We start from the raw sequence: 57,671 nt of genomic DNA, 5'->3' as shown, positions 1-57,671 counted from the left end.
AATAGTGTAAGGCTAAATCAGCGAAGTGTGAACCAGTGGACGCAAAGGAGGGGGATTGGTAGGGCCAATTTACGCGTGGATTAGGGCGGCGAAGCGCCACCCGTAACGCATTTAGAATTCAGTCTTTGAAAAGCCGGTCATTTCTTCCAAACCCATTTCACGGCCCAGTGCGGTCATTGGATGTACGACCACCAGACCACGCACGCTTTTTTTCAGCTTGCCCATATCGGCCTGCTCTTTTTTACTGATTGCGCGGCGGAACGGCATATTCATCAGCTTTTGCGCTTCTTTGCTCAGTTTCTGGCTGTGCACTTCGCGCAGGCGGGCGATCTCCGTTTCGAGCGTGGTTTTCTCTTTTTCCAGCTCCGCGTACTTATCGGCGGCCTCGACCAGCGACAGTTCAGCCTGCTGGTGGCGAACAGCATCAAGGCGATCGCTCAGGCGTTTAATTTCGTTTTTTTCGACTTCTTTCATGGTATGGCTTCTGATAGAAATAAAGGGAATGCCCTATAGTATGCGCGCTGAGCGGGTTTCTTCACAATCAATCGCTAAAAAATAATCAAAACGGATAAGAATGGCCGCGCAGACATCATTGTTACCTGGCTGATAAAAAAGGCTTTTTGCCAGGAAAAGAGTCAGACTCGCTATTTTCTGCGCAGGATCATGTTTAAGCACGTTTTCCTCAACCCGTTCGCGTTTCTGATCCTAAACTAAAATTGGCGGCTGCGTTTGTTTATAGCGTTGACAGAGGGAGGACTTCTCATGGCGAAAATGGGTGAAAATGTTCCACATCTGATTGATAAAGCCATTGATTTTATGGCCTCAAGTCAGGCGTTCCGGGAATACCTGAATAAAACGCCTGCGCGCGATACGGTCCCGAATGATATCCCGCTGGAGCATGCGAAGATGTATCTCGACCGGCTGGAATATTATCGGCAGCTGTATCAGCCAAAGCTGGAAGATAAGGTGTGAGACAACCGGGCCTATTTCTGGAAGGCTTTTTTTAAGCTGATTTTAGAAATCAGCTCAGTCAGGGAAAGCACCATTGTCGAGCGTACCGCTTGCTGGTAGCGCTGGATTTGCATGGCGTACAGCGCCGGGTCGGGGGCATCAAACTGCGGCGGCGGCGGTAGCGCCGTCACGCAGTGAAGTTCGCCGAACGGTCCGAGAATTTCATCGTCGGTAAACGCGTACTCATTGCCATCATGGTTCATCTCTTCACGCAGCGCCATCAATAGCTCCGCATCCTCATACTCTGGACGACTCAGCACGCCGAGGCCATAGATAAGTTTCAGGCGCACCGACAGATCGCCCAGCGGTCCGTCGCCGTCGAGTAACGGTTCTACTGCGTATTTCACCGCGTAGTCGTCTTTGCGAAACACCTGAAGCACCAGAATGTTCACCGCCTCGGTGAGTAACTCGACGGCGGTGATCAGGAAACTTCGTACGGTTTTGCCAGCATTCAGACGCTCAAGCACACGATTTTCAAAGGCCTGGGTTTCTTCCATTATTGCCTGCATATCTGACAATCTTTCATTCGGGCGCAGGTTCGCCTGCGCCGTATTTTGCATCATTTGATCGCGTTATACGCGTTTACGGCCTCGGCCACGACTTCGCTGCTGGCATCCAGTCCGGAAACCTGCGCCAGAGCGGCCTGCGGGCCTTTGTCGGCAATCAGCGCCGCCAGTTCCTGCGCCTGCGGATCGTCTTCGCTACGGAAATGCATCGCCGCGGCAATGCCTTTCACCAGGTTCAGATGCGGCAGGCCATATTCCAGCGTGCCCAGCAGTGGTTTGATCAACCGATCACCGGCGCTCAGTTTCCGCAGCGGCTGACGGCCAACGCGCTCAACGTCGTCTTTCAGGTACGGGTTTTCGAAACGGCCAAGAATTTTCTGGATATACGCCGCGTGCTTGTCTGCATCAAAACCGTAGCGTTTGATCAGCACCGCGCCGCTCTCCTCCATCGCCCCTTTTACCACCGCGCGGATTTTCTCGTCGAGGATCGCGTCGCGGATAGTCTGATGACCGGTCAATTTTCCGAGGTAGGCGGTTATAGCATGCCCGGTGTTCAGCGTGAAGAGTTTACGTTCGACAAATGCCATCAGGTTATCAGTTAATTCCATTCCCGGGATGTTCGGTAGCGCGCCTTTAAACTGCGTTTTGTCGACAATCCACTCGCTGAACGTTTCAACGGTCACTTCCAGCGGATCGTGCGTAGCGGAGGCGGAAGGGGGAACAATACGATCCACCGCGGAGTCGACGAAGCCGACGTGCGCCTCCACCCATGCCTTGTCATCTTCCGCCAGCGCGTTCATGACATGGCCTTTCAGCTGCGTGGTGCCACGGACCATGTTTTCACAGGCGATGATGTTCAGGGGGGTGTCGATACCCTGCGCTTTGCGCTGCGCCAGTCCTTTTGCGATGGCAGGCGCGATGCGCTCAAGCACGACCGGACCAACGGCAGTGGTCACCAGATCCACTTGGGCGATCAGCTTAACCACGTCGTCGCCGATGCTGCTTACCGCATCAACGCCGGTAACGGTATCCACTTGCTCATTTTCACCCACCACGTGCACCTGATAGCTATGACGGGCGTTCAGGGCGTCGAGCACGACCTGATTTACATCAGCGAATGTCAGTTGTATCCCCGCGTCTGCCAGCAATTTGCCGATAAAGCCACGTCCGATATTACCTGCGCCAAAATGTAATGCTTTCATAGTAGTAACCTTCGTTAATGTTTTTACCCAAGAGGGCTGGGGTGAAAAGCGATTCCTCACCCAAACCCTCTCCCTTACAGGAGACGAAAATAGGGGCCCGGCAAACGCAAGCGCTACCGGGCAAATGCACTTACTTACGACCTGCCAGCAGCTCAAGCACTTCTTCGACGCTGGTGGTGTTAGCCAGACGTTCGATAACGGTTTCATCATCCAGCGCGTTGGTCAGGCTGGTGATCACCTGGATGTGCTCGTTATTGCGTGCGGCGATACCAATAACCAGACGGGCGATATCATCCTCTTCTTCACCGAAGCGAACGCCTTGCGGATACTGGCAGAACACGACACCGGTTTTCAGTACGCGATCTTTGGCTTCCACCGTACCGTGCGGAACCGCAATGGATTCGCCCAGATAGGTCGGGGTCAATTTTTCACGCGCCAACATCGCGTCAACGTATTCCGGCTCAACGTAGCCGCCTTTAACCAGTTGTTCACCGGCAAAGCGAATGGCTTCTTCTTTGGTGGCCGCGGTACGGCCGAGGAAGATGTTCTCCGCGCTCAGTTTGAACAGATGAGCGTTACTTTCGTCAAAGCTGTCCTGCAGGCTGGTACGCACTTTCTCTTCATTGTCTGTGTGACGCTGCGCCGCAACCAGACGTTCGGTCAGGCTGGCGTACAGACCGCTGTCGAGGAAATTGGTCAGCGAAATATGCTGTGCCTGTGGAACCTGACGCATTGCGCGCTCGGTGAGATCGCGGTGGGTGATGACCAGGTCAACATCCGGCGGCAAGTTATTGATGGCGCTGTTGGTCACTGAAATCTGAGACAGACCGGCATCCTGTACTTTCTTACGCAACACGCCTGCGCCCATCGCGCTGGAGCCCATACCGGCGTCGCAGGCTACGATGATTTTACGCACATGGCTCAGGTCGTTGGTGACATCGCCTGCAGACAGCGGCGTGCCGCCTTTGGATTCTGCTTTCATGTCCTGCATACGACGGGTGGCCGCTTCAATGTCGTCTTCTTCTTTCACCTTGCTGGTTTTCAGCAGAATCGCCGAGACCACGAAGGAGACCGCCATGGCCGCACAGATTGCCGCGATGTTAGCGAAGTAGGCGCCTTTTGGCGTCATCGCCAGCACCGCCAGAATAGACCCCGGAGACGCCGGAGACACCAGACCGCCGTTCAGCAGCGTCAGGGTGAACACGCCGGTCATGCCGCCGAGGATAACGGCCAGAATCAGACGTGGGTTCATCAGCACGTAAGGGAAGTAAATTTCGTGGATCCCGCCCAGGAAGTGGATGATAGCCGCACCGCCCGCAGACTGTTTTGCACTGCCACGACCAAAGAACATGTACGCCAGCAGCACGCCCATCCCCGGGCCCGGGTTGGCTTCAATCAGGAAGAAGATGGATTTGCCCATCTCGTGCGACTGCTGAATACCCAGCGGCGAGAAGATACCGTGGTTGATGGCGTTGTTGAGGAACAGGATTTTCGCTGGTTCAACAAAGATGGACGCCAGCGGCAGCATGTCATGGACAACCATGAAGTTGACGCCCGCCGCCAGAATTTTTGACAAACCTTCCACCAGCGGACCAATACCGAGGAACGCCAGAATCGCGAGGATCATCCCGATGATGCCAGCGGAGAAGTTATTCACCAGCATTTCAAAACCGGACTTGATCTTACCGTCTACCCAGTTGTCGAATTTCTTGATGCAGTAGCCGCCCAGCGGACCTGCAATCATGGAGCCGAGGAACATCGGCATGTCTGCGCCGACGATCACGCCCATGGTGGTGATCGCCCCGACCACGCCGCCGCGCTCGCCGCCCACCAGTTTACCGCCGGTATAACCGATCAGCAGTGGCAGGAGATAGGTAATCATCGGGCCGACCAGCTTCGCCAGCGTTTCGTTTGGCAACCACCCTGTCGGAATAAATAATGCGGTGATAATACCCCACGCGATAAACGCGCCGATATTTGGCATCACCATATTGCTGAGGAATCGACCAAAGCTTTGCACTTTGATCTTAATATCGGATGACATAAAAACACCCCTTCTTATGTTTGCTGTCGCGCAGGCCGGAAGCCCGAGGTTTTGTTAATGTGGCGGCAGAGGTAGCCGGACCCTGTAGATACTGCGAAATCTGGCACTGAATCGATCAGCTGTCCAGTCTGCGCCCTTTTGTGTGATGTGAATCACATAAATATAGGGGGTAGGGAGGTATTTAATGTGATTTGCATCACGAAATAGTTGTATGGAAAAACATCAAAGTGGATTTTTGAACCATTAACGGCACAAAAATGTGATTTGTTTCACGTTTTTGTTTTATCGGTTTGTTGAATATTTGTGATTTAAATCACAATAAATTTTCAGTCGAATTTGCCCTGATGTGATGTAGCGCAGGTTCTGCGTTTGCCGCGCCATTGAGTTATTAACTGCATTTGCCCTTTATACCTTATAGAACATGCATTGTTCCTCATGAGGCTGATAGCAATGAAAACGCCTTTTTTATTTTCCTTGTCGTAACAGGCGTATATCGCATAAAACATATCTCTCATTTTCAGCACAACAGTGCGGTGTTTCGTTGGCAGTCTGCTAACTTTCATTCTCTTTGCACGCATCTGAGCCATACTGAATACTGTTGATTATTCTTTGGCGCATTGTCTTCCCCCTACGTTGGCATAAAGGACCCGGTATGAAACTCATAGGTAGCTACACCAGCCCGTTTGTACGCAAAATCTCGATTCTGCTGCTGGAAAAGGGCATCACCTTCGAATTTGTTAATGAACTGCCGTACAACGCGGAAAACGGCGTGGCGCAGTACAATCCATTGGGGAAAGTCCCGGCGCTGGTGACCGATGATGGAGAATACTGGTTTGATTCGCCAATCATTGCCGAATATATCGAACTGCTGGACATCGCCCCGGCGATGCTACCGCGCGAACCGCTGGCGTCGCTGAAGGTGCGCCAGCTTGAAGCCCTGGCTGACGGTATTATGGATGCTGGCCTGGTGTCGGTGCGTGAACAGGCGCGACCGGCGGCGCAGCAGTCGGAAAATGAGCTTCTGCGTCAGCGTGAAAAAATCACCCGCAGTCTGGATGCGCTGGAAGGCTATCTGGTGGACGGAACCATTAAACCCGATACGGTGAATCTGGCGACTATCGCGATTGCTTGCGCCGTGGGCTATCTCAACTTCCGTCGCGTGTCGCCGGGCTGGTGCGTGGACCGTCCTAACCTGGTAAAACTGGTGGAAACCCTGTTTAGCCGCGAAAGTTTTGCCCGCACGGAACCGCCAAAGGCTTGATACGTATTATGTCCGCCTGAGCCATCTCACGTTACAATCCCCCTTATGTCGAAACGCCTCTCCGCACATGGAGAGGATTACCAACCGCCAGGCTATCCCATGACAACCGAAACGCGTTCGCTGTACAGTCAGCTTCCTGCCATTGATCGCTTATTGCGTGAAAATGCATTTCTTACCCTGTGTGACAGCCACGGGCATACCCGTGTCGTTGAACTCCTTCGCCAGATGCTGGACGAGGCCAGAGAGACGATACGTGATACCCAGGCGCTGCCCGTGTGGAGCGACAACTGGGCGCAGGAAGTTAGCGTCCGTCTGCAGAAAGCGGCTCAGAGCGCGCTGCGTCCGGTAATCAATCTGACCGGTACGGTGCTGCACACGAATCTTGGCCGCGCATTGCAGGCGGAAGAGGCGATAGCGGCGGTGGCGCAGGCCATGCGTTCACCGGTGACGCTGGAGTACGATCTCGACGGCGCCGGGCGCGGCCACCGTGACCGCGCGCTGGCGGAGTTACTGTGCCGCATTACCGGCGCGGAAGACGCCTGTATCGTCAATAACAACGCGGCGGCGGTATTGTTAATGCTGGCGGCAACGGCGGCGGGTAAAGAGGTGGTGGTCTCGCGCGGCGAACTGGTAGAGATTGGCGGCGCGTTTCGCATTCCTGACGTGATGCGCCAGGCGGGCTGTACGCTTCATGAAGTAGGCACCACCAACCGCACGCACGCGAAAGATTATCGCCAGGCGGTAAATGAAAACACCGGGCTGTTGATGAAGGTCCACACCAGTAACTACAGCATTGAAGGCTTTACCAAAGCGATAGACGAGAGCGAACTGGCGCAGATCGGCCAGCAACTGGATATTCCGGTGGTGGCCGATCTTGGCAGCGGTTCGCTGATTGACCTCAGCCAGTACGGTCTGCCGAAAGAGCCGATGCCGCAGCAACTGATTGCCGCGGGCGTCAGTCTGGTGAGCTTTTCCGGCGATAAACTGCTCGGCGGTCCGCAAGCGGGTATTATCGTCGGCAAAAAAGAGATGATTGCGCAACTGCAAAGTCACCCACTGAAACGCGCGCTGCGGGCGGATAAAATGACCCTTGCGGCGCTGGAGGCGACGCTACGGCTGTATCTGCATCCGGAAGCGTTGGCGCAAAAACTGCCGACATTGCGGGCGTTAACCCGCCCTCAGGAGGCGATTACCGCCCAGGCGCAGCGGTTACAGGTCTCGCTTGCCAAACATTATGCAAATGACTTTGTGGTCAGCGTGACGCCGTGTCTGTCGCAGATCGGCAGCGGTTCATTACCGGTTGATCGCTTGCCGAGCGCGGCATTAACCTTTACCCCGCATGACGGGCGCGGCAGCCGTCTGGCGGCGCTGGCGAGCCGCTGGCGAGCGCTACCCGTTCCGGTTATTGGGCGGATTAACGATGGTCGCCTGTGGCTGGATTTGCGCTGCCTTGAAGATGAGACCCGGTTTATGGAGATGTTGTTGAAATGATTATTGCGACCGCCGGACACGTTGACCACGGGAAAACGACGCTGCTACAGGCGATCACGGGCGTGAATGCCGATCGTCTGCCGGAAGAAAAAAAGCGCGGGATGACGATCGATCTGGGCTACGCCTACTGGCCGCAGCCGGATGGGCGCGTGCTGGGTTTTATCGACGTGCCCGGACATGAAAAGTTTCTCTCTAATATGCTGGCGGGCGTGGGCGGTATCGATCATGCGCTGCTGGTGGTGGCCTGCGATGATGGCGTGATGGCGCAAACCCGCGAGCACCTGGCGATATTACAATTAACCGGTAGCCCGACGCTGACGGTGGCGTTAACCAAGGCCGACCGGGTTGATGATGCACGCGTGTCAGACGTTGAGCAGCAGGTACAAGAGGTGCTGCGTGAGTATGGCTTTGCAGGGGCGACGTTATTCGTGACCGCCGCCAATGAAGGGCGAGGCATTGAGGCGCTGCGCGAGCACCTGCAGCAGTTACCTGCACGCCAGCATGCCAGTCACCAGACCTTCCGTCTGGCTATCGACCGCGCCTTTAGCGTAAAGGGCGCCGGGCTGGTGGTGACGGGGACGGCGCTGAGCGGAGAAGTGCAGCAAGGCGACACGCTGTGGCTGACGGGCGTCAACAAACCCATGCGCGTGCGCGGATTGCACGCGCAAAATCAGGCGACAGAACGCGCGCATGCCGGGCAACGTATCGCGCTGAATATCGCTGGTGACGCCGAAAAAGAACAGCTGCGCCGGGGTGACTGGCTGCTCTCGGCGAAACCCCCCGAGCCGTTTAGCCGTATTATTGTGGCGCTGGAAAACCACGCGCCGTTAACCCAATGGCAGCCGCTGCATATCCACCATGCCGCCAGTCATGTCACCGGACGGGTCTCGCTGCTGGACAATAACCTCGCGGAACTGGTTTTCGACACCCCGCTGCTGCTGGCGGATAACGATCGGCTGGTACTGCGCGATATTTCTGCGCGGGCCACGCTGGCGGGCGCGCGCGTGGTTGCGCTTAACCCCCCGCGTCGCGGAAAGCGTAAGCGGGACTATTTACAGTGGCTGGCGTCGTTGGCAGAAACCACCGACGATGGCGCCGCGCTTGCTGTGCATCTTCAGCGCGGAGCGGTGAATCTGCCTGCATTTGCCTGGGCGCGCCAGCTTAATGGCGACGGTATGCGACAGTGTGTCCAGCAGCATGGGTTTATCCAGGCAGGCGACAGTCTGCTAAACGCCCCGGTTGCCGCCCGCTGGCAGCGTAAAATTCTCGACACGCTGGCGACCTATCATGAGCAACACCGCGATGAGCCGGGGCCTGGGCGTGAACGCCTGCGGCGGATGGCGCTGCCGATGGAAGATGAAGCGCTGGTGCTGTTGCTGATTGAGCAAATGCGTGAAAGCGGCGAAATTCATAGCCATCATGGCTGGTTGCATTTGCCCGATCACAAAGCGGGATTCAGCGATGAGCAGGCGGCGATCTGGCAAAACGTGGAGCCGCTGTTTGCAGACGACCCCTGGTGGGTACGCGATCTTGCGCGGGAAACGGCCACAGAGGAGCAGACCATGCGCCTTGTGCTACGGCAGGCGGCACAGCAGGGGATGATTACTGCGATCGTAAAAGATCGTTATTACCGTAACGATCGCATTGTTGCCTTCGCCACGCTGATCCGTGAGCTGGATCAAGAGAGAGGGTCAACGTGCGCGGCGGATTTCCGTGACCGTCTGGGCGTTGGGCGTAAACTGGCCATTCAGATTCTGGAATATTTTGACCGCATCGGCTTTACCCGCCGCCGTGGCAACGATCATTTATTACGCGATGCGTTATTATTCCCGGCCAGACAATGACATTACTTATTTATATTTCAAATGAATTGAGATAATATAAATAGTGATTCCTATGAAAGCACATTAGTTTATTATCCTAATGTGCTTTTTTAATGTTTCTTTGGGAAAAAACAGCAACGATCATATTTTATTATTTCTCACCCTCGTATGCTTTTGCTTTTTTTCAACATTAAGGATTGAGCAAATGGCTGCTTCTACATTTTATATTCCATCCGTGAATATTATTGGTGCTGATGTATTAAATGACGCAATGAATACGATGGTGGAATATGGCTTTCGCCGCACGTTAATTGTGACAGACACGATGCTCACCCGGTTGGGTATGGCGGATAATATTCGAAACGCGTTGCAGGAACGCGCTATTTTCAGCGTGATCTATGACGGTACCCAGCCAAACCCGACCACCGAAAACGTGGCTGAAGGGCTGAAACTGCTGCAGGAGAATAACTGCGACAGCGTGATTTCGCTGGGCGGCGGCTCACCCCATGACTGTGCGAAAGGCATTGCGCTGGTGGCGGCAAACGGCGGCGATATTCGCGATTATGAAGGGGTTGATCGTTCTGCTAAACCGCAGTTGCCGATGATTGCCATTAATACCACCGCAGGCACGGCGTCGGAAATGACCCGTTTTTGCATTATTACCGATGCTGAACGCCACATTAAAATGGCGATTGTCGATAAACACGTTACGCCGCTGCTTTCCGTCAACGACTCAACATTGATGATGGGAATGCCGAAGTCGCTGACCGCCGCAACGGGTATGGACGCGTTAACCCACGCCATTGAAGCGTACGTTTCCATCGCGGCGACGCCAATCACCGATGCCTGCGCGCTGAAAGCCGTGGCCATGATTAGCGAAAACCTGACCGTCGCGGTGGAAGACGGCAGCAATGCGCAGGCGCGGGAAGCGATGGCCTACGCGCAGTTCCTGGCGGGAATGGCCTTTAATAACGCCTCGCTGGGTTATGTTCACGCGATGGCGCACCAGCTCGGCGGTTTCTACAATCTGCCGCACGGCGTGTGCAATGCGGTGCTGTTGCCGCACGTTCAGGTGTTTAACAGCCAGGTCGCGGCGGCGCGTCTGCGTGACTGCGCAGCGGCGATGGGCGTCAATGTGGAAGGGTTGAACGACGCCGAAGGCGCCGCGGCCTGTATCGACGCCATACGCACGCTGGCGCAGCAGGTGAATATTCCGGCAGGGCTGCGCGATCTCGGCGTGAAGGAGGAGGATATTCCGCTGCTGGCGACCAATGCGCTGAAAGATGCCTGCGGGCTGACTAACCCGATCCAGGCGACACACGAGCAGATCGTGGCGATCTTCCACGCTGCGATGTAAAACGCCGACCGGATGGCGCTACGCTTTACAGATCTGTACGGTTCAGCCTGATCCGATAAAGCGCAGCCGCCATCCGGCAAGTTAACCGCGGTTCAATTTCTGCTTTGCCAGCCATACCGCGCCGAGTCGTCCCGCCTGATTACCCAACTCGCAGGGTAAAATCGGTACTTTCAGCGCTTCCCACTCCTCGAAGCGCTGCAAATATTTATCCAGTAATTTATAGATCTTTTCCTGCTCGCTGATGCCGCCGCCAATCAGTATCGCCTGCGGATCGAACATTGAAATCACGCTATACACTCCGCGTGCAAGGAAATGCGCCCATTGTTCAATCGCTTCGCGCAGGTGAACGTCGCTCTCCATGCGCTCGAACAGCGCTTCGCCGTCGGGCATTTCATCTTCGGGGACCGCCAGCGCCCGGCGGCACGCCTTCATCAGACCGCTCGCGGAGGCGACTTCATGCATGCATTCACCGTTATCGCCTACGGGGATCACGCCAAATTCGCCCGCCCGGTAGTGCGAACCGCGATAAATGTCGCCTTCCACCACGATCCCGCCGCCGATGCCGGTACCAATAGTGATGCAGACAAAGCTCTCATAGTCCCGACCCGCGCCGCGCCAGCGTTCGCCCAGCGCCGCGCAGTTGGCGTCGTTTTCCGCCGTGACGGGCAGGTCCGTCAGTTGGGCGAACAGTTCGCAGAGATTCTCGTTATCGAGATAATCGAGTGCGCCGGCCTTTGCCGCCTGGCCCGTGTGGGTGTTGATATGACCAGGAAAGCTCACGCCGATCGCGGCGATATCATGTGCTTTCTGATACGCCTCCACGACCGCTTTCCACTGCTGTTTAAAGGCATTCTTATCGTCCGGCGTGTCGAATTCATCCGACGTCAGTTCGTTGCCGTTTTCATCAATGACGCCATGTTTAATATGGGTACCGCCCACGTCGAAGCCGATAAATAGCTGCATTGCACGTATCCTTATAAGACCCAGAGCTTATAAGTATGGCTCAGCGGCAAAAACGAAACGTAAAGTAAGGTAATCCGTGATATAGCTCGTAAAGCCGCCAACGATTGGCGAGAAAATCGCCAGCGGCGTCTACCCTTGTTATACACCTGCGGCAAGGAGACGATCATGACGAATAACCCCCCTTCAACACGTATTCAGCCCGGCGAGTACGGTTTTCCGCTGAAGCTAAAAGCCCGTTATGACAATTTTATTGGCGGTGATTGGGTTCCTCCGGCTGACGGCGAATATTACCAGAACCTGACGCCGGTTACCGGGCAGCTATTGTGTGAAGTCGCTTCATCCGGCAAACGCGATATTGATCTGGCGCTTGATGCGGCCCACAAGGTGAAAGATAAATGGGCGCAAACCTCCGTTCAGGACCGAGCCGCCATTCTGTTTAAAATAGCCGACCGCATGGAGCAAAATCTGGAACGGCTCGCCACGGCGGAAACCTGGGATAACGGTAAGCCCATCCGTGAAACCAGCGCAGCTGACGTGCCGCTGGCCATCGACCATTTTCGTTATTTTGCTTCCTGCATACGCGCCCAGGAGGGCGGGATCAGTGAAGTGGACAGCGAGACCGTAGCCTATCATTTCCATGAGCCGCTCGGCGTGGTGGGGCAGATTATCCCGTGGAACTTCCCACTGCTGATGGCGAGCTGGAAGATGGCGCCAGCGCTGGCGGCGGGGAACTGCGTAGTGCTCAAACCCGCGCGCCTGACGCCGCTGTCCGTTCTGCTATTAATGGAGGTGATTGGCGACCTGCTGCCGCCGGGCGTGGTTAACGTCGTGAACGGCGCGGGGGGCGAGATTGGCGAATATCTGGCGACCTCGAAACGCATCGCCAAAGTCGCGTTCACCGGTTCGACGGAAGTCGGACAGCAGATCATGCAGTACGCCACGCAAAACATCATCCCGGTAACGCTGGAACTGGGCGGCAAATCGCCAAACATCTTTTTTGCCGATGTGATGGACGAAGAAGATGCGTTCTTTGACAAGGCGCTGGAAGGGTTCGCGCTGTTTGCCTTTAACCAGGGCGAGGTCTGTACCTGCCCGAGCCGCGCGCTGGTGCAGGAGTCGATTTACGAACGCTTTATGGAGCGCGCCATTCGTCGAGTGGAAAGCATCCGCAGTGGAAATCCTCTCGACAGCGTGACGCAAATGGGGGCGCAGGTTTCCCACGGTCAGTTGGAAACCATCCTTAATTATATTGATATCGGTAAAAAAGAAGGCGCGGATATCCTTACCGGTGGGCGGCGTAAGCAACTGGAAGGCGAATTGAAAGATGGTTATTACCTCGAACCGACCATCCTGTTCGGCAAAAATAATATGCGCGTCTTCCAGGAAGAAATCTTCGGTCCGGTACTGGCGGTCACCACCTTTAAAACGATGGAGGACGCGCTGGAACTCGCCAACGATACGCAATATGGCCTGGGCGCGGGGGTCTGGAGCCGTAACGGCAATCTGGCTTATAAAATGGGGCGCGGAATTCAGGCCGGACGTGTCTGGACTAACTGCTATCACGCTTATCCTGCGCATGCGGCATTTGGCGGCTATAAGCAGTCGGGCATCGGCCGTGAAACCCATAAAATGATGCTGGAACATTACCAGCAGACCAAGTGTCTGCTGGTAAGCTATTCCGACAAACCGCTGGGACTGTTTTAACTGGCTGCGTTCTCGGGCTTACAAAATGCGTAAGCCCGATAGCTTAATCCAGCACCTTAACCTGCAGAGGGCGGAAACGGCTGTAAATCCATAATCCCAGGCAAGCAATCGATCCAACGAAAACGGTGAACAGGACGGTGATAAACAAACCGCTAAACAATGCGGTGGGGATCGCCAGTAAACCCTGTACCGGTTGGTCGTTCCATTTCACCATGTTGAAGCCGAAAAGGCTCAGCACGCCGCAAATGAAGCTGAAAAGCATCATGGGAATACCGAGGCCTATCAACAATAACCGGTAGATAGCCGAGGCCTTGATGCGTTTGAAGCGGGTTGAAGATGTATCGTCCGTGCTGCTCATGATGCTCCTTAGTGTGTTTGCCAGAAGATGGTCGCCGCATTATTCCTTTAAATGTGCTTGTCTGGCAAACGTCGCTTCCGTGGATGGCGGCATGGCATAGTGGCGCCGTAGAATAAATAAGACGCAGCCGCCATCCAGTAATTTAGCGCGGCTCCCTCATCGTTCGTTAACCCAGATCCGCATTTCGCCTTCGCCCCGATTGGCCCAACTGAACCACGGAATAAAGGTCAGCGTGTGCGGCTGCCAGGCGCCGGGAGCGCGATCATAGTGCCAGAGTGCGCTTTGCGCGGCGTCGGGGGCGCTCTGTTTTAACCCTTCCGCCTGGATCAGCATCTTATGGGCAAAAAGTCCTTTACCCTCAAAGATCCGCAGATCGCTCTCTTTTGGTAACCACAGATTATGCAGCTCCTCGCCGTTGTCGGCTTGTTCAAGGCAATACACCAGCGGCCCGCGCTGAAGGGCGACTTTACCCGCGACGTGGCGTACCCGCGGGTTGCCATACACCCGGCGCACCGGCATCGGTAGCGTCAGCCCGATGGTGTCGCCTTCCTGCCAGTCACGGGTGATGTGCAGATAGCCTTTGCGGATATCCTGGCTGACCTCGTCGCCGTTAAGCGTTACGCGGGCATCTGAACACCAGTCCGGCAGGCGTAGCGCCAGCGTATGCCGCACAGCTTGTGGCGAGTCGATGGTAATACTGACGTGCTCCTGCCACGGATAGTTGCCGTCAATACGCAGCCTGAGAGAACCGTTTTCCGTTTGCAGTTCAATACTGTTACCCACGTAGAGGTTGATATACAGCGCTTCCGGACGCGGCGTATAGATGTAATGACCCAGCGAAGTCAGAACCCTGGCGATGTTCGGCGGGCAGCAGGCGCAGCCAAACCAGCGCTGGCGCACGGGCTTCACGTGGTCATAGATATGATTAAATTCTAATGACTGCGGATGCACTTCCAGTGGGTTAACGTAGAAAAAGTGCTTTCCGTCGAGCGCCATTCCGCCAAGGACGGTGTTATATAACGCGCGTTCCATGACGTCGGCGTACTGGCTGTCTGCTTCCAGCTCAATCATCCGCCGGGCGAACATCATCAGGCCGATTGAGGCGCAGCTTTCCGCATACACGGTGTCGTTCGGCAGATCGTAGTCGCTGCTGAAGGCTTCGCCGCTACTCTGCGAACCGATCCCGCCGGTGATATACAATTGGCGTTGCGCCATGTTCCGCCATAAGCGCAGACAGTCCTGGCGCTTGCGTTCATCCTGGCTAAGCCGCGCCAGATGCGCCACTCCGGTCATCAGATACACAAAACGCACCGCATGGCCCGTCGCCGTTTGCTGCTCTGAAAGCGGCTGGTGCGCCTGGCTGTAGGCTTTATCTTTCACCATCCACGCCGGGCCGTAGGTATGCCAGTAAGATGTTTGCCCACGCTTTTCGTACTCCAGATCGTAAAAGTGCGGCTGCGTTCCACGTTGTTCAACAAAGTAATTCACCAGCGCCAGATAGCGCGAACACCCCGTCGCTTCATACAGCCGCATCAGCGCCAGCTCGATCTCCGGATGGCCCGGATAGCCGTGCAACTGATGTTCGCCGGGGCCGAATACGCTGTCGATATGGTCCGCCAGACGGCAAACGACCTCCAGCAGGCGGCGTTTGCCGGTGGCCTGGAAGAAGGCCACGCCCGCCTCAATCATGTGCCCGGCGCAGTAAAGCTCATGGCACTCCGCCAGGTTGGTCCAGCGCTCCTGCGGGGCTTTGACGGTAAAATACGTATTGAGATAACCGTCGTCACACTGGGCGGCGGCGACCAGCTCAATCACCTCATCGGCGGTCTTTTCCAGTGCCGGGTCTGGCTTCTGGCACAGGGACCAGGCCACGGCCTCCAGCCACTTGGCGACATCGCTGTCCTGAAAAACCATGCCATAAAATTCCCCGGACTGCTGTCCTGCCGCGATGCGGAAGTTTTCGATCGCATGGCTGGGATCGGCCTCCGGAATACGGTCGTTCAGCGCGTCCCATTGATAAGGGAGCACGACGTCGCGAACCAGGCGTTGATATTGTCCGAGGAACGGATCGCTGACCTTCAGCATGTGCAGGTCGACTTCCGGTACGTTCATGGTGTGCTCCTTATTAATGAACATGACGCTGACGCAGGTCGCTGGCGATTCGCGTCATCATGGGGTTATTGAGTTTGCAATAGCGGATCGACAGCGCCAGCAGCAAATGGAACAGGGCGGGAAGCAGGGTTTCCATTGCGGTAATGCCGCCAAGCGACTGCGCCGTCTGGTTTTCCGCCCCCGGCTGGTAGGCGACAAGAATGAACAGCAGGCTGATGATCCCGGCGCTGGAAGCCCAGGCCAGCTTGATGAAAAACAGGTTAAAGGCGAAGTTCATGCCGGACGAACGCACGCCGGTTTTCCACTCGCCGTAGTCATCGGCGAACGCCATCAGCGAAAAGTGCAGCGGCAACGTGAAGCCAAGAATAATACCGTTACCGAGGATCACCCCCAGCCACAACGTCTGCCAGGCCGGACCGGTGGGTAATAACCACATCAGCACCGCCAGCGCCGCCAGTACCAGGTTGGTGGCGGAGTAAAGTTTGACGGTGTCCACGCGTCGTGTCAGCGGGCTGACGAGCACCGAGCCGATAATCGAAGCGAAGGTCACCATTGTAAAAAACAGTGAGGTATAAGCGGTGCTGCCTTCCAGCACATAGGTGATGAAATACATGTACCCGCCGCCGCGAATGTTGAAGACGTTGATCAGCAGGAACGACATCACCAGCATTAGCAGCAACTGATCGTTTTTACGCAGCCCGGCAAGGTGCTCGCGCAGCGTAAATTTTCCCATCATCTCAATCGGCACGCGCTCGCGTACCCAGAAGAAACAGCACAGAAACATGATGACCGCGACCGCACAGAGCACGCCGACGCCCAACTGGTAGCCCTGGGCGGCGCTACCTTTGCCAAAGATATCGACCATCCACGGCAAACCAACAGAGACCAGAAAGCCCGCCACGCCGCAAAGCACAAAGCGCCAGGACTGACAGGAAATCACCTCATTGTGCCGGGTGGTCATGGTGTTGATCAGCGCGCAATAGGGCACGTTGATCGCGGTATAACCAACGGAAAGCAGCAGATAGGTGCCAAACGCCCAGGCGATTTTGACCCCCATACTGGCGTCCGGCACGGTAAAGGTCAGCACGCCGATGACGCCAATGGGAATGGCCACCCACAGCTGCCAGGGGCGAAAGCGCCCCCACCGGCTTTGCGTGCGGTCGGCAATCACCCCCATGATGGGATCGGAAACGGCATCAAATACACGCAGGGCAATAAACAGCGTGCCGACTAACGCGGGCGTTAATCCAAACACATCGGTATAGAAAAAGGTGAGAAAGTTCATGATCAGGCAGGTAATAACGGTGCCGCCTGCATCTCCCAGGCCGTAGCCTATTTTTTCACGCACCGAGAGCGCATCGTCGACACGGCCTTGTGCGAGTTGATCGCGGGTAATCGGTGTAGAGGTCATAGTTATTCCTCGCTAAATGAGGTTTCGGTCAGTGATTATTTTTTTATGACTGATGACCTGATTAATTCTGCCTGGAAGCGGCGATGCAACAAGGCAACGAAAGAGTAAAAAAAGATGACGATTCCGACCTCTGTGCAAAAGTGTGAGGCAGATCCGGTGATTGGCTTATTTTTAGATAATAATCAATAGGTAAAGATATTATTAGCTTCTTTTAAAGCGGGAATTTCCATATCTATGCTCGAATTATCCATGACGCTTCCGATCAAAGTTCAAAATGGCGGATTATTTCTTTCCCGGGGGATCGGACGTCACCCGGCGAGGACATTGTCGTCGTGGGAAATTATTTTCGTTGAAAAAGGTCTGCTGACCATTCAGGAAGAAGAAAACCGATTTTGCGTGGAAGCGGGAGAAAGTTTGCTGCTCTGGCCCCAGCGTCGCCATGTTGGGGTAGAAGATTTTCCCGGTGATCTGCGTTTTTATTGGCTGCATTTCGAGGTAAAAGCGCCGGACAACGATCCGAGATGGCTGACGCACCTTTCAGTGCCACAGCACACGCGCGTGGTGGATCCGCAGGCGCTGATCGCGCTTTTTCGCCAGTTCATGATAGAGCAGGAAAAAATGCAACGCAGTCCGGCGCTGGAATTTATTGTGTTGCTGATATTACAGCAAATGGCTCAGCCTTCCCGACCTACTGATAATACGCAGGAGGCGGGCGTTTCGCTGGCATGGAAAGCGCAACAGTTGATCCGCACGCAATATCATCGTCCTCTTTCCACCGCTATTATGGCGCGAGAACTACACTGTAATGCGGATTATCTGGGGCGAGTTTACCGGCGCGTTTTTCATTTAACGCTGACCGAGGCGATTCATCGTCAGCGCGTGCGGGCGGCGGAGAAATTATTGATCAGCGATGCGCGATCCTTAAAAGAGGTTGCTGAACAATGCGGCTTTAGTGACGTGGGCTATTTTCGACAAATTTTCCGTAAGCATACTGGTCTGACCCCTGCCGTCTGGAAACGACGTTACTGCAAAGAACATGTTAATTCATGAGCCTGCTTTACCGCTTCCATAGAAGAAAAATTTGCAATTTGCGTTAAATATGTATGATTAACTTGCAGGGTTGAGCAGATACCCCTCTTTAGGGGGATTATCTGAAATTTTGCCCTAGGGTGTAACAATATGTTGAATAATCGTTTGTTGCAGAGGGAAAATCTGCATCTTTCCCGTGGGAATACGGAAAATACCTCCGCGGGGATCTATTGAAATTAATGCTATTTTTTTTAAACTTGCGATAGACATTAACTACAAGGACTTAATCATGTTTATCTTTCGATAGTGAATTAAACGTGAGTGCTGCAAAATGGAATACCAGTTACATGGATTTATGATTGGTCGTGAAATTTTTTTTGATATAAGCGAGTCAAGAATCTTCAGGCTGCCGGTAAATAAAATGGACAGCGTGATTACTTTCGGCGGCGTTTTTTTTAATCATACCATGCTGCGTCTGTTTGTTTACCTTTTACTTAACGCCCGCACCCATTATGTGTCAAAAGATGAATTACTCGTCAACATCTGGGAAAAAAATGAATTAAGCGCTTCCACACAACGTCTGTCAACGATGGTGAAAAATTTAAATAACAAATTAAATATGCTTGGCCTGCCGCAGCATTCTATCGTTAGCGTAAAAGGAAGCGGATACATACTGGCACTGGATAATATCCAGGCGCTCTATAGCGTCGTCGATGAGGCCGATTATCAAATTTAGATGCCTCTCAATCTGGTGTCAGTTTATTCCGTAGCGTGATGTCGCCTGCGGATTATTCCCCCTGGGCGTTGTCGTCCAGGGTTTTTTTTATGCCGGAACGGTGAGCAATCTTTGGCAAAATCCCAGAACGCCTCGGGCATCTGACAAAATTTCACCGTATCCCCTGTGCGATCAAAGCGACGACGCTATGCTCTCTGGCACTCTGTCATTTTTGGGCGATCGGAGTGAGCTATGAACCGGTTTATTATGGCGGATGCGATGAAATGTATTGGCTGTCGTACCTGCGAAGTCGCATGCGTGGTCTCGCATCAGGAAAATCAGGACTGTGCGGCGGTATCGGCAGGACAGTTTGTTTCACGTATTCAGGTCATTAAAGAGAACACGTTTACCACCGCGGTCGCCTGCCATCAGTGTGAAGATGCGCCATGCGCCAACGTTTGCCCAACGAACGCGATTCGCCGCGATCGTGGGCACGTTTTTGTGGAGCAGGAACGGTGTATCGGCTGTAAAAGCTGTATGTTGGCCTGTCCGTTTGGCGCCATGAATGTCACCGTTCAGACTTCACGGGTTCAGGCGATCAAATGCGATCTCTGCTGGCACCGCGAGACGGGACCGGCCTGCGTCGCGGCTTGCCCAACGGGAGCATTACAGTGTGTGAATGCGGCAGATATTCAGCGCCAGCGTTTGCATACGCAACCGCTGTAAAAAGGATAGCCCGGCTTGCGTTAGCCGGGCCGTTTCGCCAGGCTATTGATTTTCCGCCCAGGCGCGTTCAACTTCTTCCGCCAGTATCTTCACGCCAGCTTCAATCTTTTCTGGGTCCGGCACGTAGTTCATACGCATGCATTGATGCGTGTGCGGCCAGGGTTTATCCAGACCGGGGAAGAAATAGTGCCCCGGCACCATGAGCACGCCGCGCGCTTTAAGACGCTGGTAAAGCAGCTCGGTGGTGATGGGCAAATCCTGAAACCACAGCCAGAGGAAAATCGCCCCTTCCGGTTTGTGGATCAGGCAACGATTTTCCGGCAAATAGCGGCGAATGATCGCGAGAGTTTGCTGAACGCGCTGATAATAGAACGGTTTAATTACCGTTTCCGACAAACGCAACAGATCGTTACGTTTGATCATTTCGTTCATTATCGCCGGCCCGATGCCGCCCGGGGCAAGACTGATAATGCCGTTCATATTGGCGATCGCCGTGATGATTTTTTCATTGGCGATGATGATGCCGCAGCGCGAGCCAGGCAGACCCAGCTTGGAGAGGCTCATACACAGCACAATGTTTGGGTTCCACAGCGGACGCGCTTCGCTGAAGATAATGCCCGGGAACGGGACGCCGTAGGCATTATCGATCACCAGCGGAATGCCGTGCTGGTTAGCAAGCGAGTCGAGCTTCATCAGTTCTTCATCGGTAATCACGTTCCCCGTAGGGTTTGTCGGGCGTGAGACGCAAATCATCCCCGTATCTTCACCAATGTGCAGATGCTCAAAGTCAACGTGATACTTGAACTGCCCTTCCGGTAGCAGCTCAATATTGGGCCGTGCAGAGACAAACAGATCTTCTTCCAGCCCTGAATCCGCGTAGCCGATGTATTCCGGCGCGAGGGGGAACAGCACCTTTTTTGTGCTGCCATCAGCGCGGCGACCGGCAAACAGGTTAAACAAGTAGAAAAACGCGCTTTGACTGCCATTTGTTAGCGCAATATTCTGTGGTTCGATATCCCAACCCAGATTCTCACGGAGTAGCGAAGCGAGCGCGCTGAGCAGCTCGGTTTTTCCCTGTGGACCGTCATAATTGCAAAGCGCATCAGTGGCTTTGCCGTTTTCCAGCATTCCGGCAAGCAACGAATGGAAATAATCCTGCATCGCCGGGATTTGTGCCGGATTACCGCCACCCAGCATGATAGCGCCGGGGGTGCGTAAACCGTCGTTGAGGTCTTCCATCAGGCGGGTAATGCCTGAATGACGGGTGAATTTGTCGCCAAAAAGTGAAAATGTCATAACGGATGGTCTGTCAAACGCTGAATCAAAGTGGCTTACCTTAACGCCAGCACTGGCAGGGTGCAAATCGGGTCTGTCATGGGGTCTTGACGTTTTATGCTGGATATCCTGATCACCATGGTATTTCCTGTTGCGGCGTCGGGCGCGCTATGGAACCAGACGCCGCTTCTGCTTAGCGCTGTCCGGCCCAGACAACCATCACTTTGTCGTCTCCGGCCTGGCGCACGAAGCCGTATCCCTGCGTCAGGGTGAGCGTAGTTTGCTTACCCGTGCCGACTGCCGGATGCCTGGCCCTGAACTGACCGAGCCGCTGCCAGTGCGCGATGTTAGCCGCAGATTTCCCGCTGACATCCTGCCAGTTCATCTGTGACCGTGTGCCCTGTAGCGGATCTGAACCGGTCGGACCAAAGGGCCGCGCCGACTCATCGCCATAAAAAATTTGTACCGCGCCCGGCGTCAGGAGTAGCAACTCCGCCGCGTTGCTGCCGCCTTCGCGGAACAGGCGAGTATCGTGGGACGACAGATAAGTCAGCACGTTGAAACTCTGCAACTTTTCCGCCATTTGCTGCCAGGTGGGATCGATAGCCGCCAGGCAATCACTCGCTTTCGCCGCCTGCTCCTGGTAATCAAAGTTAATCATTGCGTCAAAGCCGTGGCGATAGTAGTCACTTTGCATCACCCCGTGTCCCCAGGCCTCACCGGTCATCCAGAAAGGCTTGTCATCAAGCGCCTTGTCCGGGTTGGCTTTTTTCCATTCGACCAGCGCGGCGTTGGCCTGCGTTTTTAACTGTTGCCACGCCGGAAGCTCGACATGTTTGGCCGTATCCACGCGGAATCCATCAATCCCGAAGTCGCGGACCCAGCGGCTCAGCCAGTGGGTCAGATAGTCCCGCGGCGTAAACCCGTCAATGGCTTTAGCATGGGTATCCGTTTTATGTCGATAAAACACCGGCAGACCGGAAGGGTGTGTGGATTCGGTTTTCAGATCCGGCAAGAAGGCCAGCGACATTGTGAGATCGTCAAAGCCTGGACTGTCGTACTCGCCGATATCGGTGCGTATCCACCCTTTGCCCCACCATTTTTCCCATGCTGCTTTGTCGCTGAAGTTAATGTAATCGTTAAAACTGTGCCAGTTCTGCCCGGCGGCAGGTTTCCAGTCGGTCCAGCGTTCGCCGAGGATCTTTTGCCGTTCTTCGTCGGAAAGATAAAGCGCGCCGAAGCCGAATTCTTGCATGTCGGCCAAGGTTGCATAGCCCGTATGGTTCATCACCACGTCAAAAAGAATGCGGATCCCCCGCTGGTGGGCGCCGTCAACCAGTGCGCGCAGGTCGTCTTCGTTGCCCATATTAGCGTCGAGACGGGTCCAGTCCTGGGTGTAATAGCCGTGGTAGGCATAATGCGGGAAATCGCCTTTCGTCCCGCCGCCAACCCAGCCGTGGATTTGCTCAAACGGCGCGCTGATCCACAGCGCATTGACGCCCAACTGTTGCAGGTAGTCCAGCTTGCGGGTCAGGCCGCGTAAGTCACCGCCGTGAAAGGTGCCGATCTCTTCCATGCCGTCTTTGTGACGACCATAACTCTGGTCGTTTCCGGGATCGCCGTTTTCAAAGCGATCGGTCAGCACAAAATAAACGGTAGCGTTGTGCCAGTCGAACGGGGCTGGCGCGTCGGTTTCTGCCCGCTCAAGCAACAACAGACCGTTGCTGTCCGGCGCGGGTTGCAGGGTGATTTTGCCGTTTTTGACCATTGCAGTCTGCTGACTGTAGAAATCGCGGACTACCGACCCTTCAGGAAAAGTCGGCGCCACATCAAACGTCAGCGGGGATCCGTCCCATTTCGGACACTGGCGAATCACGCTAGCGACCGGTTCCGCATCGCGCTGGAGCGTAATCATTAACGTCTTCGTCCCTGAGCGCGTGTCGATTTCCAGTGTGTAATCGCCGTCTCTGAACAGCCGCCACTGCGGCGGCGCGCCTTCGCAGGGCTTCAGCGACAGCATCTGATTGAGTTTTATGGCATTCGCTGGCTGCCAGCACTGTTGGTCAAAATTGAGCGTCAAAGGGCGGGTACCCTTCGTGAGCGTTGCGTGGCTGGAAAATGTCCCCGATCCACCGGCAGTAAATGCCGGAAAGCCCTGAGCCGTCCACGATGAGGCAACGGCGATCCCCGGCAGCAGCGCCAGAGCAACGGCGGCAAGTTTCATAGTGCGGTCCTTATTGCGGCGATTTTGACCAGTTTGCCTGAGAACCCGTAGGGAAAACTCATCCCCTCGTGGCATTCGGTCAGGATGAGGCGCGCGGATGAGCGATCGCCGGCAAAAAATGGCCTTAATTTGCGATAACCGCCACATTTTTCTCGAATGACTTCGGTGCGGGATGGTTTATGCGTGACATGATTTCGGATTTAGACTATTTCTTGAGATGCTCTTGATCGTTATTTTTGATATGATTTGAGATTCAGCTCTCAAAATTATGAATAAGATAAGGTGTTGGAATGATTCAATCCGACCAGGAGACCTAATGATATTGACGCCCATGCGACGATATGGGGCAATGATTCTTATGTTACTCACCTTCGTATTTTCTGGTGGGGTGCTGGCAAAGACGCACACGACAACATCGAGTCAAAAGTCCCACATAACAACAGTCAGTGATAAAAAGGTAAGCAGTAAACAAGAGTATTCTCGCAATAGTGCAAAGAGTCGTTCACTTCCTGATTTGCGAAAATACCCTTCCGGAACACCGCGAAAAAAAGCGTTTCTCCGGACGGTTATGCCTTATATTACCAGCCAAAATGCGGCGATCACCGCAGAACGTAACTGGCTGATTTCAAAACAGTACCAGAACCGCTGGTCGCCGTCTGAGCGTACGCGTTTGAAAGATATCGCGAAGCGCTACAAGGTAAAGTGGTCCGGCAACACGCGCCACATTCCGTGGAATACGCTGCTGGAACGCGTGGACATCATCCCGACCAGTATGGTGGCGACGATGGCGGCGGCAGAAAGCGGCTGGGGAACCTCTAAACTTGCGCGAACCAACAATAACCTGTTCGGTATGAAATGCGCGAAAGGGCGTTGCACCAATGCGCCAGGCAAGGTGAAAGGCTACTCGCAGTTCGACTCGGTAAAAGAGTCTGTGAGCGCGTACGTCACCAACCTGAACACGCACCCGGCTTACGCCTCATTCCGCAAGTCGCGCGCGCAGCTGCGTAAAGCGGATCAGGAAGTCACGGCGACTGCGATGATTCATAAGCTGAAGGGCTATTCGACGAAGGGACAGAGTTATAACAATTATCTGTTCGCGATGTATCAGGATAACCAGCGCTTAATCGCTGCGCATATGTAAGCAAAACGCCGGATGGCGGCTTCGCCTTATCCGGCCTGCAGCGTCCTGCAGGCCCGGTAAGCACAGCGCCACCGGTTTTTTTTCGCCCTCCTGGCGATGCCTGATCTCACACGCGCCTCTCCTCACATCAATACTTCACTGTTCACATCGCGGTACTCTTTTGGCGTCGTACCATATTCTTTTTTGAACACGGAATAGAAATATTGTAGCGAAGGGTATCCACACATTTGGGAGATTTCGTTAATCGACAAGGTGGTGGAGATCAGCAGGCTCCGGGCTTTCTCCAGCTTTTCTGCATGGATCACGGCGTGAATCGTTTCGCCGACCTCCTCTTTAAAACGTTTTTCGAGATTTGAACGGGAAATGCCGACGGCATCCAGGACCTGCTCTACCTTAATGCCTTTGCAGGCGTGATTACGGATAAAATGCATGGCCTGAATCACCGCAGGGTCGGTAAGGGAACGGTAGTCCGTAGAGCGTCGTTCGACCACACGAACCGGCGGTACCAGAATCCGCTGGAGCGGCATTTCCTCATTCGCGAGCAGACGGTGCAGTAGCTTTGCGGCCTGATAGCCCATCTGCCGCGCCCCTTGCGCCACCGATGACAGCGCCACGCGGGACAGATAGCGGGTCAGCTCCTCGTTATCAATCCCAATTACACACAGCTTTTCTGGCACCGGAATATGAAGATGCTCACACACCTGCAGGACATGGCGGGCGCGGGCGTCGGTCACAGCGATAATACCGGTTTGCGGCGGCAGGGTTTGCAGCCAGTCCGCCAGTCGATTCTGCGCGTGTTGCCACAGCTCCGGCGCGGTTTCCAGCCCCTGGTATACTACGCCCCGGTATTTTTCTTCCGCCACCAGTTGGCGGAAAGCGTGCTCGCGCTCCGCGGCCCAGCGTTTCCCACTGGACGGCGGCAGTCCGTAAAAGGCGAAACGGTTAATGCCTTTCTCTTTCAGATGCAGGAAGGCGCTCTCGACCAGAGCATGGTTATCGGTGGCGATGTAATGTACCGGCGGGTAATTTTCCGCGAGGTGATAGGAGCCGCCTACGCCGACGATGGGAACGTCAACGTCGACCAGCAAACGCGCGATTTCCGCATCGTCGTAGTCGGCAATCACGCCATCGCCTAGCCATTCTTTGATGTTATCAATGCGGGCGCGAAAATCTTCTTCTATGAATATATCCCATTCAGACTGCGACGCTTGTAAATATTCACCGACACCCTCTACAACCTGGCGGTCATAGGCTTTATTCGCATTAAATAACAGGGTAATACGGTGACGTTTATCAAACATAAGAACATATCCTGAACGATGTGAACATGGGCTGGTCGATACTATCACTGGCGTGGCGCCATGCGAAATTGACCATAGCGAAACGAGGAAGGCAATTCTCATTTCTTATCTGGCGGTTACGGTTTTTTGTTTATTTCTCAACCTTCGAGCTGGATCGCTTTTTATCCCCCCTCATTTCTGCGGTTTTGCGCCTTTTTTTGGGAGCCAGCGCACATTTGGGTATTCTCTTAATGGCGGTGTGAAATAACGTAATTGAGCTCTAAATCGGGAAATTCCAGTATTAAGTCATCGCAATTACTCGCTGTATTACCTGATTACGGAGCTTATTATGCAGGCTTATTTTGACCAACTCGATCGTGTGCGTTTCGAAGGCGCCAAATCCACGAATCCTTTAGCGTTTCGTCATTACAATCCTGATGAAGTCGTGCTGGGCAAACGGATGGAAGATCATCTGCGCTTTGCTGCCTGCTACTGGCATACCTTCTGCTGGAACGGGGCGGATATGTTCGGCGTCGGCGCGTTCAACCGTCCGTGGCAGCAACCGGGTGAAGCGCTGGCGCTGGCAGAACGTAAAGCAGATGTCGCGTTTGAGTTTTTTCACAAGCTGAATGTTCCGTTCTACTGCTTCCACGATGTCGACGTTTCTCCGGAAGGCGCGTCGCTGAAAGAGTATAAAAACAACTTCGCCCACATGGTCGATGTGCTGGCCGCGAAACAAGAAGAAAGCGGCGTGAAGCTGCTGTGGGGCACCGCAAACTGCTTCACCAACCCACGTTACGGCGCAGGCGCAGCGACCAACCCGGACCCGGAGGTCTTTAGCTGGGCGGCCACGCAGGTGGTGACGGCGATGGAAGCCACTCACAAGCTGGGCGGCGAAAACTACGTGCTGTGGGGCGGTCGTGAAGGCTATGAAACCTTGCTGAACACCGACCTGCGTCAGGAACGCGAACAAATTGGCCGCTTCATGCAGATGGTCGTTGAGCACAAACACAAAATTGGCTTCCAGGGAACGCTGCTGATCGAGCCGAAACCGCAAGAGCCCACCAAGCATCAGTATGATTACGACGCGGCGACCGTCTATGGCTTCCTGAAGCAGTTTGGTCTGGAAAAAGAGATCAAACTGAATATTGAAGCGAACCACGCCACGCTGGCAGGCCACTCTTTCCATCATGAAATTGCGACCGCGATCGCGCTGGGCCTGTTTGGATCTGTTGATGCTAACCGCGGCGACGCGCAGTTGGGCTGGGATACCGACCAGTTCCCGAACAGCGTTGAGGAAAATGCGCTGGTCATGTATGAAATCCTGAAAGCGGGCGGCTTCACCACTGGGGGCCTGAACTTTGACGCCAAAGTCCGTCGTCAGAGCACCGACAAATACGATCTGTTCTACGGTCATATCGGCGCGATGGACACCATGGCGCTGTCGCTGAAAATCGCTGCGCGCATGATCGAGGATGGCGAGCTGGATAAACGCGTGGCGAAGCGTTATGCAGGCTGGAACAGCGAACTGGGTCAGCAGATCCTCAAAGGCCAGATGTCGTTAAGCGAACTGGCGCAGTATGCTGAACAGCATAACCTGGCGCCGGTTCATCAGAGTGGACATCAGGAGCAGTTGGAAAACCTGGTGAACTATTATCTGTTCGACAAATAAGCGTTTTTGCCGGGCGGCGCTCTGTTTGCCCGGCCTACGGTTGTTGTAGGCCCGGTGAGCTTCGCGCTGCCGGGCCTTTTCATTGAAGGAACCCACAACATGTATATCGGGATCGATCTTGGCACCTCGGGCGTGAAGGCTATTTTGCTCAACGAGCAGGGCGAGGTTGTGGCATCGCAAACGGAAAAGCTCACCGTCTCTCGTCCCCACCCGCTTTGGTCTGAGCAGGACCCCGAGCAGTGGTGGCTGGCGACCGACCGCGCCATAAAGGCGCTCGGCAAGCAACATTCGTTGCGCAATGTTAAAGCGTTGGGGATTGCCGGACAAATGCACGGCGCGACGTTACTTGACGCCCGACAGCGCGTTTTGCGTCCCGCCATTTTATGGAACGACGGGCGCTGCGGCGAAGAATGCGCGCTACTGGAGACGCAGGTTCCGCAGTCGCGTGAAATCACCGGCAACCTGATGATGCCCGGCTTTACCGCGCCGAAGCTGCTCTGGGTGAAGCGCCATGAGCCGGATATTTTCCGCCAGGTGGCGAAAGTGCTGCTGCCGAAGGATTATCTGCGTTTACGTATGACGGGCGAGTTTGCCAGCGATATGTCGGATGCGGCGGGAACAATGTGGCTGGATGTTGAAAAGCGCGACTGGAGCGACGTGATGCTGAATGCCTGCGGCCTGAGCCGTGACCATATGCCCACGCTGTTTGAAGGCAGCGACATCAGCGGAACGCTGCTACCAGAGATCGCGATGGCGTGGGGAATGCCGTCGGTATCGGTTGTCGCGGGTGGGGGAGACAATGCGGCGGGGGCTGTGGGCGTCGGGATGATTGATGCCAATCAGGCCATGCTGTCGCTGGGTACCTCCGGGGTTTATTTTGCTGTCAGTGAAGGATTTCTTAGCAAGCCGGAAAGTGCCGTGCACAGCTTCTGTCACGCGTTGCCGGGCCGCTGGCATTTGATGTCGGTGATGCTGAGCGCGGCGTCCTGCCTTGACTGGGCGGCAAAACTCACCGGGCTGGAAACCGTCCCCGCACTGTTGGCGGCGGCCCAGAAAGCGGATGACAGCGCCGATCCCGTCTGGTTTTTACCGTATCTTTCCGGCGAGCGGACGCCGCATAACAATCCACAGGCGAAGGGGGTTTTCTTTGGTCTGACGCACCAGCACGGTCCGGCTGAACTGGCGCGCGCGGTGCTGGAAGGGGTCGGTTATGCGCTGGCCGACGGGATGGATGTCGTGCATGCTTGCGGCGTGAAGCCGCAAGGCATTACGCTTATCGGCGGCGGCGCGCGTAGCGCCTGGTGGCGACAAATGCTGGCAGATATCAGCGGACTGCAGTTGGATTACCGCACGGGGGGCGATGTCGGGCCAGCGCTTGGCGCAGCCCGTCTGGCGCAGATCGCCGTCAATCCGGAGAAGCCGTTATCTGAGCTGCTGCCGGAGCTGCCGCTGGAACAAACGCATCTGCCTGACGCACAGCGTCATACGCTTTATCAGCAGCGACGCGAAACGTTCCGCCGTCTTTATCAACAGTTACATCCCCTGATGTCCTGATCGCACTCCCTCCTGTATACAGGAGGGATTTATTCTGCGTATAGAAATGATTTATCAATAAATTATTTATATGAATTTATTCTTAAACTCTTTCACTTAAGTCTTTTTTAATTGTTGTTCCTGTCGGGTTATCCCTAATCTGCATAACACGCGTTGGATAAGGAGATCCCAGTGAAAGGCGCAACGTTGATTGCATGGCTGTTATGTATTTCAGGCACGTTGACTTACGTTATTGGCCTATGGCGAGCATGCCCGTTACTCAGTGGAAAAGGCTATTTTCTCGGGGTGCTGATGACCGCATGGTTTGTCACATGGGTTTATCTACGAGAAATGACGCGTGGTCAACTTGACGAACGCTTTATTGTCGTCTGCAAACTGGTGGCATTAATTACGATGGGTTTATTTTGCGTCGGAATTATGAATGCGCCGCTCACGACAGTGGAGAAAGTGATTCACCCCATTGCTCTCTTTGTCAGTCTTCTGGGGTTTGTTCGTCTCATACGTGCGTCAGATTAGTAAGATAATGATTTTATTATTGTGGTGCCTGACCTGTTTATTATTGCGGCGATTGAAACGCCGTCTTGCCTGAAGTCGTTAATTCTTACTCTCTACGCCCGGTCAGCACAGACCGGGCGTTTTGTTTCAGCTAACCAGTCGGCGGGTATCGACCCGCTGCAACAGCATTGACAGCAGTAAACTGACGCAAAGCGTTGCGCTAAAAATCCACAGCATGTCCAGCGGCGGCCAGCGTTTGATCTCCAGGCCGCTGGTGCGCAACGCGTGAATGATCAACGCATGGAACCCGTAAATGCCCAGCGAATGGCGGGAGATCAGCCCAAGCCCCGGAAGCGTTCCGCCATTCAGCGTGTTTTTCACCAGCGTCAGTAGCGCGATGGCGCAGATAAACACCATTGGCCCACAATAAAGATACCAGGTATCAGCGAAATTACCGCGCCACTGTAGCTCGTGCAGCGTGCCACGAGAAATAACCCCGACGGCGACAATAAATACCACGGCGCTTAGCCAACTTAGCGCCCGTTTTTGTGTCTCCATCATGCCGATCGCACGTCCCAACATGCCATAGAGGATGTAATAGAAGGTGTCGCCGTTGATATACAAATTGATGGGCAACCATTCAACCCCGCCGATTTTTTGCGGTACGGTATTGGGGTTGGCGACAATACCTGTCACGACCATCAGCACCAGCAGCATCTTGCCGCTGACGTTTTTTACCTGGATCAGCGGTGAAACCAGGTAGATCACGGCGATCGCAAAGAAAAACCACAGATGATAGAACACCGGTTTTTGCAGCAGATTTTTGAGAGAAAGTTCAGCGTTAATAGAGGTAAACAGCGTGATGTATGCCAACGCGACGGCGCTGTAGAACAAAAGGCACAGGGCGATGCGCACGAAATGGCGCTTTTGCGCGCTGCGTTCGCCAAAAAAGAGGTAACCTGAAATCATAAAAAACAGCGGTACGCTGACGCGGGAAGCGGAATTCAGGATATTCGCGAGATCCCAGTTCGCGGGGCTGACGCTGTGGGCGTTGGTGATGTACCAGGTCGTGGTATGGATCATCACCACCATCAAACAGGCGATCCCTCGCAGGTTATCAATCCAGAAAATTTTGGGCTGCATCAGTTCCTCTGTTTCGATGTTAAAAAAGGTCTGACTCACATTTCATCAGCCTGTCTTGTTGGAAAAATCTGAGTTTTTACGCTAAAGCTTGTGATGGCCCGGTAGGGTTCGCAAAAATATGTTTGCCCTGCACCGTAATAATAATAAAACGTTCTCATCCACCAGGCGGTAATAAAATGATGATAAAGCCACTCTTTTCAGCCGTTGTCTTCGTCATGCTGACGGGCTGCGCCGTGACGCCGCCACCGCCGCAAAAGGCGCAGCAGGCTAAAATGAGCCCAACGCGCTCGCTGGATATGGAAGCGCTCTGCAAAGATCAGGCGGCCCGACGTTACAACACGGACACGAAAGAAATTGATGTCACCGGCTTCGAACAGTTTCAGGCAAGCTATGAGATGCGCGGTTATACCTTCCGTAAAGAGAGTTTTGTCTGCTCTTTTGACGCGGATGGGCAGTTTTTACATCTTTCCATGCGCTAAGCCCTGCCTTTTTCCCGTTACGTACTGTATATCTTGCAGTCAGCGGGTATACTGGACCCTTCCTTTAAATCCACACGTATCCAGCACGAAATAATATGCAAAAGTTTGATACCAGGACCTTCCAGGGCTTGATCCTGACCTTACAGGATTACTGGGCTCGCCAGGGCTGTACCATTGTTCAACCATTGGACATGGAAGTCGGCGCGGGAACTTCACATCCCATGACCTGCCTGCGCGCGCTGGGGCCAGAACCGATGGCGACTGCTTATGTGCAGCCTTCTCGTCGTCCGACCGATGGTCGTTATGGCGAAAACCCGAACCGTTTACAGCACTATTACCAGTTCCAGGTGGTGATTAAGCCGTCTCCGGACAACATTCAGGAACTGTATCTTGGCTCGCTGAAAGAACTGGGTATGGACCCGACCATCCACGATATCCGTTTCGTTGAAGATAACTGGGAAAACCCGACGCTGGGCGCCTGGGGTCTTGGCTGGGAAGTGTGGCTGAACGGTATGGAAGTGACGCAGTTCACTTACTTCCAGCAGGTTGGCGGCCTGGAGTGTAAGCCGGTTACCGGTGAGATCACCTACGGCCTGGAACGTCTGGCGATGTACATTCAGGGCGTAGACAGCGTTTATGACCTGGTCTGGAGCGACGGCCCGTTGGGTAAAACCACCTACGGCGACGTGTTCCATCAAAACGAAGTGGAGCAATCCACCTATAACTTCGAATACGCGGATGTGGATTTTCTCTTTACCTGCTTCGAGCAGTACGAGAAAGAAGCGCAGCAGCTGCTGGCGCTGGAAAACCCGCTGCCGCTACCCGCTTACGAGCGTATTCTGAAGGCCGCCCATAGCTTCAACCTGCTGGATGCGCGTAAAGCCATCTCCGTCACCGAGCGTCAGCGCTACATTCTGCGCATTCGCACCCTGACCAAAGCAGTGGCAGAAGCTTACTACGCTTCCCGTGAAGCCCTCGGCTTCCCGATGTGCAATAAAGACAACTAAGAGGCGGCCATGTCTGAGAAAACTTTTCTGGTGGAAATTGGCACTGAAGAGCTGCCACCAAAAGCCCTGCGCAGCCTGGCTGAGTCCTTTGCTGCGAACGTCACTGCGGAGCTGGATAACGCTGGCCTCGCACACGGCAACGTTGAATGGTTTGCCGCGCCGCGCCGTCTGGCGCTGAAAGTGGCGAACCTTGCAGAGTCCCAACCCGATCGCGAAGTGGAAAAACGCGGTCCGGCGATTGCGCAGGCTTTCGATGCAGAAGGCAATCCGAGCAAAGCGGCTGAAGGCTGGGCGCGCGGCTGCGGTATCACCGTCGACCAGGCCGAGCGTCTGACCACGGACAAAGGCGAATGGCTGCTGTATCGCGCTCATGTGAAAGGCGAGCGCGCCGAAGTATTGCTGCCGAACATGATCGCCACGTCTTTGACGAAGTTGCCGATTCCGAAACTGATGCGTTGGGGCGCGTCTGACGTCCATTTCGTGCGTCCGGTTCATACGGTAACGCTGTTGTTGGGCGACAAGGTGCTGCCGGCAACGATTCTGGGTATCCAGTCCGATCGCGTGATTCGCGGTCATCGCTTTATGGGCGAGCCAGAATTCACCATCGACAATGCCGATCAGTATCCGCAAATTTTGCTGGAGCGCGGTAAAGTCATGGCCGACTATGAAGCGCGTAAAGCGAAAATCAAAGCTGACGCCATTGAGGCGGCGCGCAACATTGGCGGTAACGCCGACCTGAGCGAAAGCCTGCTGGAAGAAGTCACCTCGCTGGTGGAATGGCCGGTGGTGCTGACCGCGAAGTTCGAAGAGAAATTCCTTGCGGTGCCGTCTGAAGCGCTGGTTTACACCATGAAAGGCGACCAGAAATACTTCCCGGTTTACGCGAATGACGGCAAACTGCTGCCGAACTTTATCTTCGTCGCCAACATCGAATCCAAAGATCCTCAGCAGATCATCTCCGGTAATGAGAAGGTGGTTCGCCCGCGTCTGGCGGATGCGGAGTTCTTCTTCAATACCGACCGTAAAAAACGTCTGGAAGATCATCTGCCGCGTCTGCAAACCGTATTGTTTCAGCAGCAACTGGGTACGCTGCGTGACAAAACCGATCGCATTCAGGCGCTGGCTGGCTGGATTGCCGGTCAGATCGGCGCAGACGTGAATCACGCGACTCGGGCGGGCCTGCTGTCAAAATGCGACCTGATGACCAATATGGTCTTTGAGTTCACTGACACTCAGGGCGTCATGGGCATGCACTATGCTCGCCACGACGGCGAAGCAGAAGATGTGGCTGTCGCGCTGAACGAGCAGTATCAGCCGCGCTTTGCGGGCGATGCGCTGCCGTCTAATCTGGTAGCCTGCGCGCTGGCGATTGCGGACAAAATGGACACTCTGGCGGGTATCTTCGGCATTGGTCAGCATCCGAAAGGAGATAAAGATCCGTTCGCGCTGCGTCGAGCCGCGCTGGGCGTACTGCGCATCATCGTCGAGAAAAACCTGAATCTGGATCTACAGACACTGACCGAAGAAGCGGCGCGTTTGTATGGCGACAAGCTGACCAACGCGAACGTCGTGGACGATGTGATCGACTTTATGCTCGGTCGTTTCCGCGCCTGGTACCAGGACGAAGGTTATAGCGTTGACACCATTCAGGCGGTACTGGCGCGTCGTCCGACGCGTCCGGCAGACTTCGACGCGCGTATGAAGGCCGTCTCACACTTCCGTACGCTGGAAGCCGCGTCGGCGCTGGCGGCAGCAAACAAGCGTGTCTCCAATATTCTGGCGAAGTCTGATGAAACGCTGAATGACATCGTTCACGCATCCGTACTGAAAGAGGCGGCGGAAATGGCGCTGGCCAGAGACCTGGTGGTACTGCGTGACAAGCTGCAGCCATACTTTGCCGAAGGTCGCTACCAGGACGCGCTGATTGAACTGGCTTCCCTGCGTCAACCGGTGGATGAGTTCTTTGAGAATGTGATGGTCAATGCGGAAGACAAAGAGGTGCGTATCAACCGTCTGACGCTGCTGTCTAAACTCCGTGAGCTGTTCCTGCAAGTCGCGGATATTTCGCTGCTGCAATAAGCGAATCGTTAATAATAAAAAGCCTGCCATTGCGCGGGCTTTTTTATTGTCAAAAAATGATTAATAGAATCGCTAATAATATTCTGCTAAATGACAATGTATAATTCATTGAGCGGAAGAAAATACTTTAGGAATTTATTAACGAAGGCAAACACGATATTTGCAGTAGAATGCAGACGGGTGCTTGAGACTGGCTGTCTCAGGTATTCACCAGATGGCAGACAGAGAAAAGCCCCACCTGACAATAAATCAAAGTGAGGCCGCCTCTATGCTTCAACACCATAAGAGTAGCCTCTTACCTGTTGAAAATCAACACCGGAGGCTGATGATGCCGCAAAGATGTATATTGTGCAGTTTAATAGTGATATGTCTCACTATTTTATTATTTACCTGGATGGTTCGTGATTCATTATGCGAATTACATATCAGACAGGGAAATAATGAACTGGCGGCGTTTTTAGCCTGTGAAGTGAAACAGTAAGAGCATCTGGCGGGGCGTTGTCCCCGCCATTCTTCTGGTGTGAAGCATTCTCAATGCACCCTTTTACTCTTTACGTTACTGTGTTTTTCGCCCGATCGGCATAGCGCTATCGGGCATTATCATTATGCGTTTATTGTAACCGCAATTCCGTCAGACAGGTCTGGCTGTCTTCTCTTGTCGCAATAGCATGAGACGCCATTTTCCCGTTGTAGCTCACCTCGATTATCCCTTCCATATTGCGCGGCAGCCACACGCCGATAAAGCCGTTCTGATGGCTTTTCATCGGTTTCTCAATTAGCACATCGCCTTTGCTGTCCGTGATTTTGACGTTAAATGTGGTGTCAGGCATTTCCCCCTGGCAGCCGGAGAGGCTGTGGTTAAAGCAGGGATGGGTCTGGCGCTGGTAGGGCGCAAAGGAAAGATAAAACTTTTCGCCCAACGGCAGTGTATACGACTGCTCGCCGGAAGAGAGTTTCAGCGCCGTACTGGTAATGGAGGCAGACAGGGGGAGCGGGCGCGCCTGCGGCGTCTGGTCAAGCGCATCGACCATCTGTTCGACGGTTTTACCGGCAAGCCCATGTTCCGCCAGGAAAGCGGCTTGAGGAGAAGCAGCGAAAACAGTGCCGCTGGCGAACAGGCCCAGCGTCAACAGCAGAGGACGTATAGACATTGTATCAATTCCATGTGAAAAGAAAGGATATCACTATAAAGCTTTCCCTAAGGGGAAGGTCAAAGCCAGACGAGGTAAAGTAATGCAAAGACAGGAGGGCAGGGGGGAGATAAAAAAATCCCCGCCGTCTGGCAGGGATTCTGAAAACTGAGCTTTTAAAGCTTACAGGCTGGTTACGTTGCCAGCTGCCGGGCCTTTAGCGCCGCTTTCGATGGTGAAGGAAACTTTCTGACCTTCATCCAGAGATTTGTAGCCATCGTTCTGGATAGCAGAGAAGTGTACGAACACGTCTTTAGAGCCATCGTCAGGAGTGATGAAGCCGAAGCCTTTGTCAGCGTTGAACCATTTTACGATACCAGTCATTTTACCGGACATAGTGTATTACCTTTTAAAAAATAAGTGTGCCTTTCGGCGATATGGCGTGCTTTACAGATTTTTTAAGCGTTAAAGGAAATGCGCACTACGAGGGGTATCAACGATAACTCTTGAAGGGGACTGCCTTACTAAACTGCTTTAATGGTCTGTACGTCAAACCGTTGAACGCATTAACTCATGTAACGCCGGGTGATGCAACTTTTATTTTACTTCTTTCTGCTTTATGGTCGAAAAACGGTCCTGAAACAGGACCGTTCATCCTAAGAGACAGGTCATTCCATCAACTGCTTACTGAGCGCCGGGTTAGCTTGTATCAGGCGCATCAGCTTCAATTCGGTACTCGAAGGCTTCACGCGTTTCGATTCCCATTCCTGAACCATGGCGACAGACACGCCTAACGCTCTGGCGAAATCGTCAATTTTAAGTCCGCTGCCCCGTCTGCACTGTTCAATGTCAGTGAGGGAGGCGGATTTTTGCGTCAGGGTCGTTCTCGGCAATTCATCTTTAAAAACAATTTGTTCCAGGCTGCTCAGCAGCTCAAACATCGGATCTTTATATTCCATTTAGAACTCCTGTAAATCACACAGCGGGATCGTGAATTTCATCGAAGCCAGTTAAGAATAGTCGTAAAAGAGAAAGTTTGTGGGCCGTCACAGTTTTTAGTGGATGAAAAGACACGTTTCAGCGCCGCGCAGGACTATTTTGTAGCCTGCTAAGAATCTGATAATGAGCGGATTACGCTACGGTAAAGGACGTATTGTAAAGATTGCAAAAATATGACGCTTCCCGACAGGCGCGCACCTGTCGGGAAAACATCAGGCTTTTTGTGTGGCGTTGCCTGGGTCTTTTGCCGTCCCCGGCGACGTGGAAAGCTGGCGATTGCCCACCCAATATTTCACCATCAGGGCGAAGGCGGAAACCAGCGCAGGGATCGCCAGGAAGGTGAAAATGGTTTCAAAAGCCAGTTGCGCCTGCATCAGGAACGCGCCGCTAAACGCGCCAAGAATGCCGCCGAAGCGACCCAGACCCAGCATCCATGCCACGCCGGTGGCGCGCCCCTGAGTCGGATAAAACCCGGCGGCCAGCGCGGGCATGGACGATTGCGCACCATTCATTATCGTCCCGGCGATAAAGACCATCACGCCCATCAATACCAGACTGCTGGTAGAGAACCCGACCAGGCAGACGAACACCCCGGTCAGCAGCCAGCCCACCGCCACCACTTTGTTCGGGTTGAACTTATCCATTAACGCGCCGAGCACCAGAACGCCAATACCGCCGCCCAATGGGAAGAGGGCGGTAATAATCGACGCCTGGCTCAGGGTCGCGCCCGTTTCGCGGATCAGCAGCGGCAGCCAACTGGTCAACAGATAAAAAATCAGCAGACCCATAAAGTAGGTCAGACAGAGCATGACTGTCCCGAGCGCATAGCGCGGTGAGAAGATCACGCCCAGCGCCGATTTCTCTTTTACCTGGCCGGTTTCATGCAACACAAAATGGGTGGCGTCGGGAACGGGGGCGATGCGGCGCAGAATCGCGCCAATTTGCTGTTGGGATCTGTTTTTAACCACCAGATAACGGGCCGATTCCGGCAGCAGAAACACCAGTATTACCGCCAGCGCCAGCGGCATCACGCCGCCGAGGATCAGTACGCTCTGCCAGCCGTAGTGTGGAATTAACCACGCAGAGATAAAGCCACCCATTGATGAGCCGATCGGAAAGCCGACAAACATCAGGTTCACCAGCAGCGCGCGGCGGCGCTCCGGGGCATATTCGCTCATTAAGGTGGCGGCATTCGGCATCGCCGCCCCCAGCCCCAGCCCGGTTAAAAAACGCAGCGCGGTCAACTGATTGAGCGAACTGGCAAAGGCGGTCAGCAGGCTGAAGCCGCCGAAGACGATGATCGACATGATCAGCACCTTTTTGCGGCCAATCCGGTCCGCCATCGGACCTGCGGTCAGCGCCCCGACGGCGAGGCCGACCAGCGCGGCGCTCATGACTGGCCCGAGCGCGGATTTTTCCACGCCCCATTCGGAAACCAGATCGGAGGCAATGAAGCCAATAATGGCGGTGTCGAATCCGTCCATCGCGACGGTCACAAAGCACAGCACGAGAATCATCCACTGGTATTTCGAGAAAGGATGCTCGTTAATAAACGCTTGAATATCAGTCGTTCTGTTTGTCATGCGGTTATTCCTGCAAAAGCAAGGCGGGGGGACAGAGGCTTTTTTATATTCTCCACCGCAGGCGTTGAAATTGAATGTGCGATTATCGAACATTTATTCGTTAATCGTTCGTTTAATCAAAACATTGAAGTGACGCCTGGGCAATCGTTCCGCCGTGGTTAACGTGCGATAATCGGTCGAATTAGCCGGATATTGTCGGTAAACGGAGTAAAAGCGCTGATAAATCATAGTGCTATTTCTGTACCGCGCCATTCTTCTGACCGCGGTAATTGTGATGTAATTAACAATAAAGTAACAAGTCAGGGAAGGATGTCTGGTGATATAAATTCCGCCACAAGATTATGCAGAAGGGGTATCCTGCGAAGCTGACCTGGACTATCCTTGTGAGCGTCAGGCACGCGTATTGCGTTGTGCGCATTTTTGGGTGAAAGGAGTATAAAAATGGCGACAGGTAAGTCCTGCTCTCGCTGGTTTGCGCCTCTTGCGGCGTTATTAATGGTAGTTAGCCTGAGTGGGTGTTTTGATAAAGAAGGCGATCAGCGTAAAGCGTTTATCGATTTTCTGCAGAATACGGTGATGCGTAGCGGTGAACGCTTACCGACACTGACTGCCGATCAGAAAAAAACATTCGGTCCGTTTGTATCTGATTACGCGATTTTGTACGGCTATTCGCAGCAGGTGAATCAGGCGATGGACGCCGGTCTGCGCCCGGTCGTTGATAGCGTAAACGCCATCCGTGTGCCGCAGGATTATGTCACGCAACGCGGGCCTCTGCGCGACTTAAACGGTTCGTTGGGCGTATTGGGCCAACAGCTACAGAACGCGAAGCTGCAGGCCGATGCGGCGCATGGCGCGCTGAAACAGGCCGACGATCTGAAGCCGGTGTTCGATCAGGCGTATAAAAAAGTGGTAACTACTCCAGCCGAGGCGTTACAGCCGCTGATCCCGGCCGCGCAAATCTTTACCCAGCAACTGGTGCAGGTGGGCGATTTTATCGCGCAGCAGGACACCCAGGTGAGCTTCGTGGCGAATGGTATTCAGTTCCCGACTTCGCAGCAGGCAAGCCAGTACAATACGTTGATTGGACCGCTGGCTTCGCAGCACCAGGCTTTTAACCAGGCCTGGAGTGCGGCGGTGAATGCCGTTCAGTAACCGTTAAAAGCCCGAGGGCGAAGTGGCCAGTCGGGCCAGTTCACGCCCCTGCCAGACGAGGCGACGCCGCCCTCCGGCAGGGGTATCCATTACCCCGCCACCTGCGGATTCACGCAGTTCTTCCTGACCTTTCCTTGCAGTGCGTCAAGCAAATTATCCACCGCGCAGGCCGCCATGTTGTAGCGGGTTTCATGCGTTGCCGAGCCGATATGCGGTACCGCCACGACGTTGTGCATTGACAGCAATGGAGAGTCAACCGGCAGCGGCTCCTGTTCAAACACATCCAGACCGGCGGCCTGAATTTCACCGTTTTGCAGGGCGGTCACCAGCGCCTTTTCGTCGACCACCGGACCGCGCCCGGCATTAATGAAAATAGCCGAACGCTTCATATGGGCGAACTGTTCCGCGCCAAACAGATGATGCGTTTCGTCGGTCAGCGGCAGGATCAGACAGACAAAATCTGCTTCCTGCACTAGCGTATCAAGATCGCAGTAACGCGCGTTGAAACGTTCTTCCGCTTCGGGATGGCGGCGGCGGGCGTTGTAAAGAACCGGCATACTGAAGCCAAAATGCGCACGTTGCGCCAGCGCGAGACCAATACGTCCCATACCGACGATCCCCAGCGTTTTATGGTGTACATCAGTGCCAAACCAGTCAGGGCCAATACTTTTGGTCCATTGGCCCGCTTTAACGCGTTCGGCGACGTCCACCACCCGGCGGGCGGTCGCCAGCACCAGCGCCATGATCGTGTCGGCCACGGTCTCCGTCAGTACGGTCGGCGTGTGCATCAGCAGCACGTTACGCGCGTTCAGCGCCTCCACGTCAAAATTGTCGTAACCAACGGAAATGGTTGAGGCGGCACGCAACCTCGGCATCTTCTCCAGCAGCGCGCTGTCGACGGTTTGACTGGAGCCGAGCAGACCTTCCGCGTTGGCAAACGCCTGGGCGTACTGTTCAACCGTCTCCGGGCGCAGGTTCGGCACCTGGGTAACGGTGACATGTTCTTCCAGGCGGTGCAGTAAATCGTCGGGTAACGCTTTATAGAGAATAATGGACGGTTTCATACGACTCTCCATGAATGTGATTTTACGCGTGGCGTGCGCCAGTCGGTAACTGCTGATTATTCGCGGGTCTGACAATCAGAGTTAGCCATACGGAGGCGAAAAGCGCCACCCCCATAAAAATGTACGAGGCGGACGGGCTGCCGGTGACGCCGTTCAGGTAGCCGACGAACCATGAGCCTAAGAACGAACCCAGCGCGCCCATACTGTTGATGAGCGCCATCGCGCCGCCAGCGACGTTACGCGGTAGCATTTCGGGAATGATGGCGAAGAAAGGCCCGTACGGGGCATACATCGCCGCCCCGGCAATCACCAGCAGGATGTACGAGGCCCAGAAATTATTCGCGCCGACCGCCCATGAGCCGATGAAGGCAAAAGCGGCAATCAACAGCAGCGGCCAGACGAACAGTTTGCGGTTCTGCAATTTATCCGATGCCCAGGAGGCCAGAATCATCGCGACCGTTGCTGCCAGGTACGGCACGGAGGAAAGCCAACCGACTTCGACCATGCCGAGGTTCGCGCCACCGTCGCGAATAATGGAAGGCAGCCACAGCACGAAGCCGTACACGCCGATGCTCCAGGTAAAATATTGCAGGCACAGCAGGATAACGTTACGGGAGCGAAACGCCTCGCCGTAGTTACGGACGGCCTTGATGCCCTGTTGCTCCTGTTCGAGTTGGGTTTGCAGCGCTGTTTTTTCCGCATCGGACAGCCAGCCGACCTGCGCCGGTTTGTCGCGAACCAGCGCCCACCAGCAGAATGCCCACAGAATGGCGGGAACGCCTTCGATGATAAACATCTCGCGCCAGCCGAGCGCCTGGATCAGATAGCCAGAGACCACCGACATCCACAACACAGTCACCGGATTGCCGAGGATCAGGAACGTGTTGGCGCGGGAACGCTCCGAACGAGTAAACCAGTTGCTGATGTAAATCAGCATGGCGGGCATAACTGCGGCTTCGACCACGCCAAGGATAAAGCGGATCGCGGCCAGCGCGGGAATATTGCTGACCACGCCGGTCAACGACGCGCAGCCGCCCCATAAGATCAGACAGACGAAGATCAGCTTGCGCACGCTGCGGCGCTCGGCGTACACCGCGCCGGGGATCTGGAAGAAAAAATAGCCCAGGAAGAACAGCGCGCCGAGCAGCGATGAGATCCCTTTGGTAATCCCGAGATCCTCGTTAATGCCCGCTGCGGAAGCGAAGCTGAAGTTTGCGCGGTCAAGATACGCCAGGCTGTACGTGATAAACACGATTGGCATGATGTACCACCAGCGTTTTGCTGCATTTGTTGAGCTTGCCATAGTCAACCTCTGTTGTTTATGCCGCCGCTGTCTGTAGGGTACAGGGGGCCGTTATCATGACGTGACGTTATTCGCCTAACGTTTCACGTGTGGGTAAACCTTCGCTGTCGCCCTGTACCTGAATCGCGAGCGCGCCAATTTTATTGCCGCGGGCGACTGCCTGAGCCAGCGTGCGGCCTTCCAGCAGGGCGCTGATAACACCGACGGCGAAACCATCTCCGGCGCCGACGGTGTCCACAACGTTGTCCACCTTGACCGGCGCAACGCTGCCTTTTTCACCGTCGTGGGTTTTATACCAGGCGCCGTCTGCGCCCGTTTTCAGCACCACGGCCTTCACGCCGTGACGCAGGTAGAAATCCGCAATCCCTTCCGGCGTCTGCTGGCCGGTTAATATCATTCCTTCCTTCAAGCCCGGCAGCACCCAGTCGGCCTGAAAGGCGAGACGGTTGAGCTTCTCGACCATTTCTTCTTCGCTTTTCCACAACGTTGGGCGCAGGTTGGGATCGAAAGATATACGCTTTCCCTGAGCCTTAAAGGTGCGTGCGGTATGCGCCAGTAATTCATATGAACTGCTGGACAGCGCCGCCGCCACGCCGCTCAGGTGCAAATGACGGGCGCGGGAGAAGTATTCTGCGTCAAAGTCTTCCAGTGAAAGATGGCTGGCCGCAGAGCCTTTACGAAAATACTCCACAATGGGATCGGTTCCATTTTCAACTTTCGATTTCAGCTGAAAGCCCGTAGCGTAACCGTTGTCAACGGTCACGCCCTGCGCGTCAATCCCCTCTTTTTGCAGGGTATTGAGCACAAAGCGCCCGAAACTGTCGTTTCCTACCCGGCTTACCCAGCCGACCTTCAGGCCGAGCCTGGCCAGTCCGGTCGCCACGTTAAGTTCGGCGCCGGCAACGCGCTTGATAAAGCGATCGACGTCCGCCAGATCCCCGGTTTCTGTCGCGACAAACATCGCCATCGCTTCGCCAAGGGTGATGACATCCAGTGCATTTTTCATGGGTTACTCCTTGCGTAAAACGTCGACGTAGCGGCGGGTGACGGCGGTCAGATCGGCCCCTTCCAGCGGAAACTCGATACCGCGCGGTACGTGTGCAGGCAGCGCTGAGAGAAGCGCCAGCCAGCGCGGGTCGGCCCGATCCGGCGGGATAGCGCGGTAGCTGTCGTGGTGCCGTGTCGCTGCCTTAACGTGGACGTATCCAACAGAGGACGCCAGTGCATTGGCGGCCTCTTCCGGCGAGTCGCCTACCCACAACCAGTTGCCCATATCAAACGTCAACTGTACCGCAAGCGCCTGCTGCTGGCAGGCGGCGTTAAAGCGCCGCATTGATTCAAGACGACCGCAGGCGGTCTGGTCGTTTTCCACCACCAGCGCCATGCCGCTGCTTGTGAGCCAGTCGCGTAGCGTGTCAAACGAATCAGTATGCTGAAAATGGCCGAGTGAAACTTTCAGCCATAGCGCACGCAGCGTTTGCGCTTCCTGAAGCAGCGCGGGTAACTGCGGGTTGAGGCTGGCGTCGGTGACGAACAGCGGTTGCGGCACGGAGTAGCAGGCCTGCAGCCCGACGCTTTCGATGGCTGAGGCCAGCGCCGGCAGGGCGTTCAGTTCCGCGTCGGTAAACATCTCGCGGCGTATCTCAACGCCGTCGGCGCCTGCGTTGGCGATCACCGGCAGCATCGCGATTTGTCCGCCCGCATCGCGTACGGTGTCATAACCATACGCGGCGGTGACCACCATAATTTTTCTCTGCATGAGGACCCCCGATCTTGCGTGCTTTTTATTACGCTAGATGGAACCGGTTCCAAAGAAAAGTGTAGTGTGTCGAAATTATGATCGCCATCACGAAGGGAGATTAACGGGCGGTAGAACCGCGGACGATCAGCTCGCCGGAAAAAACCTGCTCATGGATAGCCTCGCTGCCGCCTTCTATGCGGCGGACTACCTGCTCTACCGCGGCGTAGCCAATCTGCCAGGTGGGTTGTTTTAACGTGGTGATGCCAACACCCGCCAGCTCTGCCCATTCCAGCTCGTCAAAGCCCAGCAGGCCGATGTCGCTGCCCCAGTTGAGGCCAATGCGCTTCAGCGAACGGGCGACCTGCAACGTCAGCGCGCCGTTAGCCGAAATAACCGCCTTACGCATGCCACGGTGCTGCTGGTGAAATTGACGCAAGGTGTTATCTAACTGCGCGTTTTCCGCCAGCGGGACTTCGGCGTTCTCTGCGACCACGCCAGGGTAGCGCGCCAGCGTGGCGCGAAAAGCGTTGAGGCGTTCGCGGCGGGTATTGACGGTCCCCAACGGCTCGCTAAGAAACAGTAGCGCCTCAAAGCCTTGCTCGAGCAAATGCTCAGTGGCGGTGGTTGCGGCCTGCGTGTTATCCAGTCCCACCACGTCGCAGGCGAAGTCAGGAATTTTCCGGTCGATCAGCACCATTGGCAGCGCGGATTGTTGCAGACGGTTTAAGCCATCCTCGCGCATACCGACAGCGTTCACCACAATCCCTTCGACCTGATAGCTGCGCAGGAGATCAAGGTAGTGCAACTCCTGATCCACTTCGTTGTTGGTGTTACAGACCAGTGGGGTAAAACCCTTCTCGCGGCAGGCGGCTTCTATACCGCTGAGCACGTTAACGGAGTAAGGGTTGGTGATATCGGCGATAATCAGGCCGATGAGACGGGTGCGGCCTCGCTTCAGGCTACGCGCCATCAGGCTTGGGCGATAGTCGAGATCAGCAATGGCTTTTTCAATGCGCGCCAGCAATGCCTCTGAAAGCAGATGCTTTTCGCCGTTCAGATAGCGTGAAATACTGGTTTTACCGGTTTTTGCCGCTTTCGCCACGTCGCTGATGGTGGGGCGCCCTGATTTGCTCATCGCTGATTTCCTTACTTTAGATGAGCATACCTTAGCGCGAAAATACCCGGTGGCGCTACGCCTGGCGGGTAGGGGAATCGATTTTCCGGGCCGGAAGGCGTTCAGGCCGCCATCCGGCACAAGAATTACTGAATAGGGCTTAAGGTGATTTCGACGCGGCGGTTCTGGGCTTTGCCTTCTGCGGTGCTGTTGCTGGCGATCGGGTTCGCCGGACCCATACCGCTGGTGCGGATACGGTTAGCGTCTACGCCCTGAGCGATCAGCGAGCTGGCGACGCTATCAGCACGCTGTTGCGACAGACGCATATTCAGCTCGTGGCCGCCTGTGCTGTCGGTATAGCCAATGACGTTGACGGCGGTTTTCGGGTATTCCTTCAGTACCATCGCGACACCCGTTAGCGTGTTCGCTCCCGCTGGCTTCAGCGTGGCGCTGCTGCTGTCAAAGGTGACGTTGTTCGGCATATTCAGAATGATGTTGTCGCCGCTGCGCGTGACGCTTACGCCGGTTCCCTTCATTTTTTCACGCAGCTTCGCTTCCTGCACGTCCATGTAATAACCCACGCCGCCGCCCAGCGCCGCGCCGGCTGCTGCGCCTATCAGCGCGCCTTTGCCGCGATCTTTCTTCGAGGATGACAGCGCCCCAATACCCGCGCCAACCAGCGAGCCAATCCCGGCGCCGACGCCGGATTTACCCGCTTCGCGTTCACCGGTGTAGGGGTTGGTTGTGCAGCCAGATACCGCCAGCGCGCCGCTCACGATAGCGGCAATGACTAAAACACGTTTCTTCATCTTAATTCCTTAATGTCTTTCTTATTTTTACCACGGCAAGCGTGGCGGTAGATTATGACGTGTGAAGTTGAAGAAAATTCCAGGGATCTCTCTGAAATTTGTAAGTAACATTGAACAGAGAAATACATCTACCCCTCTTCAGGAGCGCCATTTTGCCAACGCACAAACCGGTGTTAACCGCGGCCCACTGGGGGCCTGTCCTCGTGGAAACAGACGGAGAGACCGTCATTTCTTCCCGCGGCGCGCTGCCCACGGAGCATCCCAATTCGCTGCAAAGCGCAGTTCGCGATCAAGTGCATAGCAAATCCCGGGTGCGTTATCCCATGGTGCGTAAAGGTTTTCTTGCCTCGCCGGAAAGGCCACAGGGCGTGCGGGGACAGGATGAATTTGTGCGGGTGAGCTGGGACGACGCCCTGGCGCTTATCCATAAGCAGCACAAACGTATTCGCGATACCTATGGCCCGTCCTCTATTTTTGCCGGTTCCTACGGCTGGCGCTCCAACGGCGTGCTGCACAAAGCCGCCACGCTGTTGCAGCGTTATATGGCGTTGGCAGGGGGCTACACCGGGCATCTGGGGGATTATTCCACCGGCGCGGCGCAGGCCATCATGCCGTATGTGGTAGGCGGCAGCGAGGTTTATCAGCAGCAGACCAGTTGGCCCGTTGTGCTGGAACACAGCGATGTGGTTGTACTCTGGAGCGCCAATCCCCTGAATACGCTAAAAATTGCCTGGAACGCTTCGGATGAAAAGGGAATCGCTTACTTTGATGCGCTGCGGCGCAGCGGCAAACGGGTGATCTGCATTGATCCTATGCGATCGGAAACCGTCGATTTTTTTGGCGATAACATGGAATGGATCGCGCCGCACATGGGCACTGACGTGGCGCTAATGCTCGGTATTGCCCACACGCTGGTGGAAAACGGCTGGCATGATCAGACATTTCTGGCGCGCTACACCACGGGCTACTCACTATTTGCTGAGTACCTCACTGGACAGCGCGACGGCATAGCCAAAACCGCTGAGTGGGCGGCCGACATTTGCGGCATTCCGGCAGAAAAAATCCGCGAACTGGCGGCGATTTTTCACAATAATACCACTATGCTGATGGCCGGTTGGGGAATGCAGCGTCAGCAGTTCGGCGAGCAAAAGCACTGGATGATTGTCACTCTTGCGGCAATGCTTGGGCAAATCGGTACCCCGGGGGGCGGTTTTGGTCTCTCTTATCACTTCGCCAACGGTGGAAATCCGACGCGCCGCTCCGCCGTGCTGGCCTCAATGCAGGGGAGCTTGCCTGGCGGCACTGATGCGGTGGATAAAATCCCGGTTGCGCGCATTGTCGACGCGCTGGAAAACCCCGGCGCGTCTTATCAGCATAACGGCATGGATCGTCACTTTCCGGATATCCGTTTCGTCTGGTGGGCGGGTGGCGCCAACTTTACCCATCATCAGGACACCAACCGACTGATTCGTGCCTGGCAGAAGCCGGAGCTGGTGGTGATTTCCGAATGCTTCTGGACCGCAGCCGCTAAACACGCCGACATTGTACTGCCCGCCACCACCTCCTTTGAGCGCAACGATCTCACCATGACTGGCGATTACAGCAATCAACATCTGGTGCCGATGAAACAAGTTGTGCCGCCGCAGTATGAGGCGCGCAATGATTTTGACGTGTTTGCCGAACTGAGCGAGCGCTGGGAGCGAGGCGGCGGACAACGTTTTACCGAAGGGAAAAGCGAACGGGAATGGCTGGAGACATTCTACAACATCGCTGCCCAGCGTGGGGCCAGCCAGCAGGTAACATTGCCGCCGTTTGCGACTTTCTGGGAAGCCAACCAGCTGATAGAAATGCCGGAAAACCCGGACAACGCGCGGTTTGTGCGTTTTGCTGATTTCCGTCGTGACCCGGCTGCGCATCCGTTAAAAACCGACAGCGGTAAAATCGAAATCTATTCCCGGCGCATTGCCGGTTATGGCTATGCGGATTGTCCCGGGCACCCGATGTGGCTGACGCCGGACGAGTGGCACGGCAATGCGCAGAAAGGCCAGCTTCAGGTGCTGTCGGCGCATCCGGCCCATCGTCTGCACAGCCAGCTTAATTACAGCGAACTGCGTGAACGCTATGCGGTGGCAGATCGTGAACCGGTTACAATTCATCCCGACGACGCGCTGGCGCGCGGCATCCGTGACGGCGATACGGTGCGGGTGTGGAATGATCGCGGGCAGATTCTCGCAGGGGCCGTGGTGAGCGCTGGCATTAAGCCGGGCGTGATCTGCATTCACGAAGGAGCATGGCCGGATCTGGATCCTGCCGCCGGAGGCATCTGCAAAAACGGCGCGGTGAACGTGCTGACCAAAGATTTGCCCAGTTCCCGACTGGGCAATGGCTGCGCGGGGAACACCGCGCTGGCGTGGCTGGAGAAATATTGCGGCCCCGCGCTGACGCTTACGGCGTTTGATCCGCCTGCCAGCTCATAATCCAGGTGGGATGCTGGGTATCCTCTTGCCATGCGCTGTCTTCAATACGAAAGCCCATCGCATGGTAGAAGTTCACCGCGTTCTGGTTTTTTTGATACACCTCAAGACTCAACTGCGTAAAGCGCTGTTGCACATACCGCACAAGTGCTTTGCCGATCCCACTGCGCAGTGCGTCAGGCGTGACAAACAGCGCGCCTAAAAAACGATCTTCCAGAACGCTAACGAACCCTTTCAGAACGTCGTTATCCTCCCACACCCAGGTTCTGGCGGCGGGCAGATACACGTCGCGCACGATCGTTTCGCTCTCGCGCCAGTAGTGTTCAGGAATAAACGGATGGGCAAAGATCGTGCTTTCCAGCCACAGCGCCAGAATCGCCGTCCTGTCGGCGCTACGGGATTCGCGAATCATATTTTTCTCCCGGGTGGCAAAAACAGCCGGTGATATGGTCATTGACCAGTCCGCACGCCTGCATAAAGGAATAGCAAATGGTCGTACCGACGAACTTGAAGCCCCGTTTTTTCAACGCTTTTGACAGCGCGTCGGAGGCGGGCGTAGAGGTTGGGATCTCGCTCAGCGTGGCGGCCTGCGTCACTTGTGGTTGATGGTCGACAAATGACCAGACGAACTGCGCAAATGGTTCGCCGTTTTGCTCCATCGCAAGCCAGGCGCGGGCATTGCCAATGATGGCCTGAATTTTTCCGCGATGACGGATGATGCCCGGGTCGAGCAGCAGCCGTTCGACATCCTCTTCCTGCATCGCCGCCACGCGAACGGGATCGAACTGGTGGAAATTGGCGCGATAGTTCTCGCGTTTTTTCAGCACCGTAATCCACGACAGGCCGGCCTGCTGGCCTTCAAGGCAGATCATTTCAAACAGTTTTTTACCGTCGGTTTCGGGGACGCCCCATTCTTTGTCATGGTAGGCAATATAAAGCGGGTCCTGGCTGACCCAGCCGCATCGTTCCATACTTTCCCTCGCTCTCTGAATTGCCTTAAAAATTTCATTCTGCGCGCCTTGACGCGTCTGCGAAAAAGACAATATTTAATACAGGGCTTTTAGCCTGTCATCCTTCTCTCAATGACAATAATATCGCCGATTTCGGCTCTCCTCTGGAGTCGCATTGATGATGACAAAAAAAGACGGTGGTCGCCGGGAAATCGTTCTGCTGGCGAGCGTGGTGGCCTGTTCGCTATACATCAATACCGCCAGTGCGTGGCAACAAGAATATATCGCCGAAGCGCCATCCGGACATACGACTGAACGCTATACCTGGGACAGCGATCACCAACCGCGTTATGACGACATCCTGGCGGAACGGATCAAATCCTCGCAAAACGTGCCGGGCTTGAGCGTTAACTTTGCGGATGCGTCGCCCCATGAGGCGACCAGTGGCATGAGCATGGGCTGGAATTTCCCGGTTTCAGAGACGGTGATGACCGGGCCGGTCGCCGCGCTCCATTACGACGGTACTACTACATCGATATATAACGAATTTGGCGACAGCGTGATGAATTTATCCGCCGATCCGTTATGGCATGCCAGCGTGAGTACGCTGGGCTGGCGGGTGAATTCGCAATTTGGCGAGATCAGACCGTGGGCGCAGGTCAGCTATAACCAGCAATATGGCGATAGCATCTGGAAAGCGCAGTCCGGGCTAAGCCGCATGGCGGCTACCTCACAAGACAACAGCTGGCTGGACGTGACCGTGGGGGCGGATATGCTGCTTAATCCGCACATGGCCGCTTACGCAGCGCTCACTCAGGCGGAAAATACGCCCAACACCACCGATTACCTCTATACGATGGGGGTCAGCGCCAGATTTTAACCTTGAATTTACAACTACACCTTAGACATAACATGGTATGTGATGATAGTGGGTACTAACTTACAATATAAAAATCAGCTTGCTGAATATATGTCTCGTCATTCATTCCAGATTCCAGGCATTTCATTCCGTTCTGACGGCACTTCATGCCGTTTTTTCCCCGCATAAAATGCATTTCGTTATGGTTGTCAGCAGTGAATTTCCCCTTTTGTTTATGCAGGAATACTGCCATGAAAACTTCAACGTATCAGCGCACCCGTTGGTTGACCCTTATCGGCACCATTATTACGCAGTTTGCCCTGGGTTCTGTTTACACCTGGAGCCTGTTTAACGGCGTACTGTCCGAAAAACTGGATGAACCCGTCAGCCAGGTCGCCTTCTCTTTTGGCCTGCTAAGTCTGGGGCTGGCGATTTCATCTTCCGTTGCCGGAAAGTTACAGGAACGATTTGGCGTTAAACGGGTGACGATGGCGTCAGGCATTTTGCTTGGGCTGGGCTTCTTCCTGACCGCACATTCTTCGAATCTGATGATGCTGTGGCTGAGCGCTGGGGTGCTGGTAGGACTGGCGGATGGCGCAGGTTACCTGTTAACCCTGTCCAACTGTGTGAAGTGGTTCCCGGAGCGCAAGGGGCTGATCTCCGCTTTCGCCATTGGCTCCTATGGTCTGGGCAGCCTGGGTTTTAAATTCATCGACAGTCAACTGCTGGCGACCGTCGGTCTGGAAAAAACCTTCGTAATTTGGGGCGCGATTGTGCTGGTAATGATTGTCTTTGGCGCCACGCTGATGAAAGATGCGCCGAACCAGGAGGTCAAAACCAGGAATGGCGTTGTGGAAAATGATTACACGCTGGCGCAATCGATGCGTAAACCGCAGTACTGGATGCTGGCGGTCATGTTCCTGACGGCGTGTATGAGCGGTTTGTACGTGATCGGCGTGGCGAAAGATATTGCGCAGGGCCTGGCGCATATGGACGTCGCGTCTGCGGCCAATGCGGTGACGGTTATTTCTATCGCAAACCTGTCTGGTCGTCTGGTGCTGGGGATCCTGTCGGACAAAATTGCCCGCATTCGCGTTATTACGATTGGCCAGGTGGTGTCGCTGGTGGGGATGGCCGCTCTGCTGTTTGCGCCGCTGAACGCGATGACCTTCTTTGCCGCTATTGCCTGCGTCGCCTTTAACTTTGGCGGCACCATCACTGTCTTCCCGTCGCTGGTGAGCGAATTCTTCGGCCTGAATAATCTGGCGAAAAACTATGGCGTGATTTACCTCGGCTTTGGCATCGGCAGCATCTGCGGTTCGATCATCGCCTCGCTGTTCGGTGGCTTCTACGTCACCTTCTGCGTGATTTTCGCCCTGCTGATTCTCTCGCTGGCGCTGTCTACCACCATTCGCCAACCAAAACGCGATGTGATGAATATGGCGCATGCCTGAATAAAATAAACAATGACAGGACCAGCCGCGTGGCTGGTCTTTTTGTTATTAGCAGTCGCGTGAAAAATCCGTTTTCAAACTTGAATATTTGTAAAAATCTGCTTCGATCACATTATCTGCTGCCACTTTTTCCCTTCCTTGTGGTCTACTTAGCCGCGCGTGTAGATCTTTCCTGTCTGACTACCTTCGCAATTTGTCCTGCCCGGCTGGGTTAGCCGAAGCGCAGGCTGTGTTTACCCCTCGATTTCCAGGGCTTGCTTGCATGAAATACATTACGTCGATGACGCAGCAAAAGCTGAGCATTTTGCTTGCTGTCTATATCGGTCTGTTTATGAATGGCGCGGTTTATTTCCGTCGGTTTGACGGTTATGCGCAGGATTTTACCGTATGGAATGGAATCGCCGCGGTTGTTGAATTGGCTGGCACTGTACTGGCTACCTTCTTCTTTTTACGTCTCTTTTCCCTGTTAGGCCGTACGGCCTGGCGCGTTCTGGCTTCGCTACTGGTGCTGATCTCCGCTGGCGCAAGCTATTACATGACCTTTATGAATGTCATGATTGGTTACGGTATTGTGGCTTCAGTTATGACCACCGATATCGACCTGTCAAAAGAGGTTGTTGGCTGGACGTTTATTCTTTGGGTGGCTGGCGTAAGCCTCATCCCGCTGGTGTTGATCTGGTTTAACCGCTCGACGGACACCTTTTTGCGTCAGCTTTGTACGCCAAAAGTACGCTGGCGCAGCGCGCTCACCGTTCTGATGGCGGCTTTTCTGGTGTGGGCGCCGATTCGCCTGCTGGAGCTGCACCAGAAGCGCGCCGATCGCATCGCTGGCGTCGACATGCCAAGCTACGGCGGGGTGCTGGCGAACTCGTATCTGCCAACAAACTGGCTGTCCGCACTGGGCCTGTACGCCTGGGCGCAGGTTGATGAATCGTCAGATAACAAATCGCTTATCAATCCGGCGAAAAAATTCACGTATACGCCAACCCAGAATCTTGATGACACCTACGTGATTTTCATCATTGGCGAAACCACGCGTTGGGATCACATGGGCATGCTGGGCTATGAACGTGATACCACGCCGAAGCTTGCGAAAGAGAAGAATCTGGCAATGTACCGCGGCTACTCCTGCGATACCGCCACCAAGCTGTCGCTGCGCTGCATGTTCGTGCGTCAGGGCGGGGCGGAGGATAATCCACAGCGCACGCTGAAAGAGCAAAACGTATTTGCAGTGCTTAAACAGTTAGGTTTTAGCGCCGATCTGTACGCGATGCAGAGCGAGATGTGGTTCTACAGTAACACGATGGCCGACAACATCGCCTATCGCGAGCAGATCGCTGCGGAGCCGCGCAACCGGGGCAAAGCGGTGGATGATATGCTGCTGGTGAACGAAGTTTCGCGTTCCCTGGAGAATAACCCGCAGGGCAAACATCTGATTGTGTTGCATACCAAAGGTTCCCACTACAACTACACTCAGCGCTACCCGCGCGAGTTCGCCCAGTGGAAGCCGGAATGTTATGCCATCGACCGTAAGTGTCCGAAGGACCTGATGATTAACTCTTACGATAACTCCATAACCTATGTGGACCACTTTATCGATAGGGTGATTGATCAGGTGCGCGATAAGAAAGCGATTGTGTTCTACGCGGCGGATCACGGCGAATCGATTAACGAGCGCGAGCATTTGCACGGCACGCCGCGTAAGCTGGCGCCGCCGGAGCAGTTCCGCGTACCGATGATGGTCTGGATGTCGGACAAATATCTCGAGAATCCGGCCAACGCGCAGGCATTCGCGCATCTGAAGAAAGAGGCGGAAATGAAGGTGCCGCGTCGTCACGTTGAGCTGTACGACACGATTATGGGTTGTCTCGGATACACCTCGCCCAACGGCGGGATTAACGAGTATAACAACTGGTGCCATGTCCCTGACGGGAAGAAAGTTGCCGCACAATAAGCGGCCTGACGACTTTCTCGCCGATTAAATGGCATTTTGCGACTAAGGGATTGACGGGGGCGCGCCTGAGCAGTAAGATGCGCCCCGCATTCGGTGATTGGCGCAGCCTGGTAGCGCACTTCGTTCGGGACGAAGGGGTCGGAGGTTCGAATCCTCTATCACCGACCAAATTTAAAGCCCTGCTCAACGAGCAGGGCTTTTTGCATTTGAAGCCAATGAGGATGAGAACCTCCGGGGGAAGAGGTTCGACCCGAGCGAAGCGAGAGAACGTTGCGTCAGCAACGGCCCGCAGGGTGAGCCACGCAGTGGCGAGTCATCCTCTATCACCGACCAAATTTAAAACCCTGCTCAACGAGCAGGGTTTTTTGCATTTGAAGCCAATGAGGATGAGAACCTCCGGGGGAAGAGGTTCGACCCGAGCGATCACCGACCCAATTCGAAACTCTGCCATCTTCATTTTTGCTACAAAAATTGCGCCTTACTTCTCACTATTCGTTAACGATTTTGTGACATATTCCATTGTCTTTTTTTATCTTTGCATCAATCTTTTTTTGCGTTACTTATGGCTGACCCCAGCATTTTCCGCTGTGCGTTTTAACGTTCATGGCATTAATCGCTCAGATATACAGCATTTCGTCAGAAATTTTTCATAATCTGCACAAAACTTAATCACCAAATGTTGCGAAATATTAAGTTTTATATTCTGGCATTACGCGCGTAGCATAAATTTCTCTGCTGAAAATACCCCTCTGGAGTTTTTTTAATCTTTGTTTGTCAATTCTCACCGTTGTCGTAAAACGCGGTTAGCTGTATTGACGTTTTCACATTCTGTTGACAGATTGTAGGGCATGAGGGGCATTTCATGGAGAATCCGCGCTGCAACTCAGTCGTTTAAGTGAATGGAATCCCCACCTCATCACGCCGACCCGGCCGGTCAAAAATAAAAAAGGCCAGGCGGCGCTAACCCACTGCAAAGGGTAAAACAACAACATCACATTTGGAGCAGAAGAATGAGTATTTCCTTGAAGAAGTCAGGGATGCTGAAGCTTGGTCTGAGCCTGGTGGCTATGACCGTCGCAGCAAGCGTACAGGCTAAAACCCTGGTCTATTGTTCAGAAGGTTCTCCTGAAGGGTTCAACCCGCAACTCTTTACCTCTGGCACCACCTATGATGCCAGTTCAGTACCAATCTATAACCGTCTGGTGGAATTTAAAACCGGCACTACCGAAGTGATCCCAGGCCTTGCGGAAAAATGGGAAATCAGTGAAGACGGGAAAACCTACACCTTCCACCTCCGTTCTGGCGTGAAGTGGCAATCCGGCAAAGAATTCAAACCGACGCGCGACATGAACGCCGACGACGTGGTCTTCTCCTTCGATCGTCAGAAAAACGCGCAAAACCCGTACCATAAAGTGTCCGGCGGCAGCTATGAATATTTCGAAGGGATGGGCCTGCCCGATCTGATCAGCGAAGTGAAAAAAGTGGACGATATGACCGTCCAGTTTGTGCTGACGCGTCCGGAAGCGCCGTTCCTCGCCGACCTCGCGATGGACTTTGCCTCTATTCTTTCTAAAGAATATGCGGACAACATGCTGAAAGCCGGTACGCCGGAAAAAGTGGATCTGAACCCTATCGGCACCGGTCCGTTCCAGTTGCAGCAGTACCAGAAAGACTCCCGTATCCTCTATAAAGCCTTTGACGGTTATTGGGGCACCAAGCCGCAAATTGACCGCCTGGTCTTCTCCATCACGCCTGACGCCTCTGTGCGCTATGCCAAACTGCAGAAGAACGAATGCCAGGTGATGCCGTATCCGAACCCGGCAGACATCGCGCGCATGAAGCGGGATAAAAACATCAATCTGATGGAGCAGGCGGGTCTGAACGTGGGTTACCTCTCGTTCAACACCGAGAAGAAACCGTTTGATGACGTCAAAGTGCGTCAGGCGCTGACCTACGCGGTGAACAAAGAAGCGATCATCAAAGCCGTTTACCAGGGCGCGGGCGTCGCGGCCAAGAACCTGATCCCGCCAACCATGTGGGGTTATAACGACGATATCAAAGACTACACCTACGACCCTGAGAAAGCGAAAGCGTTGCTGAAAGAAGCAGGGCAGGACAAAGGTTTCACCGTCGAACTGTGGGCAATGCCGGTACAGCGTCCTTACAACCCGAACGCGCGCCGTATGGCGGAGATGATTCAGGCGGACTGGGCGAAGATCGGCGTGCAGGCCAAAATTGTCACCTACGAGTGGGGTGAGTACCTGAAACGCGCCAAAGCGGGTGAGCATCAGGCGGTCATGATGGGCTGGACCGGCGATAACGGGGATCCGGACAACTTCTTCGCGACGCTGTTCAGCTGCGCGGCGGCGAAAGACGGTTCCAACTACTCTCGCTGGTGCTACAAGCCGTTTGAAGATCTGATTCAGCCGGCGCGCGCCACCGATGATCACAACAAGCGTATTGAACTGTACAAACAAGCTCAGGTGGTAATGAACGAGCAGGCACCGGCCCTGATCATCGCTCACTCCACCGTATATGAGCCGGTGCGTAAAGAAGTCAAAGGCTATGTGGTGGATCCGTTAGGCAAACACCACTTCGATAACGTCTCTGTCGAATAATTAAACGCTATCGTCAGGTAAGCGCTACGCCTCCGAAGATCGGGCAGGCGTAGCGCCACCCGGCAGCAGTGCTTTATTCCTTCTCTGTAAGCGGGAAGGGATAAGATTTGTGAGCAATACAGACTCACGGTTCCACGCCGTGCGTCCTGAGAGAGAATCCGGGTTATGTTGCAGTTCATTCTCCGACGTTTGGGACTCGTCATCCCTACGTTTATCGGTATCACCCTTCTCACCTTCGCGTTTGTCCATATGATCCCCGGCGATCCGGTGATGATCATGGCGGGTGAGCGTGGTATCTCCCCTGAGCGTCATGCTCAACTGTTGGCTGAACTCGGTCTCGATAAACCGATGTGGCAGCAGTACCTCCATTATATCTGGGGAGTCATGCAGGGTGATTTAGGCATCTCGCTGAAAAGCCGTTTGCCGGTGTGGGACGAGTTCGTGCCGCGCTTTAAAGCGACGCTGGAACTTGGCGTCTGCGCCATGATTTTCGCCACCGCGGTAGGCATTCCGGTCGGTGTGCTGGCCGCCGTCAAGCGCGGGTCCATTTTCGATCACACCGCTGTTGGCCTGGCGCTGACAGGTTATTCCATGCCGATCTTCTGGTGGGGGATGATGCTGATCATGCTGGTCTCCGTACACTGGAACCTGACGCCGGTTTCCGGGCGTGTCAGCGACATGGTGTTTCTTGACGATACCAATCCGCTGACCGGTTTTATGCTGATCGACACCGCCATCTGGGGCGAAGAGGGCAACTTTATTGATGCGGTTGCGCACATGATTCTGCCCGCAATGGTCCTCGGCACGATTCCGCTGGCGGTCATCGTGCGTATGACCCGCTCGTCGATGCTGGAAGTGCTGGGTGAAGACTACATTCGTACCGCCCGCGCCAAAGGGCTGACCCGCATGCGGGTCATTATTATTCACGCGCTGCGCAACGCCATGCTGCCGGTGGTCACCGTGATTGGCCTGCAGGTGGGCACGCTGCTGGCGGGCGCCATTCTGACCGAAACCATCTTCTCGTGGCCTGGCCTCGGACGCTGGTTGATTGATGCGCTGCAACGACGCGATTACCCGGTGGTACAGGGCGGGGTGCTGCTGGTGGCGACGATGATTATCCTCGTCAACCTGCTGGTTGACCTGCTGTACGGCGTGGTGAACCCGCGTATTCGTCATAAGAAGTAAGGGGCCATCATGTCACAGGTTACTGAAAATAAAGTTATTGCCGCACCGGTGCCGATGACCCCGCTACAGGAGTTCTGGCACTATTTCAAACGCAACAAAGGCGCGGTTGTTGGCCTGGCGTATGTCGTCATCATGATCCTGATTGCGGTATTCGCCAACGTTCTTGCGCCCTATAACCCGGCGGAACAGTTTCGCGATGCGCTGCTCGCGCCGCCGGCCTGGCAGGAAGGCGGGAGTCTGGCGCACCTGCTGGGTACCGACGATGTGGGTCGCGACGTGCTGTCGCGACTGATGTATGGCGCGCGCCTGTCGTTGCTGGTCGGCTGCCTGGTGGTGGTGCTGTCGCTGGTGATGGGCATCGTGCTTGGGCTGATTGCCGGTTACTTTGGCGGCATTGTTGATAACGTCATTATGCGCGTGGTCGACATCATGCTGGCGCTGCCGAGCCTGCTGCTGGCGCTGGTGCTGGTAGCGGTCTTTGGGCCGTCAATCGGTAACGCCGCGCTGGCGCTGACCTTTGTCGCCCTGCCGCACTATGTCCGGCTTACCCGCGCGGCGGTGCTGGTGGAGGTGAACCGCGACTACGTGACGGCTTCCCGCGTGGCGGGCGCTGGCGCGATGCGTCAGATGTTCATCAATATCTTCCCGAACTGCCTCGCGCCGCTGATCGTTCAGGCGTCGCTCGGTTTCTCTAACGCCATTCTCGATATGGCCGCACTCGGCTTCCTCGGCATGGGTGCGCAACCGCCAACGCCGGAGTGGGGCACCATGCTCTCCGACGTGTTGCAGTTTGCGCAAAGCGCCTGGTGGGTCGTGACCTTTCCGGGTCTGGCGATCCTGCTGACGGTGCTGGCATTTAACCTGATGGGTGACGGTCTGCGTGATGCGCTCGATCCCAAGCTGAAGCAGTAAGAGGTTCGAGATGGCGTTATTAAATGTAGATAAATTATCGGTGCACTTCGGCGACGAAGGCAGCGAATTCCGCGCCGTAGACCGGATTAGTTACAGCGTGAATCAGGGCGAAGTGGTCGGTATCGTTGGCGAATCAGGTTCCGGTAAGTCCGTCAGTTCACTGGCGATAATGGGGCTGATTGACTATCCCGGGCGGGTAAACGCCGAAAACCTGGTGTTTAACGATCAGGATCTGAAACGCATCTCTGAGAAAGAGCGGCGCAACCTGGTGGGCGCCGAAGTGGCGATGATTTTCCAGGACCCGATGA

50 protein-coding genes, 1 tRNA gene and 1 other RNA gene (1 of these 52 only partly in view) are annotated in these 57,671 nt (G+C 54.8%); 28 read left to right on the top strand and 24 right to left on the bottom strand.

Annotated features, from left to right (window positions below; genetic code table 11):
* Window positions 1–111: 111 nt before the first annotated feature.
* Window positions 112–474 (bottom strand): YibL family ribosome-associated protein, encoded by a 363-nt coding sequence (locus APU02_RS13395; RefSeq protein WP_042286914.1) that lies wholly within the window; start codon window positions 472–474, stop codon window positions 112–114.
* Between the two features lie 288 nt (window positions 475–762).
* Here APU02_RS13395 and APU02_RS13390 point away from each other — a divergent pair, with 288 nt between their 5' ends.
* Entirely contained in the window at window positions 763–972 is a 210-nt protein-coding gene (locus APU02_RS13390; RefSeq protein WP_042286912.1) for a hypothetical protein, read from the top strand.
* A gap of 11 nt (window positions 973–983) precedes the next feature.
* Here APU02_RS13390 and mtlR read toward each other — a convergent pair whose 3' ends face one another.
* The 3 genes from mtlR to mtlA form a co-directional block, all read right to left on the bottom strand.
* Window positions 984–1,574, bottom strand: a complete 591-nt coding sequence (gene mtlR / locus APU02_RS13385) for a mannitol operon repressor MtlR (RefSeq protein ID WP_060570249.1) — start codon at window positions 1,572–1,574, stop codon at window positions 984–986.
* The gene (gene mtlD, locus APU02_RS13380; RefSeq protein WP_060570248.1) at window positions 1,571–2,719 is read right to left on the bottom strand and encodes a mannitol-1-phosphate 5-dehydrogenase; all 1,149 of its coding nucleotides are present in this window, start codon (window positions 2,717–2,719) and stop codon (window positions 1,571–1,573) included. The genes mtlR and mtlD overlap by 4 nt, the downstream gene beginning before the upstream one ends.
* A 130-nt stretch (window positions 2,720–2,849) precedes the next feature.
* Window positions 2,850–4,763 (bottom strand): PTS mannitol transporter subunit IICBA, encoded by a 1,914-nt coding sequence (gene mtlA, locus APU02_RS13375; RefSeq protein ID WP_060570247.1) that lies wholly within the window; start codon window positions 4,761–4,763, stop codon window positions 2,850–2,852.
* A gap of 652 nt (window positions 4,764–5,415) precedes the next feature.
* Between mtlA and APU02_RS13365 the strand changes: the two genes are divergently transcribed.
* The 4 genes from APU02_RS13365 to yiaY all read left to right on the top strand — a co-directional run bounded on the left by APU02_RS13365 (window position 5,416) and on the right by yiaY (window position 10,695).
* The gene (locus APU02_RS13365) at window positions 5,416–6,024 is read left to right on the top strand and encodes a glutathione S-transferase (protein WP_042286899.1); all 609 of its coding nucleotides are present in this window, start codon (window positions 5,416–5,418) and stop codon (window positions 6,022–6,024) included.
* A 99-nt stretch (window positions 6,025–6,123) separates the two neighbouring features.
* Window positions 6,124–7,515, top strand: a complete 1,392-nt coding sequence (gene selA, locus APU02_RS13360) for an L-seryl-tRNA(Sec) selenium transferase (protein ID WP_060570245.1) — start codon at window positions 6,124–6,126, stop codon at window positions 7,513–7,515.
* Window positions 7,512–9,359, top strand: coding sequence for a selenocysteine-specific translation elongation factor (gene selB / locus APU02_RS13355; RefSeq protein ID WP_060570244.1), 1,848 nt, complete (start codon window positions 7,512–7,514; stop codon window positions 9,357–9,359). The genes selA and selB overlap by 4 nt, the downstream gene beginning before the upstream one ends.
* 184 nt (window positions 9,360–9,543) lie before the next feature.
* A complete protein-coding gene (gene yiaY / locus APU02_RS13350) occupies window positions 9,544–10,695 on the top strand; it encodes an L-threonine dehydrogenase (RefSeq protein ID WP_060570243.1) in 1,152 nt (383 codons plus the stop codon).
* Window positions 10,696–10,776: 81 nt separating this feature from the next.
* Here yiaY and APU02_RS13345 read toward each other — a convergent pair whose 3' ends face one another.
* The gene (locus APU02_RS13345) at window positions 10,777–11,658 is read right to left on the bottom strand and encodes an ROK family protein (RefSeq protein ID WP_060570242.1); all 882 of its coding nucleotides are present in this window, start codon (window positions 11,656–11,658) and stop codon (window positions 10,777–10,779) included.
* 165 nt (window positions 11,659–11,823) lie between these two features.
* Between APU02_RS13345 and aldB the strand changes: the two genes are divergently transcribed.
* Complete coding sequence (gene aldB / locus APU02_RS13340; RefSeq protein ID WP_042286883.1) at window positions 11,824–13,362, top strand: aldehyde dehydrogenase AldB; 1,539 nt, start codon at window positions 11,824–11,826, stop codon at window positions 13,360–13,362.
* A gap of 43 nt (window positions 13,363–13,405) precedes the next feature.
* Here aldB and APU02_RS13335 read toward each other — a convergent pair whose 3' ends face one another.
* From APU02_RS13335 to APU02_RS13325, 3 genes are all read right to left on the bottom strand, one after another.
* A complete protein-coding gene (locus tag APU02_RS13335) occupies window positions 13,406–13,720 on the bottom strand; it encodes a hypothetical protein (protein WP_042286880.1) in 315 nt (104 codons plus the stop codon).
* A 156-nt stretch (window positions 13,721–13,876) separates the two neighbouring features.
* Entirely contained in the window at window positions 13,877–15,832 is a 1,956-nt protein-coding gene (locus tag APU02_RS13330) for a glycoside hydrolase family 127 protein (RefSeq protein WP_060570241.1), read from the bottom strand.
* Between the two features lie 13 nt (window positions 15,833–15,845).
* Window positions 15,846–17,243, bottom strand: a complete 1,398-nt coding sequence (locus APU02_RS13325; RefSeq protein WP_060570240.1) for an MFS transporter — start codon at window positions 17,241–17,243, stop codon at window positions 15,846–15,848.
* A gap of 234 nt (window positions 17,244–17,477) precedes the next feature.
* Here APU02_RS13325 and APU02_RS13320 point away from each other — a divergent pair, with 234 nt between their 5' ends.
* The 3 genes from APU02_RS13320 (at window position 17,478) to APU02_RS13310 (ending at window position 19,713) form a co-directional block, all read left to right on the top strand.
* Window positions 17,478–18,293 (top strand): AraC family transcriptional regulator, encoded by an 816-nt coding sequence (locus APU02_RS13320; RefSeq protein ID WP_060570239.1) that lies wholly within the window; start codon window positions 17,478–17,480, stop codon window positions 18,291–18,293.
* Window positions 18,294–18,603: 310 nt separating this feature from the next.
* Window positions 18,604–19,008: a helix-turn-helix domain-containing protein gene (locus APU02_RS13315; RefSeq protein WP_042286870.1), complete on the top strand. Its 405-nt coding sequence runs from the start codon at window positions 18,604–18,606 to the stop codon at window positions 19,006–19,008.
* 231 nt (window positions 19,009–19,239) lie between these two features.
* Window positions 19,240–19,713 (top strand): 4Fe-4S dicluster domain-containing protein, encoded by a 474-nt coding sequence (locus APU02_RS13310; protein WP_042286867.1) that lies wholly within the window; start codon window positions 19,240–19,242, stop codon window positions 19,711–19,713.
* 42 nt (window positions 19,714–19,755) lie between these two features.
* Here the strand turns inward: APU02_RS13310 and avtA are convergent, their stop codons facing one another.
* The gene (gene avtA, locus APU02_RS13305) at window positions 19,756–21,009 is read right to left on the bottom strand and encodes a valine--pyruvate transaminase (RefSeq protein ID WP_042286864.1); all 1,254 of its coding nucleotides are present in this window, start codon (window positions 21,007–21,009) and stop codon (window positions 19,756–19,758) included.
* 172 nt (window positions 21,010–21,181) lie between these two features.
* Complete coding sequence (gene malS / locus APU02_RS13300; RefSeq protein ID WP_060570238.1) at window positions 21,182–23,212, bottom strand: alpha-amylase; 2,031 nt, start codon at window positions 23,210–23,212, stop codon at window positions 21,182–21,184.
* 316 nt (window positions 23,213–23,528) lie between these two features.
* Here malS and APU02_RS13295 point away from each other — a divergent pair, with 316 nt between their 5' ends.
* Window positions 23,529–24,353, top strand: a complete 825-nt coding sequence (locus APU02_RS13295) for a protein bax (RefSeq protein WP_060570237.1) — start codon at window positions 23,529–23,531, stop codon at window positions 24,351–24,353.
* A gap of 122 nt (window positions 24,354–24,475) precedes the next feature.
* On the opposite strand, the gene xylR is transcribed toward APU02_RS13295, so the two are convergent.
* On the bottom strand, window positions 24,476–25,654 hold the full coding sequence (gene xylR / locus APU02_RS13290) for a D-xylose utilization transcriptional activator XylR (protein WP_042286856.1): 1,179 nt from the start codon (window positions 25,652–25,654) through the stop codon (window positions 24,476–24,478).
* A gap of 328 nt (window positions 25,655–25,982) precedes the next feature.
* On the opposite strand from xylR, the gene xylA reads away from it, so the two are divergent.
* From xylA to yiaB, 3 genes are all read left to right on the top strand, one after another.
* Window positions 25,983–27,305 carry a xylose isomerase gene (gene xylA / locus APU02_RS13285; RefSeq protein ID WP_042286853.1) on the top strand — a complete coding sequence of 441 codons (1,323 nt, stop codon included), beginning with the start codon at window positions 25,983–25,985 and terminating at the stop codon, window positions 27,303–27,305.
* Window positions 27,306–27,404: 99 nt separating this feature from the next.
* Window positions 27,405–28,859, top strand: a complete 1,455-nt coding sequence (gene xylB / locus APU02_RS13280; protein ID WP_060570236.1) for a xylulokinase — start codon at window positions 27,405–27,407, stop codon at window positions 28,857–28,859.
* 171 nt (window positions 28,860–29,030) lie between these two features.
* A complete protein-coding gene (gene yiaB / locus APU02_RS13275; RefSeq protein WP_042286847.1) occupies window positions 29,031–29,375 on the top strand; it encodes an inner membrane protein YiaB in 345 nt (114 codons plus the stop codon).
* Window positions 29,376–29,501: 126 nt separating this feature from the next.
* Here the strand turns inward: yiaB and APU02_RS13270 are convergent, their stop codons facing one another.
* Window positions 29,502–30,497, bottom strand: coding sequence for an acyltransferase (locus APU02_RS13270; protein WP_060570300.1), 996 nt, complete (start codon window positions 30,495–30,497; stop codon window positions 29,502–29,504).
* A 176-nt stretch (window positions 30,498–30,673) separates the two neighbouring features.
* On the opposite strand from APU02_RS13270, the gene APU02_RS13265 reads away from it, so the two are divergent.
* The 4 genes from APU02_RS13265 (at window position 30,674) to hokA (ending at window position 34,543) form a co-directional block, all read left to right on the top strand.
* Window positions 30,674–30,976, top strand: a complete 303-nt coding sequence (locus tag APU02_RS13265; protein WP_042286840.1) for a YsaB family lipoprotein — start codon at window positions 30,674–30,676, stop codon at window positions 30,974–30,976.
* A gap of 95 nt (window positions 30,977–31,071) precedes the next feature.
* Window positions 31,072–31,983 (top strand): glycine--tRNA ligase subunit alpha, encoded by a 912-nt coding sequence (glyQ, locus tag APU02_RS13260; protein ID WP_060570235.1) that lies wholly within the window; start codon window positions 31,072–31,074, stop codon window positions 31,981–31,983.
* Between the two features lie 9 nt (window positions 31,984–31,992).
* Entirely contained in the window at window positions 31,993–34,062 is a 2,070-nt protein-coding gene (gene glyS / locus APU02_RS13255; RefSeq protein ID WP_042286836.1) for a glycine--tRNA ligase subunit beta, read from the top strand.
* Between the two features lie 328 nt (window positions 34,063–34,390).
* A complete protein-coding gene (gene hokA, locus APU02_RS13250; RefSeq protein WP_120714894.1) occupies window positions 34,391–34,543 on the top strand; it encodes a type I toxin-antitoxin system toxin HokA in 153 nt (50 codons plus the stop codon).
* 130 nt (window positions 34,544–34,673) lie between these two features.
* On the opposite strand, the gene cueP is transcribed toward hokA, so the two are convergent.
* The 4 genes from cueP to APU02_RS13230 all read right to left on the bottom strand — a co-directional run bounded on the left by cueP (window position 34,674) and on the right by APU02_RS13230 (window position 37,774).
* Entirely contained in the window at window positions 34,674–35,213 is a 540-nt protein-coding gene (gene cueP, locus APU02_RS13245; RefSeq protein WP_060570234.1) for a copper-binding periplasmic metallochaperone CueP, read from the bottom strand.
* 162 nt (window positions 35,214–35,375) lie between these two features.
* A complete protein-coding gene (gene cspA, locus APU02_RS13240) occupies window positions 35,376–35,588 on the bottom strand; it encodes an RNA chaperone/antiterminator CspA (protein WP_000014594.1) in 213 nt (70 codons plus the stop codon).
* Between the two features lie 272 nt (window positions 35,589–35,860).
* Window positions 35,861–36,151, bottom strand: coding sequence for an HTH-type transcriptional regulator (locus tag APU02_RS13235; RefSeq protein WP_042286829.1), 291 nt, complete (start codon window positions 36,149–36,151; stop codon window positions 35,861–35,863).
* Window positions 36,152–36,403: 252 nt separating this feature from the next.
* Window positions 36,404–37,774 carry an MFS transporter gene (locus APU02_RS13230; RefSeq protein WP_042286826.1) on the bottom strand — a complete coding sequence of 457 codons (1,371 nt, stop codon included), beginning with the start codon at window positions 37,772–37,774 and terminating at the stop codon, window positions 36,404–36,406.
* A 441-nt stretch (window positions 37,775–38,215) separates the two neighbouring features.
* Between APU02_RS13230 and APU02_RS13225 the strand changes: the two genes are divergently transcribed.
* Window positions 38,216–38,926, top strand: a complete 711-nt coding sequence (locus tag APU02_RS13225) for a DUF3053 domain-containing protein (protein ID WP_042286824.1) — start codon at window positions 38,216–38,218, stop codon at window positions 38,924–38,926.
* 89 nt (window positions 38,927–39,015) lie between these two features.
* On the opposite strand, the gene ghrB is transcribed toward APU02_RS13225, so the two are convergent.
* The 6 genes from ghrB to APU02_RS13195 all read right to left on the bottom strand — a co-directional run bounded on the left by ghrB (window position 39,016) and on the right by APU02_RS13195 (window position 44,957).
* Entirely contained in the window at window positions 39,016–39,990 is a 975-nt protein-coding gene (gene ghrB / locus APU02_RS13220) for a glyoxylate/hydroxypyruvate reductase GhrB (protein WP_060570233.1), read from the bottom strand.
* A 22-nt stretch (window positions 39,991–40,012) separates the two neighbouring features.
* Window positions 40,013–41,293, bottom strand: a complete 1,281-nt coding sequence (locus tag APU02_RS13215; protein WP_042286817.1) for an MFS transporter — start codon at window positions 41,291–41,293, stop codon at window positions 40,013–40,015.
* A 67-nt stretch (window positions 41,294–41,360) separates the two neighbouring features.
* The gene (locus APU02_RS13210) at window positions 41,361–42,299 is read right to left on the bottom strand and encodes a sugar kinase (RefSeq protein WP_060570232.1); all 939 of its coding nucleotides are present in this window, start codon (window positions 42,297–42,299) and stop codon (window positions 41,361–41,363) included.
* 3 nt (window positions 42,300–42,302) lie between these two features.
* Entirely contained in the window at window positions 42,303–43,052 is a 750-nt protein-coding gene (locus APU02_RS13205; protein ID WP_060570231.1) for a sugar phosphate isomerase/epimerase, read from the bottom strand.
* A 100-nt stretch (window positions 43,053–43,152) separates the two neighbouring features.
* The gene (locus APU02_RS13200; RefSeq protein ID WP_060570230.1) at window positions 43,153–44,169 is read right to left on the bottom strand and encodes a LacI family DNA-binding transcriptional regulator; all 1,017 of its coding nucleotides are present in this window, start codon (window positions 44,167–44,169) and stop codon (window positions 43,153–43,155) included.
* Between the two features lie 125 nt (window positions 44,170–44,294).
* Window positions 44,295–44,957: an OmpA family lipoprotein gene (locus tag APU02_RS13195; protein WP_060570229.1), complete on the bottom strand. Its 663-nt coding sequence runs from the start codon at window positions 44,955–44,957 to the stop codon at window positions 44,295–44,297.
* A gap of 152 nt (window positions 44,958–45,109) precedes the next feature.
* Here APU02_RS13195 and APU02_RS13190 point away from each other — a divergent pair, with 152 nt between their 5' ends.
* Window positions 45,110–47,434 (top strand): molybdopterin guanine dinucleotide-containing S/N-oxide reductase, encoded by a 2,325-nt coding sequence (locus APU02_RS13190; protein ID WP_239692865.1) that lies wholly within the window; start codon window positions 45,110–45,112, stop codon window positions 47,432–47,434.
* Here the strand turns inward: APU02_RS13190 and APU02_RS13185 are convergent.
* Together APU02_RS13185 and tag are read right to left on the bottom strand one after the other, a co-directional pair.
* The gene (locus APU02_RS13185) at window positions 47,403–47,843 is read right to left on the bottom strand and encodes an N-acetyltransferase (RefSeq protein WP_060570228.1); all 441 of its coding nucleotides are present in this window, start codon (window positions 47,841–47,843) and stop codon (window positions 47,403–47,405) included. The genes APU02_RS13190 and APU02_RS13185 overlap by 32 nt on opposite strands.
* A complete protein-coding gene (tag, locus tag APU02_RS13180; protein ID WP_042286797.1) occupies window positions 47,824–48,402 on the bottom strand; it encodes a DNA-3-methyladenine glycosylase I in 579 nt (192 codons plus the stop codon). The genes APU02_RS13185 and tag overlap by 20 nt, the downstream gene beginning before the upstream one ends.
* A gap of 157 nt (window positions 48,403–48,559) precedes the next feature.
* On the opposite strand from tag, the gene APU02_RS13175 reads away from it, so the two are divergent.
* The 9 genes from APU02_RS13175 to dppD form a co-directional block, all read left to right on the top strand.
* Entirely contained in the window at window positions 48,560–49,261 is a 702-nt protein-coding gene (locus tag APU02_RS13175) for an autotransporter domain-containing protein (RefSeq protein ID WP_042286794.1), read from the top strand.
* 230 nt (window positions 49,262–49,491) lie between these two features.
* Window positions 49,492–50,694: an MFS transporter gene (locus APU02_RS13165; RefSeq protein ID WP_060570227.1), complete on the top strand. Its 1,203-nt coding sequence runs from the start codon at window positions 49,492–49,494 to the stop codon at window positions 50,692–50,694.
* A 262-nt stretch (window positions 50,695–50,956) separates the two neighbouring features.
* A complete protein-coding gene (gene eptB / locus APU02_RS13160) occupies window positions 50,957–52,648 on the top strand; it encodes a kdo(2)-lipid A phosphoethanolamine 7''-transferase (protein ID WP_060570226.1) in 1,692 nt (563 codons plus the stop codon).
* Window positions 52,649–52,739: 91 nt separating this feature from the next.
* Window positions 52,740–52,816, top strand: a tRNA-Pro gene (locus APU02_RS13155).
* A 32-nt stretch (window positions 52,817–52,848) separates the two neighbouring features.
* Window positions 52,849–52,981, top strand: a non-coding RNA gene (locus APU02_RS13150) — RtT sRNA.
* A 677-nt stretch (window positions 52,982–53,658) separates the two neighbouring features.
* Window positions 53,659–55,266 (top strand): dipeptide ABC transporter periplasmic-binding protein DppA, encoded by a 1,608-nt coding sequence (gene dppA / locus APU02_RS13145; RefSeq protein WP_060570225.1) that lies wholly within the window; start codon window positions 53,659–53,661, stop codon window positions 55,264–55,266.
* Between the two features lie 165 nt (window positions 55,267–55,431).
* A complete protein-coding gene (gene dppB / locus APU02_RS13140) occupies window positions 55,432–56,451 on the top strand; it encodes a dipeptide ABC transporter permease DppB (RefSeq protein ID WP_042286783.1) in 1,020 nt (339 codons plus the stop codon).
* Window positions 56,452–56,460: 9 nt separating this feature from the next.
* The gene (gene dppC / locus APU02_RS13135) at window positions 56,461–57,363 is read left to right on the top strand and encodes a dipeptide ABC transporter permease DppC (RefSeq protein ID WP_042286779.1); all 903 of its coding nucleotides are present in this window, start codon (window positions 56,461–56,463) and stop codon (window positions 57,361–57,363) included.
* A 10-nt stretch (window positions 57,364–57,373) separates the two neighbouring features.
* Window positions 57,374–57,671, top strand: partial view of a dipeptide ABC transporter ATP-binding protein gene (dppD, locus tag APU02_RS13130; protein WP_042286777.1) — the beginning only. 686 nt of this gene lie beyond the right edge of the window; the window shows 298 of its 984 coding nt (coding positions 1–298); it begins with the start codon at window positions 57,374–57,376; its stop codon lies beyond the right edge, outside the window.

The sequence above is a fragment of the Citrobacter sp. 50677481 genome (assembly GCF_001463265.1).
Classification (GTDB): Bacteria; Pseudomonadota; Gammaproteobacteria; order Enterobacterales; family Enterobacteriaceae; genus Citrobacter_A; species Citrobacter_A sedlakii.
This window is presented reverse-complemented; position numbering and strand designations above follow the sequence as displayed.

What these genes read in the sequence shown, in the direction of transcription:
- APU02_RS13395 (WP_042286914.1), bottom strand. Translation starts at nt 474, where the DNA reads ATGAAAGAAGTCGAAAAAAACGAAATTAAACGCCTGAGCGATCGCCTT.
- APU02_RS13390 (WP_042286912.1), top strand. Translation starts at nt 763, where the DNA reads ATGGCGAAAATGGGTGAAAATGTTCCACATCTGATTGATAAAGCCATT.
- mtlR (WP_060570249.1), bottom strand. Translation starts at nt 1,574, where the DNA reads ATGATGCAAAATACGGCGCAGGCGAACCTGCGCCCGAATGAAAGATTG.
- mtlD (WP_060570248.1), bottom strand. Translation starts at nt 2,719, where the DNA reads ATGAAAGCATTACATTTTGGCGCAGGTAATATCGGACGTGGCTTTATC.
- mtlA (WP_060570247.1), bottom strand. Translation starts at nt 4,763, where the DNA reads ATGTCATCCGATATTAAGATCAAAGTGCAAAGCTTTGGTCGATTCCTC.
- APU02_RS13365 (WP_042286899.1), top strand. Translation starts at nt 5,416, where the DNA reads ATGAAACTCATAGGTAGCTACACCAGCCCGTTTGTACGCAAAATCTCG.
- selA (WP_060570245.1), top strand. Translation starts at nt 6,124, where the DNA reads ATGACAACCGAAACGCGTTCGCTGTACAGTCAGCTTCCTGCCATTGAT.
- selB (WP_060570244.1), top strand. Translation starts at nt 7,512, where the DNA reads ATGATTATTGCGACCGCCGGACACGTTGACCACGGGAAAACGACGCTG.
- yiaY (WP_060570243.1), top strand. Translation starts at nt 9,544, where the DNA reads ATGGCTGCTTCTACATTTTATATTCCATCCGTGAATATTATTGGTGCT.
- APU02_RS13345 (WP_060570242.1), bottom strand. Translation starts at nt 11,658, where the DNA reads ATGCAGCTATTTATCGGCTTCGACGTGGGCGGTACCCATATTAAACAT.
- aldB (WP_042286883.1), top strand. Translation starts at nt 11,824, where the DNA reads ATGACGAATAACCCCCCTTCAACACGTATTCAGCCCGGCGAGTACGGT.
- APU02_RS13335 (WP_042286880.1), bottom strand. Translation starts at nt 13,720, where the DNA reads ATGAGCAGCACGGACGATACATCTTCAACCCGCTTCAAACGCATCAAG.
- APU02_RS13330 (WP_060570241.1), bottom strand. Translation starts at nt 15,832, where the DNA reads ATGAACGTACCGGAAGTCGACCTGCACATGCTGAAGGTCAGCGATCCG.
- APU02_RS13325 (WP_060570240.1), bottom strand. Translation starts at nt 17,243, where the DNA reads ATGACCTCTACACCGATTACCCGCGATCAACTCGCACAAGGCCGTGTC.
- APU02_RS13320 (WP_060570239.1), top strand. Translation starts at nt 17,478, where the DNA reads ATGCTCGAATTATCCATGACGCTTCCGATCAAAGTTCAAAATGGCGGA.
- APU02_RS13315 (WP_042286870.1), top strand. Translation starts at nt 18,604, where the DNA reads ATGGAATACCAGTTACATGGATTTATGATTGGTCGTGAAATTTTTTTT.
- APU02_RS13310 (WP_042286867.1), top strand. Translation starts at nt 19,240, where the DNA reads ATGAACCGGTTTATTATGGCGGATGCGATGAAATGTATTGGCTGTCGT.
- avtA (WP_042286864.1), bottom strand. Translation starts at nt 21,009, where the DNA reads ATGACATTTTCACTTTTTGGCGACAAATTCACCCGTCATTCAGGCATT.
- malS (WP_060570238.1), bottom strand. Translation starts at nt 23,212, where the DNA reads ATGAAACTTGCCGCCGTTGCTCTGGCGCTGCTGCCGGGGATCGCCGTT.
- APU02_RS13295 (WP_060570237.1), top strand. Translation starts at nt 23,529, where the DNA reads ATGATATTGACGCCCATGCGACGATATGGGGCAATGATTCTTATGTTA.
- xylR (WP_042286856.1), bottom strand. Translation starts at nt 25,654, where the DNA reads ATGTTTGATAAACGTCACCGTATTACCCTGTTATTTAATGCGAATAAA.
- xylA (WP_042286853.1), top strand. Translation starts at nt 25,983, where the DNA reads ATGCAGGCTTATTTTGACCAACTCGATCGTGTGCGTTTCGAAGGCGCC.
- xylB (WP_060570236.1), top strand. Translation starts at nt 27,405, where the DNA reads ATGTATATCGGGATCGATCTTGGCACCTCGGGCGTGAAGGCTATTTTG.
- APU02_RS13270 (WP_060570300.1), bottom strand. Translation starts at nt 30,497, where the DNA reads ATGCAGCCCAAAATTTTCTGGATTGATAACCTGCGAGGGATCGCCTGT.
- APU02_RS13265 (WP_042286840.1), top strand. Translation starts at nt 30,674, where the DNA reads ATGATGATAAAGCCACTCTTTTCAGCCGTTGTCTTCGTCATGCTGACG.
- glyQ (WP_060570235.1), top strand. Translation starts at nt 31,072, where the DNA reads ATGCAAAAGTTTGATACCAGGACCTTCCAGGGCTTGATCCTGACCTTA.
- glyS (WP_042286836.1), top strand. Translation starts at nt 31,993, where the DNA reads ATGTCTGAGAAAACTTTTCTGGTGGAAATTGGCACTGAAGAGCTGCCA.
- hokA (WP_120714894.1), top strand. Translation starts at nt 34,391, where the DNA reads ATGCCGCAAAGATGTATATTGTGCAGTTTAATAGTGATATGTCTCACT.
- cueP (WP_060570234.1), bottom strand. Translation starts at nt 35,213, where the DNA reads ATGTCTATACGTCCTCTGCTGTTGACGCTGGGCCTGTTCGCCAGCGGC.
- cspA (WP_000014594.1), bottom strand. Translation starts at nt 35,588, where the DNA reads ATGTCCGGTAAAATGACTGGTATCGTAAAATGGTTCAACGCTGACAAA.
- APU02_RS13235 (WP_042286829.1), bottom strand. Translation starts at nt 36,151, where the DNA reads ATGGAATATAAAGATCCGATGTTTGAGCTGCTGAGCAGCCTGGAACAA.
- APU02_RS13230 (WP_042286826.1), bottom strand. Translation starts at nt 37,774, where the DNA reads ATGACAAACAGAACGACTGATATTCAAGCGTTTATTAACGAGCATCCT.
- APU02_RS13225 (WP_042286824.1), top strand. Translation starts at nt 38,216, where the DNA reads ATGGCGACAGGTAAGTCCTGCTCTCGCTGGTTTGCGCCTCTTGCGGCG.
- ghrB (WP_060570233.1), bottom strand. Translation starts at nt 39,990, where the DNA reads ATGAAACCGTCCATTATTCTCTATAAAGCGTTACCCGACGATTTACTG.
- APU02_RS13215 (WP_042286817.1), bottom strand. Translation starts at nt 41,293, where the DNA reads ATGGCAAGCTCAACAAATGCAGCAAAACGCTGGTGGTACATCATGCCA.
- APU02_RS13210 (WP_060570232.1), bottom strand. Translation starts at nt 42,299, where the DNA reads ATGAAAAATGCACTGGATGTCATCACCCTTGGCGAAGCGATGGCGATG.
- APU02_RS13205 (WP_060570231.1), bottom strand. Translation starts at nt 43,052, where the DNA reads ATGCAGAGAAAAATTATGGTGGTCACCGCCGCGTATGGTTATGACACC.
- APU02_RS13200 (WP_060570230.1), bottom strand. Translation starts at nt 44,169, where the DNA reads ATGAGCAAATCAGGGCGCCCCACCATCAGCGACGTGGCGAAAGCGGCA.
- APU02_RS13195 (WP_060570229.1), bottom strand. Translation starts at nt 44,957, where the DNA reads ATGAAGAAACGTGTTTTAGTCATTGCCGCTATCGTGAGCGGCGCGCTG.
- APU02_RS13185 (WP_060570228.1), bottom strand. Translation starts at nt 47,843, where the DNA reads ATGATTCGCGAATCCCGTAGCGCCGACAGGACGGCGATTCTGGCGCTG.
- tag (WP_042286797.1), bottom strand. Translation starts at nt 48,402, where the DNA reads ATGGAACGATGCGGCTGGGTCAGCCAGGACCCGCTTTATATTGCCTAC.
- APU02_RS13175 (WP_042286794.1), top strand. Translation starts at nt 48,560, where the DNA reads ATGATGACAAAAAAAGACGGTGGTCGCCGGGAAATCGTTCTGCTGGCG.
- APU02_RS13165 (WP_060570227.1), top strand. Translation starts at nt 49,492, where the DNA reads ATGAAAACTTCAACGTATCAGCGCACCCGTTGGTTGACCCTTATCGGC.
- eptB (WP_060570226.1), top strand. Translation starts at nt 50,957, where the DNA reads ATGAAATACATTACGTCGATGACGCAGCAAAAGCTGAGCATTTTGCTT.
- dppA (WP_060570225.1), top strand. Translation starts at nt 53,659, where the DNA reads ATGAGTATTTCCTTGAAGAAGTCAGGGATGCTGAAGCTTGGTCTGAGC.
- dppB (WP_042286783.1), top strand. Translation starts at nt 55,432, where the DNA reads ATGTTGCAGTTCATTCTCCGACGTTTGGGACTCGTCATCCCTACGTTT.
- dppC (WP_042286779.1), top strand. Translation starts at nt 56,461, where the DNA reads ATGTCACAGGTTACTGAAAATAAAGTTATTGCCGCACCGGTGCCGATG.